Annotated in this window: 66 protein-coding genes and 1 riboswitch (1 of these 67 running past the window's edge); of the genes, 39 read left to right on the top strand and 27 right to left on the bottom strand. The window is 43.1% G+C overall.

Annotation, left to right across the window (positions count from 1 at the left end; all coding sequences use genetic code 11):
- Nucleotides 1-127 precede the first annotated feature (127 nt).
- Nucleotides 128-556: an ASCH domain-containing protein gene (locus tag P8596_RS20195; protein ID WP_279724833.1), complete on the top strand. Its 429-nt coding sequence runs from the start codon at nt 128-130 to the stop codon at nt 554-556.
- A 250-nt stretch (nt 557-806) separates the two neighbouring features.
- Here P8596_RS20195 and P8596_RS20190 read toward each other — a convergent pair whose 3' ends face one another.
- Nucleotides 807-1,835, bottom strand: coding sequence for a zinc-binding alcohol dehydrogenase family protein (locus P8596_RS20190; RefSeq protein WP_224522025.1), 1,029 nt, complete (start codon nt 1,833-1,835; stop codon nt 807-809).
- Nucleotides 1,836-2,143: 308 nt separating this feature from the next.
- Between P8596_RS20190 and P8596_RS23930 the strand changes: the two genes are divergently transcribed.
- The 8 genes from P8596_RS23930 to P8596_RS20155 all read left to right on the top strand — a co-directional run bounded on the left by P8596_RS23930 (nt 2,144) and on the right by P8596_RS20155 (nt 7,502).
- A complete protein-coding gene (locus tag P8596_RS23930; protein ID WP_224522316.1) occupies nt 2,144-2,269 on the top strand; it encodes a putative quinol monooxygenase in 126 nt (41 codons plus the stop codon).
- A 326-nt stretch (nt 2,270-2,595) separates the two neighbouring features.
- A complete protein-coding gene (locus tag P8596_RS20185) occupies nt 2,596-2,943 on the top strand; it encodes an ArsR/SmtB family transcription factor (protein WP_279727038.1) in 348 nt (115 codons plus the stop codon).
- 59 nt (nt 2,944-3,002) lie between these two features.
- On the top strand, nt 3,003-3,170 hold the full coding sequence (locus tag P8596_RS20180; RefSeq protein ID WP_279724832.1) for a hypothetical protein: 168 nt from the start codon (nt 3,003-3,005) through the stop codon (nt 3,168-3,170).
- A gap of 331 nt (nt 3,171-3,501) precedes the next feature.
- On the top strand, nt 3,502-4,524 hold the full coding sequence (locus tag P8596_RS20175; protein ID WP_224522027.1) for an LLM class flavin-dependent oxidoreductase: 1,023 nt from the start codon (nt 3,502-3,504) through the stop codon (nt 4,522-4,524).
- 143 nt (nt 4,525-4,667) lie between these two features.
- Nucleotides 4,668-4,967, top strand: a complete 300-nt coding sequence (locus P8596_RS20170) for an iron-sulfur cluster assembly accessory protein (RefSeq protein WP_224522028.1) — start codon at nt 4,668-4,670, stop codon at nt 4,965-4,967.
- 146 nt (nt 4,968-5,113) lie between these two features.
- Entirely contained in the window at nt 5,114-5,626 is a 513-nt protein-coding gene (locus P8596_RS20165) for a cysteine protease YraA (protein WP_224522318.1), read from the top strand.
- An 85-nt stretch (nt 5,627-5,711) separates the two neighbouring features.
- A complete protein-coding gene (locus tag P8596_RS20160) occupies nt 5,712-6,428 on the top strand; it encodes an SDR family oxidoreductase (protein WP_279724830.1) in 717 nt (238 codons plus the stop codon).
- A gap of 174 nt (nt 6,429-6,602) precedes the next feature.
- Nucleotides 6,603-7,502 (top strand): aldo/keto reductase, encoded by a 900-nt coding sequence (locus tag P8596_RS20155; RefSeq protein WP_224522030.1) that lies wholly within the window; start codon nt 6,603-6,605, stop codon nt 7,500-7,502.
- A 270-nt stretch (nt 7,503-7,772) separates the two neighbouring features.
- Here the strand turns inward: P8596_RS20155 and P8596_RS20150 are convergent, their stop codons facing one another.
- The 5 genes from P8596_RS20150 to P8596_RS20130 all read right to left on the bottom strand — a co-directional run bounded on the left by P8596_RS20150 (nt 7,773) and on the right by P8596_RS20130 (nt 13,967).
- Complete coding sequence (locus P8596_RS20150; RefSeq protein ID WP_279724827.1) at nt 7,773-8,870, bottom strand: L-dopachrome tautomerase-related protein; 1,098 nt, start codon at nt 8,868-8,870, stop codon at nt 7,773-7,775.
- Nucleotides 8,871-9,009: 139 nt separating this feature from the next.
- On the bottom strand, nt 9,010-10,113 hold the full coding sequence (locus tag P8596_RS20145) for a GerAB/ArcD/ProY family transporter (RefSeq protein WP_279724825.1): 1,104 nt from the start codon (nt 10,111-10,113) through the stop codon (nt 9,010-9,012).
- Between the two features lie 27 nt (nt 10,114-10,140).
- Nucleotides 10,141-11,217, bottom strand: a complete 1,077-nt coding sequence (locus tag P8596_RS20140) for a Ger(x)C family spore germination protein (RefSeq protein WP_224522033.1) — start codon at nt 11,215-11,217, stop codon at nt 10,141-10,143.
- A 17-nt stretch (nt 11,218-11,234) separates the two neighbouring features.
- On the bottom strand, nt 11,235-12,779 hold the full coding sequence (locus P8596_RS20135; RefSeq protein WP_279724823.1) for a spore germination protein: 1,545 nt from the start codon (nt 12,777-12,779) through the stop codon (nt 11,235-11,237).
- A gap of 180 nt (nt 12,780-12,959) precedes the next feature.
- The gene (locus tag P8596_RS20130) at nt 12,960-13,967 is read right to left on the bottom strand and encodes a DUF3231 family protein (protein WP_279724821.1); all 1,008 of its coding nucleotides are present in this window, start codon (nt 13,965-13,967) and stop codon (nt 12,960-12,962) included.
- A gap of 671 nt (nt 13,968-14,638) precedes the next feature.
- Between P8596_RS20130 and P8596_RS20125 the strand changes: the two genes are divergently transcribed.
- From P8596_RS20125 to P8596_RS20085, 9 genes are all read left to right on the top strand, one after another.
- On the top strand, nt 14,639-15,481 hold the full coding sequence (locus P8596_RS20125) for a DUF72 domain-containing protein (RefSeq protein ID WP_279724820.1): 843 nt from the start codon (nt 14,639-14,641) through the stop codon (nt 15,479-15,481).
- A gap of 21 nt (nt 15,482-15,502) precedes the next feature.
- Nucleotides 15,503-16,327: a sulfite exporter TauE/SafE family protein gene (locus P8596_RS20120; protein WP_254652254.1), complete on the top strand. Its 825-nt coding sequence runs from the start codon at nt 15,503-15,505 to the stop codon at nt 16,325-16,327.
- 27 nt (nt 16,328-16,354) lie between these two features.
- Nucleotides 16,355-17,707, top strand: a complete 1,353-nt coding sequence (locus P8596_RS20115) for a bifunctional metallophosphatase/5'-nucleotidase (protein ID WP_279724816.1) — start codon at nt 16,355-16,357, stop codon at nt 17,705-17,707.
- A 56-nt stretch (nt 17,708-17,763) separates the two neighbouring features.
- Nucleotides 17,764-18,066: a YunC family protein gene (locus P8596_RS20110; protein WP_279724815.1), complete on the top strand. Its 303-nt coding sequence runs from the start codon at nt 17,764-17,766 to the stop codon at nt 18,064-18,066.
- Nucleotides 18,067-18,244: 178 nt separating this feature from the next.
- The gene (locus tag P8596_RS20105) at nt 18,245-19,357 is read left to right on the top strand and encodes an HD-GYP domain-containing protein (protein ID WP_279724812.1); all 1,113 of its coding nucleotides are present in this window, start codon (nt 18,245-18,247) and stop codon (nt 19,355-19,357) included.
- Nucleotides 19,358-19,415: 58 nt separating this feature from the next.
- Nucleotides 19,416-20,180: a sporulation protein YunB gene (gene yunB / locus P8596_RS20100; RefSeq protein ID WP_224522040.1), complete on the top strand. Its 765-nt coding sequence runs from the start codon at nt 19,416-19,418 to the stop codon at nt 20,178-20,180.
- A 79-nt stretch (nt 20,181-20,259) separates the two neighbouring features.
- Nucleotides 20,260-20,442: riboswitch (Lysine riboswitch) on the top strand.
- Nucleotides 20,443-20,557: 115 nt separating this feature from the next.
- Nucleotides 20,558-22,120 (top strand): Na+/H+ antiporter NhaC family protein, encoded by a 1,563-nt coding sequence (locus P8596_RS20095; RefSeq protein ID WP_159362739.1) that lies wholly within the window; start codon nt 20,558-20,560, stop codon nt 22,118-22,120.
- Between the two features lie 273 nt (nt 22,121-22,393).
- Nucleotides 22,394-23,920 carry a sodium-dependent transporter gene (locus P8596_RS20090; protein ID WP_224522042.1) on the top strand — a complete coding sequence of 509 codons (1,527 nt, stop codon included), beginning with the start codon at nt 22,394-22,396 and terminating at the stop codon, nt 23,918-23,920.
- Nucleotide 23,921: 1 nt separating this feature from the next.
- Nucleotides 23,922-24,029: a methionine/alanine import family NSS transporter small subunit gene (locus tag P8596_RS20085; RefSeq protein WP_079532007.1), complete on the top strand. Its 108-nt coding sequence runs from the start codon at nt 23,922-23,924 to the stop codon at nt 24,027-24,029.
- Nucleotides 24,030-24,068: 39 nt separating this feature from the next.
- On the opposite strand, the gene P8596_RS20080 is transcribed toward P8596_RS20085, so the two are convergent.
- Nucleotides 24,069-25,070: a M23 family metallopeptidase gene (locus P8596_RS20080; protein ID WP_481900305.1), complete on the bottom strand. Its 1,002-nt coding sequence runs from the start codon at nt 25,068-25,070 to the stop codon at nt 24,069-24,071.
- Nucleotides 25,071-25,289: 219 nt separating this feature from the next.
- On the opposite strand from P8596_RS20080, the gene lipA reads away from it, so the two are divergent.
- A complete protein-coding gene (gene lipA, locus P8596_RS20075; protein WP_224522043.1) occupies nt 25,290-26,207 on the top strand; it encodes a lipoyl synthase in 918 nt (305 codons plus the stop codon).
- Between the two features lie 200 nt (nt 26,208-26,407).
- On the opposite strand, the gene P8596_RS20070 is transcribed toward lipA, so the two are convergent.
- Nucleotides 26,408-27,142: a YhcN/YlaJ family sporulation lipoprotein gene (locus P8596_RS20070; protein WP_224522044.1), complete on the bottom strand. Its 735-nt coding sequence runs from the start codon at nt 27,140-27,142 to the stop codon at nt 26,408-26,410.
- 103 nt (nt 27,143-27,245) lie between these two features.
- Between P8596_RS20070 and P8596_RS20065 the strand changes: the two genes are divergently transcribed.
- Entirely contained in the window at nt 27,246-27,521 is a 276-nt protein-coding gene (locus P8596_RS20065) for a YutD family protein (protein WP_044338154.1), read from the top strand.
- 42 nt (nt 27,522-27,563) lie between these two features.
- Here the strand turns inward: P8596_RS20065 and P8596_RS20060 are convergent, their stop codons facing one another.
- Together P8596_RS20060 and P8596_RS20055 are read right to left on the bottom strand one after the other, a co-directional pair.
- A complete protein-coding gene (locus P8596_RS20060) occupies nt 27,564-27,872 on the bottom strand; it encodes a hypothetical protein (protein ID WP_034763749.1) in 309 nt (102 codons plus the stop codon).
- Nucleotides 27,873-27,945: 73 nt separating this feature from the next.
- Nucleotides 27,946-28,215 carry a DUF3055 domain-containing protein gene (locus P8596_RS20055; RefSeq protein WP_034763751.1) on the bottom strand — a complete coding sequence of 90 codons (270 nt, stop codon included), beginning with the start codon at nt 28,213-28,215 and terminating at the stop codon, nt 27,946-27,948.
- Nucleotides 28,216-28,351: 136 nt separating this feature from the next.
- On the opposite strand from P8596_RS20055, the gene P8596_RS20050 reads away from it, so the two are divergent.
- From P8596_RS20050 to P8596_RS20040, 3 genes are all read left to right on the top strand, one after another.
- Nucleotides 28,352-28,789: a DUF86 domain-containing protein gene (locus P8596_RS20050; protein ID WP_254652249.1), complete on the top strand. Its 438-nt coding sequence runs from the start codon at nt 28,352-28,354 to the stop codon at nt 28,787-28,789.
- A 119-nt stretch (nt 28,790-28,908) separates the two neighbouring features.
- Complete coding sequence (locus P8596_RS20045) at nt 28,909-29,673, top strand: TIGR01457 family HAD-type hydrolase (RefSeq protein ID WP_254653824.1); 765 nt, start codon at nt 28,909-28,911, stop codon at nt 29,671-29,673.
- Nucleotides 29,674-30,257: 584 nt separating this feature from the next.
- Nucleotides 30,258-30,509, top strand: a complete 252-nt coding sequence (locus P8596_RS20040; RefSeq protein ID WP_159362733.1) for a helix-turn-helix domain-containing protein — start codon at nt 30,258-30,260, stop codon at nt 30,507-30,509.
- Here the strand turns inward: P8596_RS20040 and sda are convergent.
- Nucleotides 30,506-30,619 (bottom strand): sporulation histidine kinase inhibitor Sda, encoded by a 114-nt coding sequence (gene sda, locus P8596_RS20035; RefSeq protein ID WP_263497800.1) that lies wholly within the window; start codon nt 30,617-30,619, stop codon nt 30,506-30,508. The two genes, P8596_RS20040 and sda, sit on opposite strands and share 4 nt — an antisense overlap.
- 323 nt (nt 30,620-30,942) lie before the next feature.
- Complete coding sequence (locus tag P8596_RS20030; RefSeq protein WP_034763757.1) at nt 30,943-31,443, bottom strand: phosphatidylglycerophosphatase A family protein; 501 nt, start codon at nt 31,441-31,443, stop codon at nt 30,943-30,945.
- Nucleotides 31,444-31,676: 233 nt separating this feature from the next.
- Here P8596_RS20030 and yutH point away from each other — a divergent pair, with 233 nt between their 5' ends.
- Both yutH and P8596_RS20020 read left to right on the top strand, forming a co-directional pair.
- Nucleotides 31,677-32,678, top strand: coding sequence for a spore coat putative kinase YutH (gene yutH / locus P8596_RS20025; protein WP_224522046.1), 1,002 nt, complete (start codon nt 31,677-31,679; stop codon nt 32,676-32,678).
- A gap of 78 nt (nt 32,679-32,756) precedes the next feature.
- Nucleotides 32,757-33,719 carry a 2-hydroxyacid dehydrogenase gene (locus P8596_RS20020; protein WP_279724811.1) on the top strand — a complete coding sequence of 321 codons (963 nt, stop codon included), beginning with the start codon at nt 32,757-32,759 and terminating at the stop codon, nt 33,717-33,719.
- Between the two features lie 53 nt (nt 33,720-33,772).
- Here P8596_RS20020 and P8596_RS20015 read toward each other — a convergent pair whose 3' ends face one another.
- On the bottom strand, nt 33,773-34,009 hold the full coding sequence (locus P8596_RS20015; RefSeq protein ID WP_034763763.1) for a NifU family protein: 237 nt from the start codon (nt 34,007-34,009) through the stop codon (nt 33,773-33,775).
- A 187-nt stretch (nt 34,010-34,196) separates the two neighbouring features.
- Here P8596_RS20015 and P8596_RS20010 point away from each other — a divergent pair, with 187 nt between their 5' ends.
- On the top strand, nt 34,197-34,523 hold the full coding sequence (locus P8596_RS20010; protein WP_034763764.1) for a YuzD family protein: 327 nt from the start codon (nt 34,197-34,199) through the stop codon (nt 34,521-34,523).
- 135 nt (nt 34,524-34,658) lie between these two features.
- Nucleotides 34,659-35,867, top strand: coding sequence for a cytochrome P450 family protein (locus P8596_RS20005; RefSeq protein ID WP_279724809.1), 1,209 nt, complete (start codon nt 34,659-34,661; stop codon nt 35,865-35,867).
- Nucleotides 35,868-35,918: 51 nt separating this feature from the next.
- Here the strand turns inward: P8596_RS20005 and P8596_RS20000 are convergent, their stop codons facing one another.
- Entirely contained in the window at nt 35,919-36,986 is a 1,068-nt protein-coding gene (locus P8596_RS20000) for an NAD(P)/FAD-dependent oxidoreductase (protein ID WP_034763767.1), read from the bottom strand.
- A gap of 327 nt (nt 36,987-37,313) precedes the next feature.
- Between P8596_RS20000 and P8596_RS19995 the strand changes: the two genes are divergently transcribed.
- Nucleotides 37,314-37,550 carry a YuzB family protein gene (locus P8596_RS19995; protein WP_229594678.1) on the top strand — a complete coding sequence of 79 codons (237 nt, stop codon included), beginning with the start codon at nt 37,314-37,316 and terminating at the stop codon, nt 37,548-37,550.
- Nucleotides 37,551-38,141: 591 nt separating this feature from the next.
- Here P8596_RS19995 and P8596_RS19990 read toward each other — a convergent pair.
- Nucleotides 38,142-38,840 (bottom strand): DUF2225 domain-containing protein, encoded by a 699-nt coding sequence (locus P8596_RS19990; protein ID WP_279724808.1) that lies wholly within the window; start codon nt 38,838-38,840, stop codon nt 38,142-38,144.
- 217 nt (nt 38,841-39,057) lie between these two features.
- Between P8596_RS19990 and P8596_RS19985 the strand changes: the two genes are divergently transcribed.
- Nucleotides 39,058-39,420 (top strand): HesB/IscA family protein, encoded by a 363-nt coding sequence (locus tag P8596_RS19985; protein ID WP_034763773.1) that lies wholly within the window; start codon nt 39,058-39,060, stop codon nt 39,418-39,420.
- Between the two features lie 52 nt (nt 39,421-39,472).
- Here P8596_RS19985 and P8596_RS19980 read toward each other — a convergent pair whose 3' ends face one another.
- The gene (locus tag P8596_RS19980) at nt 39,473-40,117 is read right to left on the bottom strand and encodes an SDR family oxidoreductase (protein ID WP_279724806.1); all 645 of its coding nucleotides are present in this window, start codon (nt 40,115-40,117) and stop codon (nt 39,473-39,475) included.
- Between the two features lie 184 nt (nt 40,118-40,301).
- Nucleotides 40,302-41,300, bottom strand: a complete 999-nt coding sequence (locus P8596_RS19975) for an NAD(P)/FAD-dependent oxidoreductase (RefSeq protein ID WP_034763982.1) — start codon at nt 41,298-41,300, stop codon at nt 40,302-40,304.
- 486 nt (nt 41,301-41,786) lie between these two features.
- Between P8596_RS19975 and P8596_RS19970 the strand changes: the two genes are divergently transcribed.
- The 6 genes from P8596_RS19970 (at nt 41,787) to P8596_RS19950 (ending at nt 46,879) form a co-directional block, all read left to right on the top strand.
- The gene (locus P8596_RS19970) at nt 41,787-43,004 is read left to right on the top strand and encodes an NAD(P)/FAD-dependent oxidoreductase (protein ID WP_034763985.1); all 1,218 of its coding nucleotides are present in this window, start codon (nt 41,787-41,789) and stop codon (nt 43,002-43,004) included.
- 80 nt (nt 43,005-43,084) lie between these two features.
- Complete coding sequence (locus tag P8596_RS19965) at nt 43,085-43,567, top strand: NUDIX hydrolase (RefSeq protein ID WP_279724804.1); 483 nt, start codon at nt 43,085-43,087, stop codon at nt 43,565-43,567.
- Nucleotides 43,568-43,725: 158 nt separating this feature from the next.
- Nucleotides 43,726-43,851 (top strand): YuiA family protein, encoded by a 126-nt coding sequence (locus P8596_RS23860; protein ID WP_159362729.1) that lies wholly within the window; start codon nt 43,726-43,728, stop codon nt 43,849-43,851.
- Nucleotides 43,852-44,062: 211 nt separating this feature from the next.
- Nucleotides 44,063-44,380: a YuiB family protein gene (locus P8596_RS19960; protein ID WP_034763779.1), complete on the top strand. Its 318-nt coding sequence runs from the start codon at nt 44,063-44,065 to the stop codon at nt 44,378-44,380.
- Nucleotides 44,381-45,141: 761 nt separating this feature from the next.
- Entirely contained in the window at nt 45,142-45,846 is a 705-nt protein-coding gene (locus P8596_RS19955) for a stationary phase survival protein SpsC (protein ID WP_224522052.1), read from the top strand.
- Nucleotides 45,847-45,988: 142 nt separating this feature from the next.
- Nucleotides 45,989-46,879, top strand: a complete 891-nt coding sequence (locus tag P8596_RS19950) for a fructose bisphosphate aldolase (protein ID WP_224522053.1) — start codon at nt 45,989-45,991, stop codon at nt 46,877-46,879.
- Nucleotides 46,880-46,955: 76 nt separating this feature from the next.
- Here P8596_RS19950 and P8596_RS19945 read toward each other — a convergent pair whose 3' ends face one another.
- Nucleotides 46,956-47,741, bottom strand: a complete 786-nt coding sequence (locus P8596_RS19945) for an ABC transporter substrate-binding protein (RefSeq protein WP_224522054.1) — start codon at nt 47,739-47,741, stop codon at nt 46,956-46,958.
- Between the two features lie 10 nt (nt 47,742-47,751).
- Entirely contained in the window at nt 47,752-48,231 is a 480-nt protein-coding gene (locus P8596_RS19940) for a divergent PAP2 family protein (protein ID WP_034763787.1), read from the bottom strand.
- A gap of 157 nt (nt 48,232-48,388) precedes the next feature.
- Between P8596_RS19940 and P8596_RS19935 the strand changes: the two genes are divergently transcribed.
- The gene (locus P8596_RS19935; protein WP_224522055.1) at nt 48,389-49,894 is read left to right on the top strand and encodes a leucyl aminopeptidase; all 1,506 of its coding nucleotides are present in this window, start codon (nt 48,389-48,391) and stop codon (nt 49,892-49,894) included.
- 412 nt (nt 49,895-50,306) lie between these two features.
- Nucleotides 50,307-51,623 carry a Na+/H+ antiporter family protein gene (locus P8596_RS19930; RefSeq protein ID WP_229597354.1) on the top strand — a complete coding sequence of 439 codons (1,317 nt, stop codon included), beginning with the start codon at nt 50,307-50,309 and terminating at the stop codon, nt 51,621-51,623.
- A gap of 57 nt (nt 51,624-51,680) precedes the next feature.
- Here the strand turns inward: P8596_RS19930 and P8596_RS19925 are convergent, their stop codons facing one another.
- A complete protein-coding gene (locus P8596_RS19925; protein ID WP_159362727.1) occupies nt 51,681-52,067 on the bottom strand; it encodes a YuzC family spore coat inner layer protein in 387 nt (128 codons plus the stop codon).
- Nucleotides 52,068-52,231: 164 nt separating this feature from the next.
- On the opposite strand from P8596_RS19925, the gene P8596_RS19920 reads away from it, so the two are divergent.
- Both P8596_RS19920 and P8596_RS19915 read left to right on the top strand, forming a co-directional pair.
- Nucleotides 52,232-52,615, top strand: a complete 384-nt coding sequence (locus P8596_RS19920) for a PaaI family thioesterase (protein ID WP_034763794.1) — start codon at nt 52,232-52,234, stop codon at nt 52,613-52,615.
- 76 nt (nt 52,616-52,691) lie between these two features.
- Nucleotides 52,692-53,060: a DUF2188 domain-containing protein gene (locus P8596_RS19915; RefSeq protein WP_224522057.1), complete on the top strand. Its 369-nt coding sequence runs from the start codon at nt 52,692-52,694 to the stop codon at nt 53,058-53,060.
- 54 nt (nt 53,061-53,114) lie between these two features.
- Here P8596_RS19915 and mnhG read toward each other — a convergent pair whose 3' ends face one another.
- The 7 genes in view from mnhG to P8596_RS19880 are tightly spaced (at most 6 nt apart) and all read right to left on the bottom strand, a layout consistent with a single transcriptional unit that may run on beyond the window.
- Nucleotides 53,115-53,477: a monovalent cation/H(+) antiporter subunit G gene (gene mnhG, locus P8596_RS19910; RefSeq protein WP_224522058.1), complete on the bottom strand. Its 363-nt coding sequence runs from the start codon at nt 53,475-53,477 to the stop codon at nt 53,115-53,117.
- Nucleotides 53,461-53,745: a Na(+)/H(+) antiporter subunit F1 gene (locus P8596_RS19905; protein ID WP_034763802.1), complete on the bottom strand. Its 285-nt coding sequence runs from the start codon at nt 53,743-53,745 to the stop codon at nt 53,461-53,463. The genes mnhG and P8596_RS19905 overlap by 17 nt, the downstream gene beginning before the upstream one ends.
- Complete coding sequence (locus tag P8596_RS19900; RefSeq protein ID WP_224522059.1) at nt 53,745-54,221, bottom strand: Na+/H+ antiporter subunit E; 477 nt, start codon at nt 54,219-54,221, stop codon at nt 53,745-53,747. Before P8596_RS19900 ends, P8596_RS19905 begins: the two co-directional genes overlap by 1 nt.
- 6 nt (nt 54,222-54,227) lie before the next feature.
- Nucleotides 54,228-55,709, bottom strand: coding sequence for a Na+/H+ antiporter subunit D (locus tag P8596_RS19895; protein WP_279724802.1), 1,482 nt, complete (start codon nt 55,707-55,709; stop codon nt 54,228-54,230).
- On the bottom strand, nt 55,702-56,043 hold the full coding sequence (locus P8596_RS19890) for a Na(+)/H(+) antiporter subunit C (protein WP_034763810.1): 342 nt from the start codon (nt 56,041-56,043) through the stop codon (nt 55,702-55,704). The genes P8596_RS19895 and P8596_RS19890 overlap by 8 nt, the downstream gene beginning before the upstream one ends.
- Nucleotides 56,043-56,477: a Na(+)/H(+) antiporter subunit B gene (locus P8596_RS19885; RefSeq protein ID WP_098439208.1), complete on the bottom strand. Its 435-nt coding sequence runs from the start codon at nt 56,475-56,477 to the stop codon at nt 56,043-56,045. The genes P8596_RS19890 and P8596_RS19885 overlap by 1 nt, the downstream gene beginning before the upstream one ends.
- A protein-coding gene (locus P8596_RS19880; protein ID WP_279724800.1) for a Na+/H+ antiporter subunit A crosses the window boundary here: on the bottom strand, nt 56,474-56,870 show its 3' portion. Its footprint extends 2,009 nt past the window's final position; the window shows 397 of its 2,406 coding nt (coding positions 2,010-2,406); the start codon falls outside the window, past its right edge; its stop codon occupies nt 56,474-56,476. The genes P8596_RS19885 and P8596_RS19880 overlap by 4 nt, the downstream gene beginning before the upstream one ends.

Below are 56,870 nucleotides of genomic sequence, written 5' to 3'. Positions count from 1 at the left end.
AGTAAATCTTTGTGTTTATGAAATATAATTCTGGTTTCTGAATTCCAATTAAACCTTTTTGCTAATAATATTCTTCTCTATGGACACGATAAGAGAAACGAAACTTTATAGATTGGTGGCCGTGAGAATGAAGGTATTATCTATGATTCAGCCTTGGGCAAGTCTTTTTGTCCTACGAGAGAATGAATTTGAAACAAGGTCATGGAAAACAAACTATCGCGGACCGCTTGCCATTCATACAAGTAAAAAAATAGATAAGGATGTCTGCAGGCATGTGGCGATCCTTTCGCTGCTCGGTAAGCATGGATATACAGAAGAGACACTTCCGACCGGAATGATCATTGCTGTAGGCAGGCTTGAAAATTGTCTGGAAATAACTGAAAAAAACCAGACCTCAGCAGTCCTGGAAAATGGACAAATCGTATCAGGAAATGATTATTTTTTAGGAGACTTTAATGTGGGAGGATATGCGTGGGAGGTTCAAGACATAAAGATCTTGAATGAACGTATCCCAGCAAAAGGCCAGCTTGGATTATGGGAAACTGATTTATTATGAAAGGCGATGGAGGTAAGCAGGGTTTCACTTGTACATAGGAATTACAGATTAATTTTTATACTGAGGTGACTTTATTTCATCCTTTTGTATCTATCATAGGTTCCCAAACCATGAACATCTTAAAACACCACTTCTCTTTTAAAGAAAGTTTCTTTGTGTAATTAAAGCCGGCTGATCCGCAGCCGGCTTTATATTTATATCAAATTGCAATTATCGGATCACCAATTTATCGCTCTCTGTAAACAGGTTTTTAAACAAAACCTTCCAGGGCAATTTTACCAATCGCCCTGTTACTCTCCAAAAATTTGTGGGCTTGACGGAGATTTTCTGCTGAGATCGGTCCAAGGACTTCGGCCAGTGTTGTCTTTAATTTTTGATGGTCCACAGCATCAGCAATACGATTAAGCAATAGATGCTGCTCAATCATATCGTCTGTTTCGTAAACAGGGCGAGTAAACATAAACTCCCACACGAAGGTGACGCTTTTTTGCTTAAGCAATTTGAGGTCCAGCGGAGAGGCTGGATCATCAATAGCGCACACAACTCCTTGCGGAGAAATAGCTTCGCTAATACCGGCCCAGTGTTTTTCCAAAGCATTCAGGCAAAAAATGTACGGAACGTTTGTAAATCCAATTGCTTGAAGTTGTGGAAGGAGCGGGTCATGGTGATTAATGGTATAGTCCGCGCCCATTGATTTAACCCAGCTAACAGTTTCCGATCGGGAAGCAGTCCCGATTACAGTAAGCCCCGCTTGTTTTGCAAGCTGAGTGGCAATGGAACCTACACCCCCGGCTGCACCAATGATCAGCATAGCCTTTCCTTGGTTAAGGCCCGGATCTTGGGAAATAGCCATTCGGGTAAATAACGCTTCCCAAGCTGTAATGGAGGTTAGGGGAAGAGCTGCGGCTTCCACAAAACTTAAGGAAACAGGTTTGCGCCCAACGATTCGTTCATCGACCAGATGGTATTCACTGTTTCCGCCTTGTCGTGCAATACTGCCAGCATAAAAAACTTCATCTCCCGGACGAAACAATGAACAGTCCGGTCCTGTCTCTTCGACGACTCCTGCTACATCCCAACCTAGAATCTTAGGAACTTCCTCAACTTTTTCCTTAGGAGCCCGTACCTTTGTATCAACAGGATTGACCGATATGGCCGCAACTTTGACCAAAATGTCACGACCCGTTGCTTTTGGTTTTTCTACAACTACGTCCACCAGGCTTTGGGGATTTTCAATTGGAAGGTAACGAGTTAATCCTACCGCCTTCATAGTATTCATGATGAACCACATCCTTTCCTTATCAGTATACCCGTTATTAGTAATAGCTTAAAATAATTAGTATTAGCCCTAAAGTTTCTAAGCGTCAGTGAAATTTATCAAAAATGATTAAAAGGATTAAAAATGTCTTGGTTTAGTCGAGTTGCACCATTCGAACATTTTAATTTTTAATGGTGGGTAGGAAAAAGCACCTTCCTTTCAGTTAAGTGAAGGTGCTTCTTTTCTAATAGGTTTTGTAAAGAAACATTGTAAATATTAGCTTATGCTTATTTGTTTAATTCCGAAATATCTTTTTCTTTTTATGACTTCTGCTATCCGAGGTCCAAGCGGCATCAAAGGAAGAGGCAGGTTGTATAAAGTATGACTTATACCAATCTGAAGACCAAACTTTCGTTTTATATGAAGTATGGAAGGATGAGGAAGTGCTGGAATAACATATTCAGTCGGCTCATTATCAGGAATACAGAAACAATATTGCATACCTTGTATCAAATAGAGAAGTCTATAAGCTGAAAATAATGGAATTAGTTCAAAGATAGAGTGGGGGAACAGTCGAATAAACCTGTCATTTGCAGGGTTTTTAATGGTCTTTTTTAAGATGGGAGTTTTTTCGCCGTATCTCCTTCGAAGCAGATCATTTGATTTGGAAGGACCAGATGGTTAATGTATTAATATCGGGAATTACCGATTTGGCATGATGCTTTCAGATCATCTATCCAGCTTCCATTGGGATAGTGATAATCGATATAGAAAGAGGCAGATGACATTGAAGCAGGAATTGGAACGCTTAAATGATGAACAAGCCGTTGAAATTTTTAAGGCATTGTCGAACCAGACGAGGGTGAGCATTCTTCAAATGTTAAAAGATCCCGACAGTCATTTTTCACCGCATGCCCATATTATTGCTGATGAAGGATTTGAAGGCGGGGTTTGCGTAGGGGATATCCGAAGCAAGGCGGGGATTTCTCAATCCACTACTTCACAGTATTTATCGATTCTGTTGCAAAGCGGACTTGTTGAAATAAAGCGAATCGGACAATGGACGTATTATCGCCGTAATGAGGAGACGATTAATAAGTTAGAAAAATACATTGGTACAAAAATTTAAGAGGATTAAAGTAAGTTTATTACAGCTCGAGTATATAACAGGTGTACCAAAAGAATAAAATGAGTAGGCGTCATCGATGGAACGGATATGAGATCCCCAAGCATTTTTCTTCGATTCCGACTATGGTGACAGGGTTTAGCAATCAATCGATTGAATGGATCGCCCAAAATGGGGACGGCTGGATCCATTACCCGAGGATTATCCTACAACAAACTCAATTGATTTAAGACTATCGCGAGTTGTGGGAAATTCACACCCCAAGAGTGATCCAGCCTTTCACTCAGACTTTATATATCGATTTATCGGAAAATACCGATGTACTTCCTATTCCGATTCCTTTAGGATTTCGTGTAGGGCCCAAACAGTTATTAGAAATTTTATATCAATTTCAATCCATAGGTGTCAATCACCTGGCATTTGTATTGTATTTTTCAAAGCGCCCTCCCGAGGAAGTCATACAGGAGCTTGGAGAGTTTGTGCAGCCTTACTTTCAGACTCATGAAATTCCAGTATGAGATTAGTTTTTAATCAAATTTGATAAGGGAAGAAGATGAACTTATGTCTAAACATGCAATTCAACTAAACGAAATTCCATTCTCGGTGCTGGATCTTTCACCGATAACAGCCGGAAGTACTCCTGCTGATTCTTTCCGCCATACATTGGAACTCGCACAGCATGCTGAAAAACTTGGCTACAACCGTATTTGGCTCGCTGAACACCACAATATGCCGTTTATCGCCAGTTCCGCGACTTCTGTGGTGATGTCCCATGTGGCAGCCGGTACATCACAAATCCGGATTGGTTCAGGAGGAATCATGCTGCCGAATCACGCTCCGCTCGTCATCGCTGAGCAGTTTGGCACTCTTGAATCCCTATATCCTGGGCGAATTGACCTTGGTCTGGGGCGGGCACCCGGTACAGATCAAGGGACTGCTCGTGCATTGAGACGCGACTTGAGAAGTACTGGAGATGACTTTCCTGAGCAATTAGCGGAACTCCGCGGTTACTTTGATCCATCCTTGGCCCAAGGGAACTCAATAAAAGCGATTCCAGGTGAAGGTTTGAATATTCCAATCTGGCTGCTGGGTTCAAGCGGCTTCAGTGCGCAGCTGGCCGGAGAACTGGGTTTGCCATTCGCGTTTGCCTCCCATTTCTCGCCACTTAACACTCTGGGTGCTCTACAGATCTATCGCAAGGCGTTTAAGCCTTCGAATGTTCTCGAGAAGCCGTATGCGATGGTGGCATTGAATATCATTGCAGCAGAAACGGATAAAGAGGCAAAACACCTTTTCACAACCCTGCAGCAGCAATTTTTGAATCTGATGAGCGGCAACCTTACAAAGCTTCAACCACCGGTAGATAACATATCCGAAGTGGCCAGCGGCTACCAATTAAAGGCTCTCGAGCAGCAATTAGGCACATCGATTGTTGGCAGCCAGCAGACGGTAAAGGACAAGCTGCATACATTTTTGAATGAGAGCCAGGCTGATGAAATCATGGCCATTGCCCAAGTTTACGACCACAAAGCTCGCCTGCATTCATACGAGCTTCTGGCAGAAATTATAAAAAGCGAAAGGTAAAAAGGAGGACATCAGCAAGGAAACCTCTTTGATGATTGTTCTAAGGCATTGAATATGGATAAAACCGTGATATCAGGTTATAAGGTTGTTTACAGGATTCCTTAATTAAAAAGATAAAAGTTATCAGAATAGGAGAAAATGATATGAACTGCAAAATTAACCGAAACGCTGCTAAAGTGCTGAAACAAATGTTAGAAGGTGAAGAGGCTGAAGGGAAAATGGTTCGTGTCTACGTTACACTAGAGCATGGGGACCATGCCCATTATGATATAAAGCTTGATACTCCTACAGAACACGATGAAATTGTGAAAACAGACAAAGATATTGATGTTTTACTTGATAAAAGGGAACCGTTTTTAGATGGGGTCTGGATCAAGTATTTCTATGTGCCGCAAGCAGGATTTGAAATCACGAATTCTTCCAAAGGGCATCACCATCATTAAACACGTCACAGAGCGATACTAAATGTTTTTATACCCTCATATATCTAGCAGTAACAAATACTAATCACGGTAGATTACTTGTTTTTATTGTGTTAAATGAGAATAATACCAACTATGCTTTTACAAATTTAAGGGGGCTTATCATGATGAGCAAAAAAATCGCTACACTAATTACAGACTTATTTGAAGATGTAGAATTCACAGAACCAGCACAAGCATTTAAAGATGCTGGTCATCAAGTGATCACAATCGACATACAGGCTGGAAAAGATATTACTGGTAAAAAAGGTGAAACAGTAAAAATAGATAAAGGAATCGGGGAAGTTAATCCTCAAGACTTTGATGCTTTACTTATCCCTGGCGGCTTCTCTCCTGATTTATTACGTGAAGATGACCGTTTTGGTGAATTCGCAAAAGCATTTATACAAGAAGGCAAACCTGTTTTTGCCATTTGCCATGGTCCACAAGTATTAATTGATACAGACCTATTAAAAGGCATCGACATAACAGGTTTCAAATCAATAAGGAACGATCTCAAAAATGCAGGTGCTAACTACAAAGATGAAGAAGTTGTAGTAAGCAATAATATTGTTACAAGCCGTGTTCCGGATGACATTCCTGCCTTTAATCGTGAATCCTTAAAATTATTAGCTGAATAATAGGTACTGAATAGTATCGTTTTAGAAATAAATTTCACAATGAATGATCAATACAAAAAAGGTTTTAAGAAGGAAGGGTTTTACTATGTCATTAAATGGTAAACGAGTAGTTGTTTTAGGAGGTACTTCTGGTATTGGTTTAGCAACTGCTAAAGCGTTTCTAGATCAGTCTGCTCAAGTGATCATTGCCAGCCGTTCTGTTTCCAAATTAAATGAAGCAAAACAAGTTCTTCGTGGCAGTGTAGAAGCAATTGAAATCGATTTTCGAAGCGAAGAAAAAGCAGCAGAATTTTTCAGTGAGGTTGGAAAATTTGACCACCTTGTGGTAACAGCAGGTGAAGGCGCGATGGGGCACTTTAGCGAACTGCCTGTGGCAAGTGCTAAAGAGGCGTTTGATAGTAAGTTCTGGGGGCAGTATATTACTGTCCGTTCAGCACTTCCATATTTAAGCAATGAGAGCTCAATCACCTTAACCTCTGGTGTATATGGCGTTCGTCCTCCTCAAGGCGCTACTACGTTAGCGGCAATCAATTCAGCCATTGAAGGATTGGTTCGAGGGCTTTCCGTAGACCTAGCCCCTATTAGGGTAAACGTGGTTTCACCTGGAATTGTAGACACTCCAATCTATGCTGGAATGTCAGATGATCAGAGGCAAGCACTGTTCAGCGGCATTGCACAACAGCTCCCTGTTGGACGGATTGCAAAGCCGGAAGACATAGCTGAAACCTATGTATATCTTGCTAAAAATGGTTTTACTACTGGGACGGCTGTTCTTATTGATGGTGGAGCTCACTTAGTATAATGCCTAAATGGATGTTGAACCGAAGCTTACCGCACTACCAAGCAGCAGTTCTAACTAAAATAGAAATAAGGTAAGAATAGAGTGATTTACCAGTGGCAATACTGCAAAAGAGTATTGCCACCTTTTTTGTTCAATCAGTACATAAAAAGATACAAAAGGAAGTGTTGATTTTTAATGAGTGTACAGGACGAAAATAAATTAACAAAAATAAAAAATTCCCTTGAAAGTCGTGTAGTTACATTGCCTGATGGAACTTCTCTACCAAGGATAGGACAAGGAACTTGGTACATGGGAGAAAAACCTCAAATGAGAGAAAGGGAAATCAAAGCTTTACAACTCGGAATAGAATTAGGCATGAAACTAATAGATACGGCCGAAATGTATGGTGATGGCGATTCTGAACGCTTAGTAGGTGAAGCAATTAAAGGACGTAGAGATGACGTCTTTTTAGTATCAAAGGTGTATCCTCATCATGCAGGATTAGATATGATTGCCAAAGCGTGTGAAAACAGTCTAAAAAGGCTGGGAACCGATCATCTTGATTTGTACCTTCTACACTGGCGAGGACGTGTGCCATTAGCAGAAACCATTGAAGGAATGGAAAAGCTACGCAAGGAAGGAAAAATAGTGAGGTGGGGAGTCTCCAATTTTGATACCGATGATATGAAAGAGTTATGGAACACCACTAACGGAAAAAATTGTATGACTAATCAAGTGTTATATCATCTTGGTTCAAGGGGTATAGATTATAATCTCTTACCATGGCAGCGAGATCATCACATGCCTATTATGGCATATAGCCCGCTAGCTCAAGGAGGTTCATTAAGAAGACAATTGTTAACGGATCCAACCATTAAAGAGATTGCAGAAAAACACGCTGTACAACCCTTACAAATCGCTCTCGCTTGGACAATCCGTTCTAACGATTGTCTAGCTATTCCAAAAGCTGTTCAAGAAGAACATGTACTAGCAAATGCGAAAGCTACTATCATTGAATTAACAAAAGAGGATTTAAATAGACTTGATGAGGTATTTCCGCAGCCAACTAGAAAAATGCCTTTGGATATTATATAGAAATTTAGAGGATAGACAAAGAGAGAGGGGATTGAATGTGTATGTTAACAGATGTATTGGAAGATTCATTCCAGCTAAAAGTGGAAATTTACCTAATCTATAGAAAATTTTAGGAACAGTTTAACATTGACCAATAAAACTGTTCCTAACAACCATTTTTTGTGAAATAGTCGGAAATATATGAGTTATAAGATTGAAGGTAGACTCGTCAGCAAATTCCCGGATAAAAACCGATTAAACCTCACCTGATGTAATGTATAAATTATTCAACTACGAAAAGGTAGAAGCAGGGAATTCATCAATTTTCATACGAAGTAAACTATAAGGTTTCTGTCGAAGGTCTTTTCCATAATGAAACCTTGCCTGCCGATGTAATTGGTTCACAATGACATATAAGTATTGATCCGGCCCAATTGAAAAAGTATCCGGCCATAAAATTCTCGGATCGTGAGCGATGGTTTCCATTAGGCCATTCGGCAATATCCTTCGAATACTGTTGTTTTCATAGTCTCCGGCATAAATGATACCCTTTGCACCAGTGATCATTCCATCAGACGCACCTTTTTCTCCCCAGTACTCGACCCGATAAGGTAAATCGGTATCCGGTATCGTGCGGTCTCTTAGAGCTTCTGTTGAGATTGAATACAAATGTCGGCTGGAAAGTGGACAATAAAATAAAACCTTTCCATCGGGAGAAATCGCTATACCATCAGACGCCAATCTGAATGGAGATGTTGAACCATCTTTGTTTCGGTTCATCAAAATTTCTCCTTCTACTTTCGGTAAAAAATAAGGGTCGGGTGAAGTTGAATTTGCTCCATTTAACCGTCTGAACGCATTTCCACTTTCTAAATCTACAACGATAATAGCCCCTGGTCCTTTGGAAGATGAATCCGTTATATAGGCATAACCTGCTTTTCCAACTCGAAAATCAAATCGGACATCATTCAGATAAGTTGTTGGCAGGACAACATCTTCGGTAAAGGTATATACTTTTCTTATTGTATTGGTCTTTAAATCCACAGCGACTAATTTTGCCCCTCCTATATTTGGTACAGAAAAATTCGGTGCCGCTGTATCTAATACCCAAAGTGTTCCCCTTCCATCCGCAACTACACTTTGGACACTGATGAAAGACATTGCGATATTACCTTGACTACCCAAATTGGCTTCTAAACTGGGATAAGGCTGCAAAGTATCCCCAACAATTTCCCCCACTGTGAATTTAACGTCATCTCCCCATTTCGGAAAGCAAATGAAAATACGACCGGTTTCTGATACACTAACGCCTGTGGGCATAGCCCCATAAAATGCATAGACTAGTTCTAACTTACCGAAATATTTTTCCATAGGTAACATAGGTTTCAAGATCTCCTCCTTAAAAATTTCGCACGGGGATATCACCTATATATGATATAAATTTTTTTTAGTTCCTGGTTCTTAATTGGATAAAAGCGGATTGCAAAAATGGACTCAAAGCATTCCCGAATGATGGACGTGAGCCCTTTTATGACTTATCAAGATTTTTCGTCATTTTATGTTTCACTTGAATAACCAGGAAGAGAAAAGGGATATAAACATATAAAAGAGAGAAACCAATCTTTGAACAAATATCCTGTATTCGTTCTATTTGTATAACGTCCTCTAAACGATTGGCAAAAAGGAAAAACAAGAGCAGAAAAATGAACAGGATTGTCCGTTGTTTGATATTTATCAACTTTTTAACCCCGCGGCAGGCTGCCCATAATTTAACACTGATATTAGGCAAAACCAAAAGAAACCAAAAAGAAACCGTAATATATTCGAACCTTTCAATGACAGGAATCTCTGCTATTTTCATCAGTGTGAGGGAAGGCCATATGGTATGTTTAAGATGTGCCTCACTAAAGTACAAAAATGTTAGGATTGTAACATAAAGATAGAGTATTATTGTAAACAGAAGTCCAAAATGAGCCCATTTTTGTGATTTTTCAGGATTCTTTAGAAAAGGATAAAACATGAATAAGGTTTCAACACCAAGAAATTGAAAAACCATCATTTTGGACGACCCTACTATTTCCGCTAAAGAATGATTAAAAATCGGTAGTAAATGATTAATTTCCGCAAATTCCAAGGCAAATGAACTAATAGGGGTCAAAATCATAAAAGGGATAATGGTTCCCCAGAAACATATTCCGGTAATGACACGAAATCCACCTGAAACAATATAGTATAGCAAGATTAGAAATATGAAGCTGATCTGCCATGTCTTCATTAGTGGAAACATCCAAACTTGTACCACTTCAATATAGACACGGAAAACAATCAGAGCTAATACAAAAAAGTAAAGGATGAAACAAATATTAAATAATCCTCCAATCCACCTCCCAAAGCAATATTGGTTGATATACATGACATCATCATTTGCAATTTTAAGTATCCGGTACATCATCCAAAGTAATAAATGAATGCTTAATCCGGTAAGGATTACCGATAACCACGCATCGTAACCAGCATCCTTGGCTATTTCTCTTTGAAAGTTCATAATCCCAATACCTACAATATTAGAATAGATCAGAAAGAAAGCGAAATAAGGAGACACTAAAAAACGTTCATCGATGACAGTTTTCACTTTTGCCCTCCTTAGGAATTGAATATCTTATTCTTCTACACCTGTTTGGATGATTTTTACATTTGTATTGACAGTGGTCTTAAGACCAGGATATGTACTCAAATAACGTTCATAATTCCATCTTCTCGACGAAGCCCTCATCATATCTCCAATTCCGATGGGATCTGTTTCGTACTCTTTAAACAGCGAAATTAACTGTTGGATCTCTTTATTAAAATGTTTCTCCAACATCTTCTCCGTTTTTTCGATGTCTTTATTTTTGGTCAAATGAATCCACTCAGGAACCCTTTTGATCTGAGCTTTCACTGTTAAATCAATTGATATGTTAGGGTTATGATCTATTTGATTTATGGTATAGTTCACATTCGATTCCAATTTTCTCAAATTAATATAACCTTCACTATCTTCTTCTTTAATTTTGGCTTCATATTGCCCATCTTTTGTTCCATCCTTCAACATTTTTAAAAGAAAGGACTGCTTTAAATTAATATGATTGATATACTTACTTTTTTTGAATATAGCTAGTCCATCAATCTTGATTTTGCCATCCTCAATAATGAAATAAGGTAAAACTGGATCCTTCCCTTCACTATAAAAATCTGTTAAAAATACATGCAGATTCATCTTTGGCAAACTTCCATGCATAATATTTTGATTAATCTTATCGTATAAGTGAGAGGGAACTTTTTCGTTTACACTTAATTGAAGGACGTTTTCTGCCGTTGTTTCGGTGATTCCAAGCTGCATTCTGTTCCCCACGATCGGATCCCTGACCATAAACTGAATAACAGGATCAATTCCTTGTTCAGCGAAATCCTTGCTGAATAATACTGTACGCAATTGTCCTGCATCGATGGGATGCGCTGATTTGGTACTCAAATTTTCTAGAATATAATCAAAAGTATCAGCTTCTGTGTCCAGAGTATGCAATACTGTTTTCCCCTGTTCTTCATAAGTAGGATAAATGACAGTTCCTTTCACCCGATCATCATGAATATCGTATCCAAGCACTTGAATAATTTGAACACGATCAATAATTCTTTGATTGGAACAGCTTGTTAGGAAAACAGTTATACTAACCAAAAAAAGAAAAAATCGTTGCATTTACTTCACCTCGACTACTATTCATCAAAATCGTTTTTCTTTTTTTTCTCGGTATGCGGTTGATATCTCAGAAGTGATTTTGGACGTAAATAGCTTGGTCTTTTATTTGTTTTACTGAAAGGTAAACGGACAAAGGAATCCCCATAATCTTTAGGCCTGAATGGATATAGGGGGACTGTATAAGGTACGCCTAATGATTCTAACCGGGTAAGGTGTACGAGTATAAAACTGATTCCGATAACAATACCCAGCATGCCCCATCCAAAAGCCAATAATATTAAAGGAAAACGCAAAAACCGAATCGTATTCGACATTTTATAAATAGGAGTCGTAAAGGAAGCTAATGCTGCTAATGCAACTATAATAAGAAGTACATTGCTGGTAAGAGCTGCCTCAACGGATGCTTGACCGATAACAATACCGCCAACAATACCCAGTGTTTGCCCTACCTTGGTTGGCAGGCGGGCTCCCGCCTCTCGCAGAAGTTCAATTGTAAGTTCCAAAAATAGCACTTCCAATACTGGAGGAAATGGTATGTTATGACGGGAAAAGCCAAGGGTACTTAGCAAAATTCTGGGTATCATTTCATAATGAAAGGTTAATATGGCTACGTAAGTAGGAGTAGCAAAAATGGAGAAAAAAACACTCAAAACACGTATTAAGCGAAAAAAAGAACCAACAAGCCAAGGCAAATAATAATCCTCAGGAGATGCAAAAAAATCAAGCAATGTTGAGGGTCCTGTAATGGCATAAGATGAACCATGATTAAATACCACCACTTGCCCTTTTATCAAAGCGAATGCAGCCCTGTCTATGCGTTCGGTGGATAAAAAGAGTGGAAATGGTGTTGAAGAATCATCTTCTATTATTTGATGAAGTTGAGATGAATCAAACACCACATCAAAATTAATGTCTTGTAAACGTTGAGTCATTGTTTGAATATATTGATCATTGGTCACTCCATCAATATAGGCGATGACTACTTTGGTATGTGAGAAAGAACCAATATGAATTTCCTTAAAAATTAAATTAGGAGTGTTTATATTCTGTCTTAGCAAGTTAATATTGGTTACTATATTTTCAACAAACCCAACTCTTGGACCGATCACACTGTATTCATTTTCAACGTTGTTTTCCTCGCGCATACCAGCTTTTGTATCAGCTAAATTAATTAAGGCACATTTTTGATCTTTTTCTCTAATCTGCAGAACAACATATCCTTTAAGGATTTTAGTTTCAAGCTCGTTCATGTCTTCTGTAATAACTATATCTTCAATTGGAATGATTTTTTTTATATCATCAATATCCTTTAGTTTTTCAGGATGAAAATGAGAATCCCTGAAGACACACAGAACTTTCTCTTCCATTCGGAGATGATCGACTAGAGTATCGTAATAGGAAAGGATTAAATATCCCTTGATATCGGTTATCGGCAGTTGATGAAAATCATGAGACTCCTTCGTTTTAGCAAACAAATCTTCAATACTTGAATAGCTGCTGGTTTGAGAATTTTTTGCTTGTGCTTTCTTTTTATTTCTGGCGGACCGTTTTTTGAAGAACATGCAATTCACCTCAAACCTTGAATTCATTTATAACTATGTTTAGTATGATGAACTTTACCTGCGATTATTCTATTGTCAAACTAATAATCAATAAGAGTTCAATCAATCGGTAACAATACTGACTTTCAAAGAAAAAAGGATAAACTAGTTGTTTATCCTCATTAATTTCCCGCACATTTATCATTTTTTTTCCAAGCCTTCGTGGTCCGTAGCAGTCGGAGGCTGTTCCATCCATCCTTTTTCTATTAAAAGATTTATTCCATCTTCGGCAATTAAAGTTATTTCTGTACTCATTCGTACGTAATCTGCAGACAAGTCTCTTCTTTGGCTCATTGATAAAGCTTCACTATAGTATCCCAAGGCAGCAGAAAGCAGTGTTACTATATGGAAGAGCATAAGCTTATCAGAAAATGGTGGGACTGTTGAATCTGTTACTTCTGATTCAAAGCTCTTTGAAACGTGTAAATTCTCCTCTTTCAACATAGAGCAAAGAATATCAAAGTGTTTTATACAAATCTTCCGGGCACGTTCCATATATTCTCGCAACTCTTTAGACTGACAAACTTGACTGAAACCTAACTCCAGAACCATTTTCACCATTGTCTTCTGCATATTGAGATGTACACCCGTGATTTCGATTGCATTTATTGGTCTGCGTTTCCCGAACCAACCAGTTAAATAGGTTTGCTTCTTTTCAAAATCTATCTTTTGTTGATTGTTTAAAGTAGGAGGTTTGTTAATAATCCCCATTTGCAATGAAACATTCGTTGCCCTATCATACAGATCCAATGTTTGTGAGGTACATTGAATGAAGTATTTTCTGATGTCCTCTCGAATACTGACACTAGTCGCCCCAGAATATCTTATTAATCCGTGAATCGACATAATATGTAAATAAACAACCTTAAATGTATCGGTAAATAAACTTGGAGCATCTATTGTAACGTCTTGATCTACAAACCCTATTGGAATAGGAAGGCCTTCTTGTTTTAAGAGTTGCTTAACTTTTTCTAAATGGGTTTCGGATAATTCCAAGGCAAATTGAATTAAACTACTAATATCTTCGTCCTTAACATCATTTAAAAAATAGCGGAGAACACAATGTGATAAACTGTCATTAATATATTGTGACCAAATAGATGCATATTCAGCCGCATTAATCTTAGTTTGGTGATTAATCGGTTCCATTTCAAGTACCCCTCCTAATCTTTATATATAAAGGTTTACCCTTAACAATATTTTTATTCGTGAACTTACTCGTAAGCCCGTATTCAAACAACACATATATAAGAGCAGTACCCCCCGGGATGATCAACGTTTCAATTTAGAGAGGTGCTATACATATGCCACAACAAAAATAAAATATTGTAAAATCCCATAGAAGTTCTGTAGAGGTTATGAAAAATGTCTATATTGCGTCTTACAATGGAGATGAATCAAATTCTAACGAAGATGTTCAGCGAATAATGGTATTCAGTAAATTTTTTTTTCGTATGCTAATGCAAACAGACATTTGAGGAAATACCAGCATACAACCTTGAATCATCACTTTTCCTTTTTTTGATAGCGTGCCGATAATGTGACGGACTAGTTTGATAAATTAGAGTAAACTATGAATAGTGAAACTTAGAAACGTATTTACGGCGGTCTCTTTGAAACCATTTCAATTGTTATGATAAATAACATTAATCAAGTTCGAAATGGAGGGTTCAATCGGATAAAATATATGTCAAACTCCCTTGATGTTTATCAGGGGAGTTTTTTCTTTTTCTAAATGGCGGTGGATCAATCCAAACATAAGAATTTCCATTTCCCTTATGATAAAATGGACATGTTCATAATAAAGCAGGTGAATGCGGATGATATACATAGGAGTTACAGGCTGGGGAGATCATGATACCCTTTATGAGAATGTTTCCCCCAGGGACAAACTAAAAGAATACGGAGCTCATTTTCCTGTCGTTGAGGTGGACACGACGTTTTATGCTGTCCAGCCTATTCGGAATGCGGAGAAATGGGTAAAGGAAACACCAGAGGACTTTAAATTTATTGTGAAAGCGTACCAGGGGATGACAGGGCATCAGCGTGGAGAGATCCCTTTTGAAACAAAGGAGGAGATGTTCAGAGCCTTTAAAGAGTCCCTTGCTCCATACACGGATGCAGGGAAACTGGCGATGGTCCTTCTTCAATTTCCGCCATGGTACGATTGTAAAAAAGAGAATGTCGATTATATTCGATATTGCAGGGAGCAATTGAAAGATCTTCCTGTATCACTTGAATTCCGGCATCAGAGCTGGTTCAGACCCGAGTATCGGGATAAGACCCTGACGTTCATGAAAAAAGAAGGATGGATCCACAGCATTTGCGATGAGCCACAAGCGGGTGAAGGATCCGTTCCGCGGGTTCTCGAAGCGACCCATGAAGATGCCACTCTCATCCGGTTTCACGGCAGGAATCTCTATGGTTGGAATAAGCCGAATGGGGAAGATTGGCGGGAGGTCCGCTATTTATATCGCTATAATCGTGCTGAGCTGGAAGAATGGATCCCCCACCTCCATCTCTTGCACGAAAAGTCTAAGGATCTTTATATTCTTTTTAACAATAATTCTGGTGGAGACGCGGCTGATAATGCGAAAGAATTGATTGAATTATTGGGGCTTGAGTATGAAGGACTTGCCCCGAAGCAGCTGGATTTATTTTAGCCGACAGGAGATGAAAGGCAGATGGAATGGATTGTTCTTCTATCAATCGGGCTTTTGGCAGGTGCGATAGGATCACTGGTCGGTTTAGGCGGCGGCGTCATCATTGTACCCGCCCTGATCTACTTTGGTACATATACAAGCCTGGTAGAAGGGATGAACCCGCAGACCGCTGTGGGTACCTCTCTGGTCATCATGATATTTACAGGGTTATCTTCAACCCTTGCATACTTAAAGCATAAAACTGTGGATTATAAAAGCGGATTGATTTTCTTTGCGGGGAGCGGACCCGGTTCGATTCTTGGAGCCTGGGTGAACAAGGGATTGAATATGGAAAGCTTCAATCTTTATTTTGGTATTTTTATGATACTGGTGGCCCTTATTCTAATGATCCGGAATAAATTAAAGCCAATAGAGAAATTCAGGAACGCCTCTTTTCAGAGGGAATTTACCGATCCAAGTGGCGAAACCTTCCGGTATGGATACCCTCCATTACTTGGAGTGGTGATTGCCTTCGTCGTTGGATTTACATCGGGTTTGTTTGGCATTGGCGGCGGCTCTCTGATGGTCCCGGCCATGATCCTGATTTTTCTTTTCCCGCCCCATGTGGCTGTTGCAACATCCATGTTTATGATTTTTCTTTCGGCATTGGTGAGTTCGGGAACACATGTGATATTCGGGAATGTCAAATGGCTGTATGCACTGGCTCTCATTCCGGGAGCCTGGATCGGGGCAAAGGCCGGGGCATATATCAATACGAAGCTCGAGTCCAAAGTATTGGTGAGCGTATTGAGGATTATACTGATTTTAATTGGTATTCGATTGATTTATCAAGGAATGACAGGATAACATTCCTCCAATAGGAGTGAACGATTTATGGGAGAAACCATTCATATTTATCATACAAACGATCTTCACAGTCACCTGGAGAACTGGCCAAGGATCAGGGACTTTTTAAAACAGAGAAAACAGAAGCATGTGAATGACGGGGAATCTGTGTATCTATTTGATATCGGTGATCATGTGGACCGCTGGCATCCATTGACAGAAGCGACGCTAGGAAAAGGGAATGTTGATTTATTAAATGAAGCCGGGTTCGATGCTGTCACAATCGGAAACAATGAAGGAATCACATTGGATTATGATGATCTAAACAGCTTGTATGACAGTGCCCGGTTTGACGTGATTGTAGGAAATCTCCTGGATCGTTCCTCACAGCGTCCAAGATGGTCAGAGACTCACCGGATTTATCAGACTGGGGGTGGGGTGAGGATTGGCGTCATCGGATTGACGGCCTATTTCAAACCTTTTTACGAGGCTCTAGGCTGGAACATTACCTCCCCTTTGGAAGAACTGAAGAAGTTGGTTCAGGAAATTCGACAAAGCGTCGATATGATCATACTCCTTTCCCATTTGGGAATAAGGGATGACGAGATGATCGGGGAACAATTCCCGGAAATAGACGTTATACTGGGTGCCCATACGCACCATGTCTTGCCTCAAGGGAAAGAGGTGAATGGCACCATGCTTGGTGCTGCAGGAAAATACGGTCATTATGTCGGTCATATGAAAATTGAGGTGGATACATCCACAAAGCAGGTCATGGAAAAGAAGGCCCGTCTATATGAGCAGGCGGACCTTCCGACGGTTGTCAGGGAAGCGGAGGACAGAGAGCAATGGTTCCGGGACGGGGAGGAGCTATTGAAGCAGGAAGTGACCTGCCTGACAACATCCTTCCCGGTTGATTGGTTTCACACGTCTCCGCTGCCTGAAGTGCTTTGTGAAGCACTGACGGAATGGTGTGGAGCTGATTGCGGTTTTCTTAATGCCGGTCTCCTCATAGATGGACTTGACGAAGGAATGGTGACAAAGCAGGATCTTCATCGCATCCTTCCCCACCCGGTCAACCCCTGCATGATCCGGATGAAGGGAGCCGAGCTGAAGGAAATCATTAAGCAGACCCTTAATGAGGACTGGCCGCATCTTGAAGTGAAAGGACTTGGTTTCAGGGGGAAAGTGATGGGGAGTTTCGTGTATTCAAATATCCACTTTAAAGACCGTGATATCTTCATCGGAAAGGTTCCGATCGACCCTGGGAAGATATACAAGCTGGCCCTTCCGGATATGTTTACATTCGGCCACTTCTTTCCGGACCTTCAGAGGCTTGAGAAGAAGTACTTTATGCCGGAATTTTTACGGGATGTCCTCGAATGGAAATTGAAACAGTAAATGTCTCACCGTTTCCACGCTCATGACATACATATGAGTGAAGGGAGCGATGAACCATGATGAATGTATCTCCGATCACCATTGGGGGACATACCTTTACAGCGATTTCTGTTGCACTTCCGAAAACCAATCTCCTCGTCGTGACGAGTGAAAAAGGATATATCATGTGTGGGGCACTTGATGTCGCGCTGCTGAATGAAAAATTAAAGGACAGGGGGATCATCGCAGGAAGAGCGGTTGGTGTGAAAACCATCAATCAGCTTCTCGATGCACCGCTGGAGTCCGTCACCTATGAAGCAGCGAATCTCGGCATCCACACGGGGATGGCCGGAAGGGACGCGCTGTTAAAAATGCTATAGAATCAAAATTGGACCAGTGCTCTCCTGAGCAGCTGGTCTTTGTTTTATCCCTCTGATTTCCCCGTTATTCTTTCATGAATATTTAACCAAATACACCTTGCAAGATGTATTTTATCCTTTATAATGGAGATACTAGGAAATTTTGTCGAAAAATGAAAGAATTACATAGGAGAATTCTATGAGGCTTATATCAACACGGGCTTTGAAACCCGGCATGGTTCTAGCTACAACGGTATATAATATGAGAGGTCAAGCGTTGATACATGATAATGTTCCCATTACAGAACGCATGATTTACAGATTGCAGGAGCTTAGTATTCAGTATGTATATATTGAAGACTCTCTTTCCAGTGGAATCCATGTGAAGGGGACCGTTTCAAGTAAAGTGAGACAAGAGGCGGTTCAGAATATCGAGATGGCCTTCAATCAATTAAGTACGTCCAAAGAGAAGCCAAGCCTCCTCGTGATTGAAGATAGTGCCACTCAATTGAAGCAGGTGATTGATGTCGTCCTGTCCGAAGTAAAGGCGAATGATGATCTTCTGACGATTTTGACAGATGTGTTTACATACGACTCCTATATTTTTCATCACTCATTTAATGTTACATTATATACACTTTCCATCGGTCTTGAACTAAAGCTTTCACAGAAGCAGCTCGAGCAGCTCGGGGTTGGGGCGATCCTTCATGATATCGGTAAGATGCTTGTGCCCGAAGAGATCCTGTTGAAGCCCGGGAAACTTACGGAAGACGAATTCTGTGAAATCAAGAAACACTCTGAACATGGCTTTGAAATCCTGAGACAACTGCATTCAGTGTCCCTGATCATCGCGCACTGTGCCTATCAGCATCATGAAAGGCTCGATGGGTCCGGTTACCCACGGGGAATCAAGGGTGAAGATATCCATCCGTTCGCAAAGATCATCGCCGTGGCCGATGTATTTGATGCCATGACTTCTAACAGGGTATACAGGAAGGCAATGCTTCCCCATCAGGCATTAGAGGTATTATACGCGGGATCGGGATCCCTGTTCGATTCACAAGTGATTGAAGCATTCCGGTCATCGGTCGCGATGTATCCGAATGGCATGATCGTGGAACTGAATGATGGAAGGAAAGGGATTGTGACCGATCAAAACAAAGGAGTCACAGACCGTCCTGTCATACGGATCATCGAAGAGGATGGGCAGGAGGCAGACTCTCCTTACCCACTCGATTTAAGCAAGGCATTAGACAAGGTCATCACAGGCTTTGACCCTGATTATGAACCGCAATCTCTTAAGATTAAATAAATTTTTGCGCTAAACCCCTCTTACAATGCATACAAATAGCTTGTAAGGGGGGATTTTTTTGTCTAAGTTCAAAACCAACAAACCCCGAAGAGGAGGTCCGCTGCCTTTTCGACATGTCATGATCATTACGTTTCTGTTCTTTATGATCTCCACAGGATTTGGATTGTGGATCATTAACAAAGGGTTGAAGCCTACACTTCTTGCATATGCCGAGACACAGACGAGCAGGATCGGTACCCTTGTGATTAACAAAGCCATCAATAAGAAAATTGCCGATGTTCTGGATATTTCGGATATAACCGAAGAAGTGAAGAACCAGGAAGGCGATATCGTCTCGTTTAAATACAATACACAGACCATCAACAGGGTCCAGGCAGAGATTACGAATCTGGTCCAGCAGAATCTCCAGGAAGCAGAGGCAGGGAATATTGAAAATCTTGAGTTCCTCACTGAAGTGGAAATTGATGAAGGGAAGTCGAAGACATCGAAGGGCATCACCTATTCCGTTCCATTGGGGCAGGCAACGAACAACGTATTGCTCGGGAACCTGGGGCCGAAAATCCCAATCCGCTTTCATTCCATCGGTGACGTACGGTCCGATGTGAAGACGACGGTGGAGCAGTTCGGGATCAATAATGCGGTGGTGAAGGTATTTGTGGAGCTTGAAGTAAATGTGCAGATCATCATCCCGTTTGCAACGAAAACCGAAACGATCAAGCAGGATATCCTGGTTGCAATGGGTACCGTCCACTTGGATGTACCGCAATTTTATAACAATGGTGGAGGGGATTCGAGTCCTTCCATTGAATTTCCCACAAATTAGTATGGAAAAAAAGTTGTCAAAAGAATGATAGTTTGTTATATTAATAAAGAAAATTTTATAACACACCACATCATCAGTCCGATGGGGTAGAGGCGCAGGGTTCAAGAGTAATCTGTTCGAGGATGACAACAGAGAAAACAGACGAAAGGGAATCTTTGCCGAAGTAAATATGCATGTCGAAGGTGTATTTGCTGGGGTTATCTTGAAGAAGGATAACACTGTCATTATAGGGAAATCTCTATGATGGGGAGCTACAGATCGTGATGGAGCACTTACGTTACTAACAAAGGTAATGATAGTTTCTCTATCGTTGCCTTTTTTTATTATCCTCTGTCATGCTACGATGGTTCCCCCCTATCAAATAGGAGGAGGACACTATGGAAAACACGATTTACTCATTATTACCACCCCTTTTAGCCATTCTTATGGTTATTCTCACAAGACGGGTACTGCTTTCATTGGGAGTAGGAATCGTTGCTTCTGCCTTTTTGTTGGCAGATTTCTCAATTACGAAAACATTCAGCTTTATGTGGGATGCCTTCAAAGGTATCTTTGTCGCAGACGGCGGACTAAACACCTGGAATGTCTACATCATTTTCTTCTTACTCATTCTTGGTATCATCACGGCATTTGTGAATATCTCCGGCGGGAGCCGCGCATTCGGCGAATGGGCGATGAAACGTGTGAAGACAAGACAGGGCGCACAGCTTCTTGCTGCGGTACTGGGTATCATCATTTTTATTGACGACTATTTCAATGCCCTTGCTGTCGGACAGGTTTCAAGACCCATCACGGATCGGCACAGGATCTCACGTGCTAAATTAGCCTATATCATTGATTCAACATCTGCCCCGATCTGTGTCGTTTCCCCGATTTCAAGCTGGGGAGCATACATCATCGGGATCATCGGCTCGATCCTTGCAACACACAGTATCACGGAGTATACGGCATTCTCGGCATTCATTCAAATGATTCCAATGAACCTATATGTATGGGCCGCCGTACTGCTAGTCGTCATGGTTGCCTATAAGGGACTCGACTTCGGAAAAATGAAAGAGCATGAAGTACGTGCCCTTGAAACCGGAGATCTTTATGATCCGGGCAAAGAGATTCCCGGTGAATTGAAAAATGATCTTCCCGTCAGCTCAAAAGGCTCTGTAGGCGATCTTGTCTGGCCGATCGTTGCACTCGTGATCGGGACAGTTTCCATGATGCTTTGGACCGGTTACCAGGCAGTGGGATCATTCGACTTATTGCCGATTTTTGAAAATACGGATGTTACAAAATCTTTATTATACGGTGGATTATTCGGACTTCTTGTTTCCCTGATCTTCTTCCTTCGCCAAGTAAGTCTAAAAGGAATTGAAGGAAGTGCTCTTGGAACGGCTGTAGTGGAAGGTATCAAGTCGATGCTTCCGGCTGTTTACATCTTGATCTTTGCGTGGACGATCGTGACACTCATCGATCAGCTGCAGACGGGTACGTATCTGGCCGGTCTGGTTGAACAATCAAGCCTGCCTATGCAGGCACTTCCGGTCATCTTATTCCTTGTTGCCGGTATCATGGCGTTCTCAACGGGAACATCTTGGGGATCGTTCGGAATTCTCCTACCGATCGCCGGAGAGATTGCTGCAGCCTCGGATGTAACAATTCTACTTCCTGCCATGGCAGCGGTGCTTGCAGGATCTGTACTGGGTGATCACTGTTCACCTATTTCCGATACGACGATCCTTTCTTCTACGGGAGCGGGGAGCAACCATATCGATCACGTGCTCACCCAGCTTCCATACGCTGTCATCGGTGCGGTCGTTGCCGCCATCGGTTACCTTGTATTGGGATTCACAGGCAGCACCATCCTTGGTCTCGCTGTTGTCATCATTTTGATTCTGGCCTTTGCCTTTTTATTCGGTGAAAAAGCAAAGCCGGCATCTGCAGAGTAATCCATAAAAAACCAGGAGCCATTCGGCTTCTGGTTTTTTTGTGTGCTTGGAGCCCCATCATACAATTGCCTCCCATTCCACAAATTCCGACAAAATTCTTATAGTGAAATAGTACTGTAGGAATTTGGTGAATTTCTCAATAAAACACTAAAATAAAGCTTTGACAATTGTCCTGGAACTAGCTATACTGACTTTAGATTATAAATAATCTGAAAATATAAAAATTTCAAATACCTCAAGGCAGGTAGTTGGAAAGAACTAGGGGGGAACAACATGGAGAATCGTGCACAGTTTGGTACACGGGCAGGATTTATTCTTGCAGCTGTCGGGTCAGCAATCGGATTAGGGAACATTTGGCGTTTTCCGGCAGTAGCATATGAAAACGGCGGGGGAGCATTCTTTATTCCTTATTTATTCGCTCTTCTAACAGCAGGTATTCCATTATTAGTACTTGAATTTACAATTGGTCATAAGTACCGTGGTTCAGCACCGTTATCTTATTTCCGTCTTAATAAGAAAACAGAATGGCTCGGATGGTGGCAGGTCTTAATTGCATTCGTCATCTCTACCTATTATGCCGTCATTATCGCCTGGGCGATGTCATACAGTGTTTTTTCTTTCAATTTAGGCTGGGGAAAGGATACTGAATCCTTCCTGTTCAGCGACTATTTAAAGCTTTCGGTTGATGCCGGTCAGACTGGCAGTGTGGTTCCAGGGGTATTCATCCCTCTTGTAATCGTATGGGCCGTTACACTTGGTATTCTTTTCAAAGGTGTAAAGAAAGGAATCGAAGTAGCGAATAAAATCTTTATTCCAGCACTTGTTATTTTATTCTTAATTATTGTTGTTCGCGCTTTAACATTACCAGGAGCGATGGAAGGTCTGGATGCATTCTTTAAGCCAGACTTCAGCAAGATTGCTGATCCTGGTGTATGGGTGGCGGCATATGGACAGATCTTCTTCAGCTTATCCATTGCCTTTGCGATCATGATCACCTATTCAAGTTATTTGCCGAAGAAATCGGATATTACGAACAACGCCTTCATCACGGGGTTCAGTAATTCCGGATTCGAACTATTGGCTGGTATCGGTGTATTTGCCGCACTTGGTTTCATGGCACAATCACAAGGTGTGGCCGTGCAGGATGTTGTAAGCGGCGGTGTGGGACTTGCGTTTGTTGTCTTCCCGCAGATCATCAACGAATTCCCGGCATTCAACGAAGTCTTTGGTTTCTTATTCTTTGCTTCACTTGTACTGGCCGGTCTGTCATCATTGATTTCCATTTCGGAAACCTATGTGGCAGCCGTCTCTGAGAAATTCGGGATTTCCCGTAATAAAGCCGTCCTATTCGGTGGCGGACTTTCAGCTGTCATTTCCATCCTCTTTGCTACACAGGGTGGTCTGTTATTCCTGGATGTTGCGGATTATTTCATCAACCAATTCGGAGTGGCGTTTGTCGGATTAGTGGAAGTAGTCGTGATCGCCTGGTTCCTTCGCAAGCTGGGGGCATTCCAATCCCATGCGAATGGAATATCTGATATCCAGCTTGGGGCCTGGTGGAAAGTATGTTTGGGCGTCATCACACCGATCGTCCTTGGTTGGATGATGTTCGGATTATTCAAAATGAATTTGCTGAAAGAGTTTGATACGGAAACTGGTAACTACGAAGGATATTCTGATGCTTTCATTTTATACAGTGGATGGTTCGTAGCTGCATTTGCCATCATTGTAGGAGTGGCCTTCGGATTTAAACGCTGGCATGCCAAGACAGAAGCCGATAGCTATAAGGAGGTAAGCTAACATGACTGGTAGCGCGATTACAATGATGATAGTCGGAATGGTCATCATCTGGGGTGGATTAGCAGCTAGTATCATGAACGCTGTATCCAAATCGAAAAAACAGGTATAAAGAAAGAAGCAGACAGTGGAGTCCCCATTGTCTGCTTTTTTAATGTTTCTTGCTTTTGATCCTGTCCTGGCGTTCCCACATTCTTAGATGAGGGTATGGATCAAAGGACCATTCTGTCAGGCCATTATCCTTATACATTCCATAATGCAAATGAGGCGGGAATTTCCCTGACGTTCCCGGAGGTCCATATCCTGAGCTTCCTACACCGCCGACCACCATTCCCGGTTCAACGACTTGTCCAACATGAAGATCTTTGGCAAAACCACTCAAATGGGCAAAGTAGTGGTACGTATTATTAATGTCACGTATTCCGATTCGCCAGCCTCCATACCGATTCCAGCCTTTCATCTCGATGATGCCGTATGATGTAGCCCTGACTGGAACACCGTAATCAGCGAAGAGGTCCGTCCCTTCATGGATCCGTCTTCCACCCCATCCACGGGCGTCTCCCCAGGTGTTCCGGTAACTATAGTTGAATCTCAGGGGAAGCGGAAAGGCTTTCTGATTGAGATGAATCGTTCCGTACTGTTTATATATTTTGGCATTTCCCATAATGATACTGACGGTTTTATCCCGCTTGTAATATTCCCAGAGGGCAAGCTTGAAGTTGTCGTGATCGATGCCGTAACGAAGGATAAAGTCGGTTAATGCGGCAAGTTTATCTTCATCACTTTTCAGGCTGGCTTTTCCGTCATGATCCCCGTCCCGGCCGATTCCGTTGAAAAGAGCGATCGTTTCAGGATTGTCATCCTCGGCGTGGGGGTTCAAAGGTCCGACCCACTTTTCAGGCTCCATATAAATCGAGATGAAAGAGGATGGCTTTTCCCTGTCTTTCCGGGCGAACCTTAGACTGCGTTCGTATTGATCAATGGCTGCCAGGTAGTACCAGGGGATCTGAGTCATAGCCTCGCTCTTCTGGAACAGTTCCATTCTTTTTGTGTGTATCTGCTCATCTGTCAGCTTTTCTGCTGCGAAGCTCTGACAGGGGCTTATCATGAAGAAGAATACAATGCAGAATACCAATCGTTTGTACAAAATCATCCCTCCATTTTTAGGGGCCTATCTGTAGTTTGTATCGTTATCGGGGATTCATAATCATCAATAAATGGTAATAGGGTATCACATGCTTGTTTTCACTTTTTTAGTATGATAAAGTGACAAAAGAAGTATATTGATGATGGCTTTTTTTACATAGGATGAACGAGAAAACGTTTCACTCTTTGCCTAAGTCAGAATTATTTAGGATTGGAGATGAGGGGTATGAGTAAGAAAGATGAACACATTCGTAAACCGGATTGGCTTAAGATTAAGCTGAATACGAACGATAATTATATGGGTCTTAAAAAAATGATGCGGGAAAACAATCTTCATACAGTATGTGAAGAGGCCCGTTGTCCTAATATTCATGAATGCTGGGGAACCAGACGTACAGCTACGTTCATGATTCTGGGCGACATTTGTACACGTGCCTGCCGTTTCTGTGCCGTTAAAACAGGACTTCCGACTGAATTGGACTTGAAAGAGCCGGAACGCGTTGCGGATTCCGTGCAACTTATGAACTTGAAGCACGTCGTCATTACGGCGGTTGCACGTGATGACCTGAAAGACGGCGGTTCAAAAGTCTTTGCTGAAACCGTCCGTGCTATCCGTCGTAAGAGCCCGTTCACATCCATCGAAGTACTGCCTTCTGATATGGGTGGGATATTTGATAATATCAAGACATTGATGGATGCTAAGCCTGACATCATGAATTACAATGTTGAAACCGTTCGCCGTCTGACTCCAAGAGTTCGTGCCCGTGCGACTTACGATCGTACATTGGAATTCCTCCGCCGTGCAAAAGAATTGAATCCGGACATCCCTACGAAATCGAGTATCATGGTTGGTCTTGGGGAAACGAAGGAAGAAATTCTCGAAACAATGGATGATTTGCGTGCCAATCATGTTGATATCGTGACATTAGGTCAATATCTGCAACCATCGAAGAAACATTTGAAGGTTCAAAAATATTATCATCCTGATGAATTTGCCGAACTTCGTGAAGCGGCAATGGAAAAAGGGTTCAGCCACTGTGAAGCAGGTCCTCTCGTTCGCTCATCTTATCATGCCGATGAGCAGGTAAATGCAGCAGCGAAAGCAAGACAAGCTAAAGGTGAGCAGGAAGTACAGAACGCATAATGTAGAGAAATACAAAAGGACTGACCTGAAAGAGAAGCTCTCTGACAGTCAGTCCTTTTTGTAGATGGTTTTAGAGATGTCCAGCTCCGGCGGCTAGAGGCTCGAGGTCATAAGCTAAATGGACCAAGAAGGCAAAGGACGCCTTCGTGGCCCATTCATCTTATGCTTGTCGCCTCTGAACGAGCCGCCTCCGCTTTTCGTTAGTCCATCATCTTATTTCCATCAGTATAATCATTACGTTTCTGACGGTCCATGTTGATTTTATGGGTATCGTCGTCACGCATTTCGTACTGATCAGATGTCATTTCGCCGTTGGCATTCTCTCCTGAGTCGACATTCCTTCCTTGTGGAGAGTCTTTCAGCATAAGGTTGATGGTATCATCAATGGCTGTATTGGCGTTTTTGCTGTCACTATCCATTTTGGCCAGATTTTCGACATTACGCATCAACGCTTTATCATCGGTCACATAGACATGGTACCAACGTGGGATGACGGACATGGCTGTTTTCTTCACCTGATCGGCGACTTCGAAGCGTCCGTCTTTATCCTTTTTATCGGTCACATATGAGACTAATACCTCTTCGTCCGTGACGAGGGTAGAACAATCTTTCACGTCAGGAAGGGCGACACTCATTTTGCTGATGCTGTCGGCTACCTGCTCGCGATTGATACTGTACATATCCTTCGTGGAAATGTTTTGACCACCGGTAGGGCTCTTCTGTTGTCGGACATAACCGAAGTCTTCCCCGCGGTGCGGCCCTTTTTTGGTCCAGCCATTTTCGTTATACAGGTCTTCCCTGTCACTTACGTTAATGGTATTCCCGTTGTCGTGGAACATTTCCTCATTGGCCGTGTCGATGCCATTACAGGCTGTCCCGATTAGTGTGATGCCGAGTACCGTTGTACCTAAAAGTAATTTATTCAACTTAAACACCCCCTATTTAGTAGGGTGACCATCTCGTATGGTAATTTTTCATAGTAATTAATGGACAATCCGTTATAATTTAAAATAAGGAAACGAAAGTGGGTGGACAGAGGTGATTTGTGTGCAGAACACGTGCTACGAAATCGTCGAGGAATTCAGGGACGGATTCAACGAGGAAGCTTTCAAGGAAAGGTATAGCGATATCTTAAGCAAATACGACTATATCCTTGGTGATTGGGGATACGGACAGCTCCGATTGAAAGGATTCTTCGATGATCACAATCAAAAGGCTTCTTTCGACACAAAGGTGAGTACTCATAAGGATTACTTATATGAATACTGTAATTTTGGGTGCGCTTATTTTCTCGTGAAGAAAGTCAATAAATAATGGTGAAAGGAACAAACGATGATGGTCGTTTGTTCCTTTCTTTTACTTATTTTCAGTATATGGAGGTTCTTCATTCACATCCGGGTCGGCATGAACAGGATGTGATCCGGGTTCCTGACGCGGTATATCCTGATGCAGGGATTTATTCTCGTAGTTGAAGGCGCTATAATACCGTTGGCCTTCTTCCCATGGTGTACTCTTGTTTTCGACAGGGGTATGCTTACCTCTGGGAGCACCATAAGGACCTTCCGGAAGTGTTTCGGGGACGAGGAAATTACGGTATGTCTCTACATTGGAGAAGTCACTGTATTCTTCGTCTTCTTTGTCATAGGATTTCCGGTCTTTGCTCATTTTATCTCCCACCTTTCATACATTTAGTATGTGAGGGGGAGGTGAAGTTCATTCTCTCAAGGGACCATATGGATCAAAGAATGATCTCACCTAAGAAATCCCTTAATTCATCCGCTTCTTCTTCGGTTAATTTAAATACACTCTCAACGTATCCAGGTTCATCAAGGTCATCTCTTCCCATGATGGCAAATCGACTGCCCTGAAGATCCAGTACCAGTGATTTACCGTAATAGCGTTCCGTTTGGGTAATGGCCAGGTCGTACCGCTGATTTTCCCCCATGAAACTTACGAATCGCGTTCGTGTATTTTCTGTATCGTCATATAAATAAAAACGTTCACTCATCACGATGTCCTCCTCTGTTTATGCTTATTTCATCATACCAAACTGAGAGGGGAATTGCAGGATGTACCTGTATGGGTCAGGTGAAATTATGTTAAAATAAAGTGTCAGGTTATTGTTGAAGAGAGAGGTGAGCATCATGTATTTCGTAGACAGGGAAAAGATTGAAGAAATATTGGTCTATATGGATGAGCAGCTAAACATATTCAGCCGTCAAGGACAGTGGGACGCTACTCTGGAAAAGTTGGCCCTTGAAAGGGTTGCCCACGTCATCATTGAATCTGTCCTCGACGTAGGGAACAGCATGATTGACGGATTCATCATGAGGGACCCGGGAAGCTATGAGGATATCATTGATATTCTTCTGGATGAAAAAGTGATCACAGACAAGATGAGTGAAGACTTGAAACGCCTCGTCGAACAGCGTAAATCACTCGTGCAGGAATATACAACGATCGATCACAAGCAAGTACATACCATTCTGGAAGACGTGTTCCATACACTGAACCAGTTCCCGTTACAGGTCCGAAACTACCTTGAAAATGAACTGGGCCCCGTTTCGGCATTCAAAAACTAAACGTATTTGACAGCGCTTTCGTTCATAAGAAGCGCTGTCTTATTTTCTTTAGAGAGTGACTTTTTAACGAAGCAAATAGAAATGTTGGACATACTAACTACACTATATGGAGGTAGATGATGAAAGAGTATAAAGGGTATTTAATCGACTTGGATGGAACGATGTATAAAGGGAAGGAGAAGATTGAAGAAGCGGGGGATTTCGTGAAGCGGCTGCAGGATAAAGGCTTACCTTATCTCTTCGTGACGAACAACTCTTCAAGAAGGCCAGAACAGGTGGCAGAGAAATTGCGGTCATTTGATATACCCGCAACGAAGGAACAGGTATTTACGACATCTATGGCGACAGCACAGTACATGGCGAAGGAAAAGCCTGAAGGAACGGCCTATGTCATCGGTGAAGAAGGAATACGCTCAGCACTTGAAGAGAACGGCATTACACTGAAGGACGATAAACCTGATTTCGTGGTAGTGGGGATTGACCGGGAGATTAATTACGAGAAACTATCCCTCGCTTGCCTGGGGGTGAGAAACGGGGCAACGTTCATTTCAACGAATGGAGACATCGCGATTCCGACTGAAAGGGGATTGCTTCCTGGGAATGGTTCCCTGACGTCTGTTGTGACTGTCTCCACCCAGACCGAACCGATCTTTATCGGTAAGCCCGAGTCCATCATTATGGAACAGGCATTGTCTGTTTTGGGAGTGCCGAAGGAAGACACTCTGATGGTGGGGGATAACTATGATACAGATATCCTCGCGGGAATAAATGCAGGACTCGATACGCTCCTTGTTCATACAGGGGTTACGACAAAAGAGGCGTTGACCAAAAAGCATATTCAACCTACCTATTCAATTGAAACATTGGATCAATGGGATATATAATATAAAAAAGGTGGAGGCTGACTGCAGCCTCCACCTCTTTCATGGCCCTGCTGAGTACTCAAATAGAAGAAAATGTCTTTAATTAGTAACATATTCATAATAGACAACACACGTTTGTATAAGTAAAATAGAACTAGTGTGAAAAGAAGTAAACAAAATACTATTTATACTAAGGGGGACTTTGGTAGTAGCCCTTTTGGTAAAGATATCTGTGCCTCTATAGATATCGTTGTAAGAATAAGTAGTAGGAACGTACATTATACTCCTAATGAATTATTTGGTTTTTTCCTCTAACTAACGATACTTTTTCCATGACGCATATTTGAGTACCCAGAAGGATCATGATGACAACAGAACATGAAATAATGAGTTTTTTTAAAAAATTTTTCGAAATTAAGTGTAAAGGTATTCAACTAGGGTAAACATCAAAGGTAGTAGGGGACTATTAGCATTGATACCTTTTCAATTTCTAACTATTCTTTACGAATGCACACAACTTTAAGAATGAAAGTCACTGTTTCTTATCTTGATTTTCGAAACAATCCACGTCATTTCTAAAGAATTTTTAAAAGGGTAGTGAGGTAATGAGTATTACAGTTACAGGACTTGTCGGAAAGAAAATAAGGCACCATAGAAGAGCAAAAGAAATCACCATACAACAATTAAGTCGCAAATGTGGATTAACGGTTAATTATATTTCGTTGATTGAAAAGGGAGAGGCGAACCCATCTTTGAACAAGCTGTTTGCGATCGTATGCTCGTTGGAGGTCCAATGGGAAGACATCATGCCGACTTGTGAAGAACACCAGGACCTCTACAATCATACGATTCTTTAATGAACTAATTTTCTCTTTTTCATTTCTTGTTCGATCAGAATGATGAATTCATCACTGAGTTTTAACTGTTTTGCTTCTTTATAGGCATCGATAAGGGCTTTGTCACTCAGGAGTTTAATAAGATCTCACCTCGATCATTTTTTAAAACTCATGTTAAATGTGTGATTCTGTAGACTCCGAGAGAGTGAAAGCCTTTTTAGGTGTGTATGTATTTTAGTTTGGCCCTGTATACAACTATAATGAATATAATTACAACTATAGTTGTAATTATATAAAACTATTCGCTGATGTGCAAACATTAAGTTAGTTAAATGGATCTAAATGTTTACACTTTATAATCTTTTAGGGTAGATTGTATCACTTACCTTGTACACTTCTTCCAACACTAAAAATCAGACGACCCAGTCGTCTGATTTGGAATACTTATTCACCCTCATTTTGCGCCCTTCGCCCGGTGTGCCAATCGGCTAGAAGCGGCCGCTGCAATGGCACCTACAATATCATCCAGGAAGGTATGGCACATACCTGATGATTTATCATTCAATCTCTCCAGGATCCCCGGCTTCTGCTTATCGATATATCCGTAGTTCGTGAATCCGATCGAACCGTATACATTCACAATTGAAAAGGCCAGGATTTCATCCACACCATATAATCCTTCATCTACTTCAACAATCGCCTGCAATGGTTCCATCAGCATCTTTTTCTCAGCTAATATATCAAGTTGAATGCCTGTCAGGATGGCGTTCTGTACTTCACGTTTCGTCAATACACGTTCCACGTTATAGACACATTCTTCCAATTCAAGATCAGGATGATACTTCTGTTGGAGGTACATGACTAATTGAGCGATGTCTTCTATTTCGACTCCTCTTTCATGCAGCCATTTACGTGCCGTGCTCTCTAATAAATCCATTGACTCTTTATCCTTCATCTTATTCACCTTTTTCCTTGAAAGATTATAAAACCCCTATTTCGATTAGACGAAGCCTTGTTTTACTCATATGATTCCCAATTGAAAAATAGACATAATAATAGCTTCTGTTCTCATTCTTGCCCATCCATGGATTTGGATATTCATAAATGCTTGGGAATGATGATCCCGGATAGCGCATTTAACACATGAAGAATGAAAAAGAACGGTCATTAAAGATAGGAGAGGTCGGTATGTCTCAAGAGATTTTAATAAACCATTTTGGATTGAATCCTGAGCGGGCATTCTTCGATGGAATGATGGATCGATATATGGTCGGGGGATTAGTATATAGTATTGTGGGTGTATCGAATATGGAACAGGAAACCCTGGTGGAACTCTATAAATTAGCAGAACACCTGAAAAGCACCGGGGACCGGCATGTGTCGACCTTTGTCCAGAGCAATGAGGGGAAATTCCTCGTGGTGGAGAAGGATAAGGATTATGTCGTCCTTCGAAATGAGGGCATAGAGTCCCCGCCTTATCATAAGCTCGGCCGAAAGCTAAGCAAATTCCATTTCAGGGGACGGACCTTTGAGGAGAAAGTGGAAAAAATAAATCGCATGGGACAGTGGAAGAGTCTGTGGGAAAAGCGGATGGCCCAACTGGAAAAAGCCTATTATCAGGTCATTCAGGATCAGCCCGCTGACGAGTTTGAACGCCGGTTTGTCGAGAGTTATCCTTATTATAGTGCGCTTTCGGAAAATGCCATTCAATACCTGGTCGATACGGAGCTTGATGAAGACCCGAAGGCAGAGGACGCCGGAACGATCTGTCATGAGCGGTTTCTCGATTCCACATGGGGGACCGAAATGTGCATACATTTTCCGTTTCAATGGGTATTCGACCACTGCAGCCGGGACATAGCCGAGTGGGTGAGGGAACGATATTTCATGAGGAGCCAAACGTTTCATCCTGAGCTTCAGGAATTCATGAAAGAGTATGAGTCGGTTACACCCCTTTCTCCTTTTTCATGGAGATTGTTGTATTCCCGGTTATTGTTTCCCCTGCATTATTTCGAATGCATCGAGGAGTATTATATTTCACAATCCGAACAGAAGAAAAAGACAGTCGAGGAAAAACTGGAGCGCTATTTGAAAAATTCACATCAATACGAAGCGTTTCTGGCAGACTTTTACCATATGTCCGAAGTGCCGGTGAAAAAATGGGGGATTCCCCTCATAGCGTGGTTGTAATCCAATCTCCCAAAATGGGATGTGCCTTCCCTTTTATGCTAAACTGAAGAAAAGAAAAGTGAAGGCAGGGGGATGTATATGAAGCCATTCATCTATATTACGAGGAAACTTCCTGAGGCCGTGGTCGCGCCATTGATAAAGAATTTCGAAGTGGAGATGTGGGAGCGGGAGGATGCACCGGTACCAAGGGATATACTCTTGAAGAAAGCAGAGAAAGCATCTGCTTTACTTACCATGCTATCGGACAAGGTCGACCGGGAACTCTTACAGGATGCCTCCCAGTTAAAAGTTGTGGCAAATCTTGCGGTGGGCTTTGATAATATCGATCTTGAAGCGGCAAAAGAAAAGGGAGTCACCATTACCAATACACCCGATGTACTGACGGAAACGACGGCGGATTTAACCTTCGCCCTCCTGATGGCAACCGCAAGGCGAATCGTAGAAGCCGACCGGTATATAAAAGAAGGAAAGTGGAAAAGCTGGTCACCCCTTCTCCTTGCCGGAATGGATATTCATCATAAAACAATTGGGATCGTTGGAATGGGAAGTATCGGTGAAGCGGTAGCGAGAAGGGCGAAAGGATTCAATATGGAAGTGCTGTACCATAACCGTTCCTGTAAATCCGAAGCTGAAGAGACACTTGGAGTCCGATACGTGTCATTCGATGACCTTCTTGCCCAATCGGATTTCGTGGTCGTCCTGGCTCCCTTAAATGAGGAAACACAGGGGATGTTCCAAGAAGATCAATTCACTAAGATGAAGGAAACGGCGATCTTCATCAATGCAGCACGTGGAGCCATCGTCAATGAAGCGGCCCTCGAGCAGGCGTTAAAGAGGGGGGACATTGCGGGAGCCGGATTGGATGTATTCGAAACGGAACCAATTAACGAGGATCATCCCCTTCTTCAATTGGATCAAGTCGTTGCCATCCCTCATATCGGAAGCTCTTCCAAAGATACCCGTCATGACATGATGTCCCTGTGTGTAGAGAACATACAGGCCGTCCTTAATGGGGACAACCCGAAAACAGCGGTGAAGTAAAAGAAAAAATCCTGAATCCAATAAAGGATTCAGGATGTAAGGCTATAGCTTGATTAGAATACTTGCTCTACTTCAACGATACCAGGAACTTCTTCCACCAATGCGCGTTCGATTCCTGCTTTTAACGTGATGGTTGAACTTGGGCAGCTTCCGCAAGCACCAAGAAGGCGCAATTTCACAATGCCATCTTCAACGTCTACAAGTTCACAATCTCCACCATCGCGAAGTAGGAACGGACGTAATTTATCTAATACTTCCTGAACGGGTGCAATCATTTCGTTTTCAGCCATAATTATCTACTCCTTTCCTTACTATCTATTATAATGACATATTCGCAAAAAATCTATCAACCTGCAAATGATTGGGCATTTCTTTTTCAAGAAATGTTTCCCATTCCCTTTCCAGAAAGAAAATGGTTCCAACCTTCCTGCTTTTTTTGTAAAATAAACAAAAGAGGGGAACAAGGGGGAGGATCATATGGAACGTAAGCCGGTTGAACTTTACGTATATGGGGCAGAAATACTTTGTCCAAGCTGCGTGAACTTACCATCATCGAAAGAAACCTATGAATGGCTGGAGGCTGCTGTAAGCAGGAAATATCCCGATCAGCCATTTGTCATTAAATATGTGGATATCCACAATCCGCCGGAAGAAGAATCGGTGAAACAATTTGCCTCAAGGGTAGTGGAAGAAGATATGTTCTATCCGGTTGTCTTGTTGGATGGCAAAATTATCGGAGAAGGAAATCCCCGTTTGAAGACGATTTATTCAGAACTTGAGAAGTATGGATATAAAGCGGTTTAAGCCCTGAGTAAGCCCATTTCATTTAGTGAAATGGGCTTTATTTATGTGTAGCGTGAGGCGAATGAATTGATGCAGCACCTCCCTTATCTTATACTGATTGAGAAGACTGACTAGTCAGTTAATTAAAGGAGGAACATGATGAATTCGTTTGAGTCTGTATTTCAGTCCAACTTTAAAAGGGGAGCCTACCCATTTTATTCCCACTTAAGAAATACGGATCCGGTGTTTGCTGCCTGGGAAGATGGTGGTCAAACTACGTGGATCGTCTCTGGGTATGACGATGTGTTAGAACTATTAAAAACCCAATCGTTCATCAAAAATCAATCAAAGGTGTTTTCGGATTCGGACCAACATAACGATTTGCCTCTGGAGGCAAGAGTGTTCCAGCATATGATGCTCGATGTGGATCCACCGGACCATACTCGGCTAAGAAAGCTTGTACAGCCTTATTTCAATCCTAAAAGGATACAGGAGCTTTCACCCAGGATTGAGGCGGTAGCTGATCAACTTATTGACCAAATGAAGGTAAAACAAGGCCCTGTAGACTTGATTGATGAGTTTGCCTTCCCACTTCCCATCATCGTTATTTCCGAACTTCTAGGAGTACCGGTAGAAGACCGGGAAAAGTTCAGGCGCTGGTCGAATACCATCGTATCTGCCTCCGACAATATGAACGCTGATTTTCAAGGAGATGTAAGAGAATTTATCGAATACTTGACGCTTCTCTTTAAGGATAAAAAAGAAAGTCCCAAGGAGGATTTGATTTCAAATTTGATCCTGCATGAGGAAGAAGGGGAACAGCTAACCGAAGATGAACTGTATTCGATGATCGTTCTTCTCATCATTGCAGGTCATGAAACAACTGTTAACCTGATCGGGAACGGGATATACGCCCTCTTTGAACATCCAGACCAATTAGAGAAGCTGAGGAAGGATCACACTCTCATTGAGACGGCAATCGAAGAATCGCTTCGTTTCTATAGTCCGGTTGATTTCTCTACAGCAAGGTGGTCTGCTGATGACATGGATTTTAAGGGGAAACGCATCAGGAGAGGAGACATGGTGCTAGCCTCTATTTCTTCTGCCAACCGTGATGAAAGGAAATTTGTAGGTGCGCAAACATTCGATGTGGCCCGGAAGCCGAATCCCCATATGGCTTTTGGGTATGGAATTCATTTCTGTCTGGGAGCACCCCTTGCAAGGCTTGAAGGAAAGATCGCCTTTGAGAAGCTGTTAAGCGCATTTCCGACAATGACATTTGCCGGAAATTGCGATGAGTCGAATTGGAGGGACATGTTCCTGCTTAGAGGACTAAAGGAATTGCCTGTACATCTGAATGGATAATTAATTTAATAAAAAAAAAGACCCCTACTGTCGACAGTAGGGGTACTTTTATCAACCATTATGATATTTATACATCCACAATACCCCGGATTTCAACAATCGGGCGACACGTCCTGTAATGGAGCGCTCGTTTACCAGTCCAAAACCATGCTTCTTTCCGAGTGAACCAAGGATCCCCTTAAGCTTGATCTTTGGTAGTTCTGCAGGAAGCTCTTCGTTATTCCAGCGCTTCAGTAAAATGGTGACGATTTGTTCTGCCTGCCCTTCAGCAAGTTGTGCACTTGGAGCTTGAGGAAGGCTTGCGCAGTCACCGACCACATACACGTTCTCATCCTGTGGGAGGTTATGATACTTTGTCAAGATGACGCGACCGCTTGCATCCTTTTCCACATCCATATCGCGAACGACCTTGCTCGGTTGAATCCCGGCAGTCCACACGATGGCATCACAGAAAATCTGTTCTTCGTGGTTATGCAGTGTATTCGGTTCTACTCTTGTAATATTGGAATTGTTCACGATTTCTACGCCATTTTCGTCAAACCAACCGTGAACGTAAGAACTTAGACGTTCAGGGAAGGCATTGAGAATGCGTGGTCCACGGTCAAATAATTTAATTTTCAAGTCAGAACGGCTTTCCCTAAGCTCACTGGCAAGTTCAATGCCGCTTAAGCCGGCGCCGACGATCCCGACGATCGAACCCGCAGGAAGATTACAAAGGGTCTGATACGTTTTACGTGACCTTTCAATCGTTTGAATCGAGAACGTATGTTCATCTGCACCCGGTACATTATGATATTTATCCTCACACCCAAGCCCGATGACAAGGTCGTCATAAGGGACGGGATCCTGATCTTTCATACGAACGAGTTTATTCTCCATGTCCACGCCTGAGATATCTCCGTATACATAGGATAACCGGGCATGTTCCGGGAATGATACGCGTACATGCTGATCTGAAATCGTACCGGCAGCAAGCGCATAGTATTCTGTCTTCAAACAGTGATAAGGATTTCTGTCAATCAGGGTAATCGATACATCTTCAGGTAATTGGTTGGGTAACAGGCGAAGAAGGACGCGCATGTTCCCATATCCTCCGCCAAGCAGAACTAATTGTTTCATGGAAATTTCCCCTTTTTGCACTCTACATTATTGTTGAAATAGTGTGTTTGTATATGATTTATATCCCGTTATAGATCGGGACAGGATTAAAGGACAGTCACGCCGGAGCGGGTCCTGACAAAGTAAGCATTTTCAATGTGAAGCATAATTCGAGCTAATTCTACATAAATAAACCTATTAACATTAAAAGTATATCGAAATAAAGGTGTTTTCACAACAGAAATAAGCGAAAATGTTCACAATCTGTTATACCATTACATGGAATACAAATCATTGACGATAATGATAAAAAAAGGTAGCATAACAAAGAGTAGTGAGGTGATGGAATTGAAACCTATTATTGAATTTTGTATTAGCAATCTTGCTAGCGGTGCGCAAAAGGCGCTTGAGATATTAGAAAGAGACCCGAACCTTGATGTCATTGAGTACGGATGCCTGGGATACTGCGGAAAATGCGCCCAGTCCTTTTATGCTCTCGTCAACGGGGAGGTCGTAACAGGCGACACGCCTGAAGAACTGGTGGATGAGATCTATCAATTCCTTGAAGACAACCCGATGTTCTAAACAAAAGCCGGCCCTGACCGGCTTATTTTTTTTGTGGACTGAAAAGATGCTTTGGTCCACCGCTGTTGATTTCCGTGCAAGACTTCGCTTTCCTCGGGCGGAAGGCAAGCCTCCTCGTCGCTAGCGCTCCTGCGGGGTCTTACCTATTCCGCTTTTCCCGTAGGAGTCTTCGTCTTGCACTCCAATCAACAGCTAGAACCGTCTACATACGCTTCCCTACAAAAACAAAAAATCCGAATGATCATTTCAATTAAGAAATTCAAATGATCATTCGGATTTTCTTTTGAATGGAATACTTTTGTTCCTTCCTCTTTTACAAAGGTCTTCTCGCAGAAATTGTTGTCTCCCTGCAGTGTAGAACAATCGTGACAGAGCTTAATAGTAAAAATAAATAAAATGGGATCTTACTATAAGCTAAATGGAAACTGCATATGTTGAAAAATGATGTTTTCTAGACAAACATGTATGGTAATAGATTTAACTTCTATGCCTAGAAAGTTGATTGAAGTTCAAGGTGCTCAACTCCCGCCCCGCGGAAAGCGAGCACCTGCAGCGGAAATCAACCAACACTCGCTACATTAAATATCAACCTTACACAAACTTCATTTCTTTATAGATTTCCCGGATTTCATACCAGCGCTCCCTGGCCATTTCGATGATTTTCGGTTCGGTGGAGAGATGCTGCTTGCCGATGACTTTAGAAAGGTAGGCTACGGCTTCCTCAATCTTATCCTGCCTCCTCAGCAATTCGGCGATGATATACAGAAGCTTCGTTTCGGACATCAAAGAACCTGATGCACCATCTGTTAAATAAGCATCGATGTATTCATGGGCAGCCAGATTAATGAAGCGTCTTTCCTGTTCTTTATCAGCCACCTTTCGATAGAGCCAGGCGGTTCGAAGGTATAACCCTGCTATGGTCACTTTTTTCTCCTTCTTGATCAAAGCGCAGTAGGCGGCCAGTTTATATGTATTGATCGCATCGTCATATGACCTGACGTTCCCATAATCCTGAGGCTGCCAGTGCAGACTGATTTTCTTTTCGAGCTCTGCTTTCAGGACAGGAGGTATGTATGCGGTAAAATCGTCCGTATAAGAAAAACCGCACTGCGGACAGACGGATACATTATAGAGCAAAGGGTTCACTTCGTCAGACTCATACAGGGGACAAAAGTCACTGTCATACCCTGTGAGCTTCACAAAGCGGGATCTGATCCTTGTTGTGTTGTATGAGTGTTTACACGATAGACACTGGGTCTTCTTGTCATAAAATGGTGTCACAACCGTCATGAATCTCACCTCATAATCGGGACTATTTACCTCATTATACCTTGATGAAGGTGAGGGGAACCAGTATTTTTTATTCATAGTGAGTAAAAAGTTGTGTTTAATGAGAATATTCGTATAATTATTCTTCCAATCATTCACCAAAGCCCCATCGGTTGAGTAGTAAAATAGAAAGGAGTATACTAAGTAGTAAGAAATGAAAAGGTTGGGGGTGTAATGAATGAGTGAAGTTGTCATTCTAACAGAAGCCGCTGCCCTTCAGATTAAAGATATGATGAAGGAACATGACGAAACAGATGCCATGTTACGTGTAGCGGTAAAAGGGGGAGGCTGCAGCGGCCTTTCTTATGGTATGGGATTTGAACATGATCTACAGGATGGAGATACAACGACAGAGCAGCACGGAATCAAGCTGGTCGTAGCAAAAAATGATGCAGCCATCTTGAACGGTACGAAAATAGACTACAAGCAGTCCATGATGGGCGGAGGCTTTACCATCGATAATCCGAACGCCATCGCATCATGCGGTTGCGGATCATCATTCGTGACGGCGACGAATAAAGGTACGCCGGAGAATTGCTAAACATAAAAAGGGACGGACCTCACTAAAATTGAGGTCCGTCCCTTTTTCAAGCTTAATGTATGTTTTTAAGTGCTTCTTCTACAGGTGTGTCACCGCTTAAGATTTCGAATACTTTGTGGTTGGTTTCTTCGATGGTTAAAGAGCCCACAAGTACCTTCGCGACATCTGCACGGGGAATGTCACGACTTTTATCCGAGATGCTTGTCGCTGCTTCGATCTTTCCGGTTGCATCATCGAATGAAAGGGATCCGGGGCGTACGATGGTATAGTTCAATCCGCTCTCTTTCAAGTGGGCATCGGCAGCACCCTTGGCTTTTAAATAGAATTGCAATTCATCCGGTCCGCTTGAAGGATTATCGGCCCCCATGGAGCTGAGCATCACAAAACGCTCGATTCCCATCTTCTTCGCATAATCCACTGCTTTCTTAGCACCCTCTTGGTCGATGGCTAACGTCTTGTCATCCCCTGTCGATCCACCACTGCCGGCTGCAAAAATGACGGCATTCACATTTTCAAGGGCATACGAGAAATCCTGCTCAAGATCTGCAACGATCGGTCTTGCTTCCAAGTCTTCCATTTCCTTCGCTTGTTCTGTTTTTCGGATCATGGCTCTCGCGAAATGCTGACTGCTATTTGAAAGCTCTTTTAATATATGGCGGCCAGTGCTGCCGTTTGCTCCAATAACTAACACATTCATTTTACACATCATCCTTTATCTGAAATTTTTTGTCCTACTATTGGTCTACCCATTCAGAATGAAAATAAACAAGGGAGTGGGCGTGGATAATGAAAGAACAGAATGGTTGGAAGGAAGTTGTGATCGCAAACTCTACTATCAATAAAAAAAGCCCAGGATGCGATATCCTGAGCCTTGAATGGTATTAATCCGTAAACATGGACGTACTGTGCATCGGCTGCACCCTTGCTTTTGGATCCATATACGCTTTGGCATTGTTGACGGCTGTCGGGGCCTCACCGAATCCACTTGCAATGAGTTTGACTTTCCCATCATACGTACTGATATCACCGGCTGCATAAATGCCCGGGATATTCGTTTCCATTCTGGAATTGACCACGATTGAATTCTTTTCGATTTCCAGACCCCAATCTTTGATCGGGCCGAGGGAGGAGACAAATCCGAAATTGACAATCAATTCATCAAGGTCGATGATTTCCTTTTCGTCGCCTTTCGTTTCCTCCAGTACGAGCTGATTGATCTTCTCTTCATCGACGACCAACTCGGATGGGACGTATGGTGTTTTCAGTTCAACCGTGGAGTTGTGTAAATTCTCCACGCTGTGCTCATGAGCCCTGAATTTATCACGTCTATGGACGAGATAAACCTTTTCTGCGACCGGCTCAAGCATAAGCGCCCAGTCAACAGCAGAGTCCCCGCCGCCGCAAATGACCACTTTCTTCCCTCTGAAATGCTCGAGGTTATCGACAAAGTAATGAAGGTTTTTTCCTTCAAATTCAGACGCATGTTCGAGTTCCAGGCGGCGTGGCTGGAAGGCGCCGTTTCCTGCCGTGATGATGATCGTTCTGGAAAAGTGGACTTCTTTATCGGTGGTGAGCTTGAACATGCCGTCAGCCTGTTTTTCTACACCTTCCACGGCCTGCTCCAGACAGATCGTCGTTTCGAATTTCGCCATTTGTTCTTTTAAATTATTGACGAGGTCCTGGGCCTTCACTTTAGGAAAACCGGCAACGTCATATATGTATTTCTCAGGATAAAGAGTAGCAAGCTGCCCCCCGAGTTGTGGTAAACTTTCGATGATCTTGACAGATGCTTTTCTCATGCCGCCATAGAACGCTGTAAACAGCCCCGTTGGACCGCCGCCTATGATCGTAATATCATACACTTTTTGATCTTCCTTCAACTTGATCCCTCCAACCATTTAGATATGCTTCTTTTACCTTTATTCTATCACACAGCTTTTGATTATTCCCAATGATAGAAGACGCAGGTTCAGATAAATCAGACTTATCTATGAAAGAGACTACGACTTTTGATTGATTAAACCGGCATTTTTTAAATATTCTTAAGAATTTAATTTCCTATATATATCTTGAAAATGCGAGGCAAAAAGAATATTATGTAATGTAGACATATTGTTAAGAATTTATGACAATTTTCGCATAACTATGGAGTAGTTCGTGAAATATGTCACATACTTTTGTTCTCATATTTTTATACACTATTTCCTTTTTCAATAAGGAAAAAAACATCGCGTTTGATTTGTTTTAGCTTCCTTTTTATAGGGAAAAAGATAATAGTATCAGATTGAACGGGATAAAAACGCATAATGTGGAGGACTCTAAGAGTATCCAAAGCAAATTTATCAAAAAAGGTGGATGTGATTCAGTTGAGAAAGCCAAGAATCGTTGTATTAGGTGCAGGTTATGGTGGATTAATGACGGTAACCCGTCTTCAAAAGCAACTCGGAACAAATGAAGCAGAAATTATTTTAATTAATAAGAACGATTATCACTATGAAACCACTTGGTTACACGAAGCTTCCGCAGGTACGCTTCATCACGACCGTGTGCGCTACGACGTGAAAGATGTTGTCAACACGAGCAAAGTGAACTTCCTGCAAGCGACTGTTGAAGATATCAAAGTGGAAGAGAAGAAAGTCATCACGGGTGAAGGCGAAGTAGAATTCGATTACCTGGTAGTGGCTCTTGGTGCAGAATCCGAGACATTCGGAATTCAAGGCCTTCATGAACATGCATTCATGATTTCGAACATCAACTCTGCCCGTCAAATCCGTGAGCACATTGAATTGCAATTTGCTACGTATAAGAACGAAGGAGAATTGAACGATGAACGCTTGACCATCGTTGTAGGTGGAGCAGGGTTCACTGGTATCGAATTCCTCGGAGAACTGGGTAACCGTGTTCCTGAGCTTTGCCATGAATATGATATCGACCGTAAGAAAGTGCGCATCGTATGTGTGGAAGCTGCACCGATGATCCTTCCTGGATTCGATCCGGAGCTAGTGAAATACGCACGTGCCAAGCTTGAGAAAAAAGGCGTGGAATTCCATATCGGAACTCCACTGAAAGAAGCAAAGGCAGACAGCGTACTCATCTCCAAAGGTGAAGATGAAGTCGAAGAAATCAAAGCTGGTACGATTGTATGGGCTGCAGGTGTTCGTGGTAACTCCATCATCGAAAGAGCTGGAATCGAAAACATGCGTGCCCGCGTGAAAATCAACCGTGATCTTCGCGCGCCTGGACATGACAATATCTTCATCATCGGTGACTGTTCACTGATGATCAATGAAGAAACGGATCGTCCATACCCGCCGACTGCACAGATCGCTATGCAGCAAGGGGAAGTATGTGCCCGTAACATCGCATCTTTACTGCACGGTAAAGAGGATCTGGAATTATTCACTCCGGACATCAAAGGTACCGTATGTTCACTTGGTGAAGATGATGCGATCGGTGTCGTCTACGGTAAGAAAATCACCGGTACGAAAGCTTCCTTCATGAAGAAGGTTGTCGACAACCGTGCTCTTTACATGGTTGGTGGACCATCACTAGTGTTCAAAAAAGGTAAATTCAAGTTCTTTTAAGCCCTAAGGATTATGTATGAAAGCAGAGTGGATTCCACTCTGCTTTTTATTATGGGAGAATATAGACGGAGGTGCTTACAATGAAAAGGGGTAAGGTGTGGCTGGCCGTTGCAGGTCTGGTCATGGATGAGGATGGGAAATGGCTCGTGGTCAAAAAGAAATACAGCGGATTGAAAGGGATGTGGTCCCTGCCTGCAGGATTTGTGAACGCCGGGGAAACCGTCGACGAAGCAGTCATAAGAGAAGTGAAGGAAGAAACGGGATTACATACAACCATTAAAGGGATCATCGGCGTAAGGTCGGGGGTCATCCAGAATGATATCAGCGACAACATGATGATCTTTTTACTGGAGAATGAGGGAATTTCTTCTATTAAAAAAGAAGAAGCTGAGTTGTGGGATGTCCAGTGGAAATCACCCCAGGAACTTTTGGCAGATGAGAAGACATCCGTGATGGTGCATGAGATGATCAAACGAATGAGTTCCATGCAGAAGTTGAATCTGATCGAGGGCATCAATCCCGGTGACCAATTCGCCTACACACAATACCATTTATTTTTATAAAATTCTGTAAATTTTAAGAAAGAAAGAGATAATGAAAGAAAAACACAAATGTATTCGCTTTCTTAAAGGTACATCCCCTTTAACGTCCCTTTTCTTTATTTCGGATAGATGATATATTATCAGAAAATTAAGAAATTAAAGAAAAGGGAGAGGGAAAAATGAGAGCTACTGCGAATGCTAAAACGAAATACTGTCTTTATTGTTCAGGAAAAGGATACTTTCAGTTAGTATTGGGTGGTTCTGAAACGTGTCCGTGCTGCGGAGGCAGCGGGAAACAGAAATAACCCCTAAAGGATAGAGGATGAGAGCAGACCGAACGAAGGTGGATACTTCCCTTGTGGAGTATGGAAGCCGGTGTTGGGTCTGTTTTTTATGTCTGGAAGATAAATAAGTTTATTTTGTGAATAAGTGACAAATCTTTCCCTGAAAATATTGACGCTTACATTTCACTCGGGGTACACTATTCTTTAGTGTTATGGAGGTGTAATTGCTAAAATGCCTATACATGTAATGATTATATCGATGCTTCTATTTTTTGTTCTATTTTTCGGAATAGGATTTTTGTTAAATATGTTACTGCGCATGACATGGATCATGGCCATCATTTATCCGATTGTCGTTATTTTTATCGTGGACGAAGTTCGTTTTATAGATTACTTCCGAAATGCAGGGGAATCTTTTTCAGAACTAGGGACCAGACTCAGCCACTTGGCTGTAGCCGATCTCGTGATTCTCGGAAGCGGCCTCGCAGGTGCCATCCTGTCCGGTATCGTCATGAGAATCCTAAGAGCAAAAGGATATCGAATGTTCTAACCACATCCGTTTAACCGGGAACCTAATTCCCAAGGTTGAACGGATTTTTATTTTGGACGAGTAAAAGTATCGTATCAAAAGCAAGTGGTTGGTTGAATTCCGCTCCAGGTGCTCGCTTTCCGCGGGGTTGGCGGTGAGCCTCCTCGGGCTAAAGCCCTGCGGGGTCTCACCTGTCCAGCGTTTCCCGCAGGAGTCGAGCACCTGCAGCGAGAGTCAACAGTCCATGCATACGTTTTTCACTTCAACAGATAAAATATAAACTGTCATTTCAATTCTAGTTTTGCTAATTATTTTCTCTAAAACAATTGCACCAGGTAGCACACACTCATGTCATAAATAAAAGTTTTTATGTGGTCAATTAGCCATTATACAGTCAGAATATGAAAGCACAGAGTGGATTGAAGCGGAGGGCACTTGACTCCTGCGGGAAATAGAGGAAAGGTCGAGACCCCACAGGGCGCAAGCCCGAGGAGGCTCGACTTCCTCCCCGCCGGAAAGCAAGTGCCTGCAGCGGAAAGGAACGGTCCCTGTTTTAAATAACAACTCATACAATAAAGCTCTTAAAAAGGTTTTATCTAAGTAAGTATTTTAGAAAACGGAACATACTAGTTGAAGTATAGAATCGCTTGTTTTTAAAGGAGTTTTTCACTAAAAGGAAAACCGAAATATTTTCCAAATATTACAACTATTCGATTTTTTTATCAATTTATGCATATATCTCCTCCCGAATGGGAAGTATGTAGGGTGGGAGGAGTGAATACATGAATCTGTTTAAAATTTGGACGAAGAGATTCGTTATGATCAGCTTATTTATCCTTGCACTCGGTACGACCTTTCAATCGGTGTCGGGGGTAGAGGCACAAACCTTTAAAACCTGGATGATGGACAAGGGTGACAGTGATCAAAAGAGTCTCCAAGACAAAGAGCATAAGACAAATCCATTGCATTTGTCATTCAAGTTTCTTAAAAGGTTTACAGGCTATGAGACAAAAGTGTCAGCCAGTGCATCTGCCAAACCTGCCACATTGGAAGAATCCATTGATTGGGATCAATATACGAAACATAAGGTTGTAGCGACCGGCTATACGGCCGGTGTTGAATCGACGGGGAAGGACCCTGGTCATCCCTTATACGGCATTACATATTCAGGAGTGAAAGTGAAGCGTGATCTGTACTCTACGATAGCAGCGGATATCTCCGTCTATCCAATCGGAACCATCCTGTTTATCCCTCACTATGGGTATGGGGTCGTTGCTGATACAGGGAGCGCAATCAAAGGAAATAAATTAGACCTTTATTATGAAACGGTGGACGACGTTTATAATGAATGGGGCAAACAGACACTGGAAGTCTATGTGGTCCAGATGGGTACGGGTGAGCTATCCGAAAAGGACTTGACAGACCTTAATGAGAACAAATCCATGCAGGTTTTCAGGCAGCAGATTTTATCACCTGAAAAAGAATAGAAAAGGGGCACGCAGTCAAACTGCGTGCTTTATTTATTGATGGCCCTGGACTAAAGGTAAGAACTAAGGTGCAATCCGTTTAACAACCGTGTAAATAGGGGAAAAAAGAAAGGGAGAAACGAAACCAAAAGGAGTGGAAGATATGAACAAAAGTCAATACGACAAAATGAAGAATGGAGAAGGCTTCATCGCAGCGCTTGATCAAAGCGGCGGCAGTACACCGAAGGCATTGGCAGGGTATGGAGTGCTAGAGGATTCTTATTCCAATGAAGATGAAATGTTTGATAAGGTCCATGAAATGCGGACGAGGATCATCACTTCCCCATCCTTCAGCCCCGACAGGATCCTCGGGGTCATTCTTTTTGAACAAACGATGGACCGGGAGATCGAAGGTAAATATACAGCGGACTACCTTGCAGACAAAGGCATCGTCCCTTTCCTGAAAGTGGATAAAGGTCTAGCGGAAGAGAAGAATGGTGTCCAGCTCATGAAACCGATCCCCGACTTGGATGAGACCCTTCGCCGTGCCACTGAACGGAAGATTTTCGGCACGAAAATGCGCTCAGTCATCCACGAACCGAACACGGGCGGCATCAAAGAAGTCGTCGATCAGCAGTTCGACTTTGGTAAACGCATCATCGCAGCCGGTTTGGTCCCGATCATCGAACCTGAAGTCAACATCCACAGTGAACAAAAGGAAAAATCTGAAGCCATTCTATGCGAGGAAATCCTGAAGCATTTGAATGAACTATCTGAAGAGGAAAACGTCATGCTGAAGCTGTCGATCCCGTCGAAAGCGAATGCGTATAAAGAATTGGTTGAACATCCACGTGTCGTGCGGGTCGTTGCCCTTTCAGGAGGCTACTCCCGTGATGAAGCTAACGTGAAGCTGAAAGAAAATGACGGAGTAATTGCAAGCTTCTCCCGGGCTTTGGCGGCCGACCTGAGTGCCAATCAATCCGATGAAGAGTTTGATGCTGCGTTGAAGAAGGCTGTTGATTCGATTTATGAGGCTTCAGTTCATAAGAACTGATAAGTTAATGAGAAGTCTTTACGAATAAGAAAAAAAGAACATGCCTGCTCGCTACTAAGTGAGCAGGCATGTTCTTTTATGTTTCATCATATAAATCGGGATGAAGCAACCGGGCAAGTTTCATGGCCCCTTTTAACAGAAGGGGGGATGGCCTGCAATAGAGGGCTTCTTCCAGGACGAAAATCCGGTCTTCCTGTACAGCGTCGAGTGTATCCCAATCAGGGCGGTTCTTTACGATCTCAGGCTTGACCCTGCTTTGCCTGACGCCGACCCATGCCAGGCAGATATAATCCGGATTTCGCTTCAATACGTCCTCCCAATCGGTTTGAACGCTTGCCAGGTCCACATCGTCAAAAAGGTTTCGTGCACCGACCATTGTGCTTAACTCGGTCAGCCAATTGACCCTTCCTGGAGTGAAGACGGGTTTCGGCCACCATTCCCAGTAAAGAGAGGGAGGATGTGAAACCTTTTCCCCGATCGTCTTTAAGCTTTCGACAGTATCGAGGAATTCCTTGCGGCGTTTGATGGCATGCTCCTCGATCCTACAGGCTTTTCCCACCGTCAGGAGATCATCCGCAATATCAGTGAAGCTCTGGGGGTTCAGCGTGATGTGTGGGATATTCCTCTTTTCGAGTTCTTCTATATTTTTCTCCATGCCTGGGACGCTTAAGGATGAAAACACCAGATCCGGCTTCAATGACTCCAGCTTATCCATATTAATCGATAGATCCGGTCCGAGCTGCGGAAGGGATTTTACCTCTGACGGATAGTCGGAGTAATCATCCACGCCTGCAAGAAGAGGTGTCAATCCCAGGTAATCGATGATTTCTGTATTACTGGGGCAAATGGATACGATTTTCATGATCACACTCCTAGACGATGAATAGATAATGAAGCAGAAGGGTCAGGATGATTCCTGAAAGTCCCCCGAAGAATACCTCAATCGGTTTGTGGCCGAGTAATTCCTTCAGCTCCTTGCGCTTCTCTTGTTCAGGTTTGTTCTGCCAGCCTTTAGCCTCTGACATGAATCTCTGGAAGTCCACCATCAATTGATTGAGAACGATCGCCTGTTCTCCTGCCTGCCTTCTTACACCCGTTGCATCAAACATCGTAATGATGGCAAACATGGCAGATACGGCGAAGATAGGGGAAGAGAGTCCCACCTCAAGGGCAACCCCGGTAGATAATGCCGTCACGGCCGCTGAATGGGAACTAGGCATCCCTCCTGTTGAGGTGATCAATGACCAGTTCCATTCCCTCGTCGCGATAAACTGTATGGGAACCTTTACAAACTGAGCAAAAAAGATCGAAAATAAAGACGCCCATAATGGAAAATTAAACAGTACTTCCATGCTGTGAAATGCCACCCCTTCAATAGTTTGAATAAAAATAATGTTCTCATTATACCATACCCCATCCACCCCTCGTATAACTTTGAGGAGCAGATTGTTAGAAAGTCGAAATAATTGGACATCTTCGCTATAATAGAGAATGGAGGTGTCTGTGAACATGAAATTTTCAATCAATCAAAATGAAGTAACCAATGCGAATGGAGAATGCCTGGTCGTAGGTATTTACAATCAGCCAACATTCGAAGGAGAGCTGAAAGAGCTCGATCATAAGTTTGAAGGCTATCTTACACAGCTTGTGAAGGATGGGGACATTTCTTCCAAGCACAAGAAAGTATCCAAGATACATACGTTTGGAAAACTTGACGCAAAAAGAATCGTATTCGTAGGACTTGGAAAACACAAAGAGCTGACATTCGATCTTTTAAAAGAATCATTGGGCTCTGCGTCCAAAACCTTAAAAAATATGAAAGTGTCCTCGTTTTCAGTCGCACTGGATACATTTGTTTCTGAGGAGATGGTGGCAACGGATGTGGCCCATGCCTTCATGGAAGCCTTTACGATGTCTACATATGAATTCGACGGTTATAAGAAAAAATCAAATGAACCGGAAGTACATGTAGAAGCGATCGAATTTTTTACAAAAGGAGATTCGAAGGAAGTCGAGACGGCTTTACACATTGGTTCTGCCTTCGGGAATGGAGTAAACTCAGCCCGTACACTGGTGAATACACCTGGTAATCTATTAACTTCTACAAAATTGGCAGAGTACGCTCTGGAATTGGCAGAAAGATACAGCTTTGAGGTGGAAATCCTCGACAAGGAAGAAATGGAGCACCTTGGAATGGGCGCACTTCTTGCCGTGAATCAGGGATCCGTGGAACCTCCGAAGATGATCGTCCTTAAGTACAACGGGAAAGAGGATTGGAAGGATGTCATCGGTTTAGTCGGAAAAGGGATCACGTTTGACACAGGCGGCTATTCCCTGAAGCCCAAAGATGGAATCGTCGGTATGAAAACCGATATGGGCGGTGCAGCTGCAGTACTCGGTGCCATGGAAATCATCGGTGAAATCAAACCGGAACAAAACGTCGTTGCCGTCATCCCGTCCACGGACAATATGGTGAGCGGCTCTGCATTCAAGCCTGACGATGTGATTACCTCCATGAGCGGTAAGACCATCGAAGTGTTGAACACGGACGCAGAGGGGCGTCTCGCGCTTGCTGACGGCATGACCTATGCAAAGCATCAAGGAGCCAACTATTTAGTGGACGTTGCAACCTTGACTGGTGGAGTCATCGTGGCTCTCGGTGAGGATAAAACTGGTGCCCTCACGAATCATGAAGCATTCTTCGAGCAGGTGCTGGAAGCTTCAGGGGAATCAGGTGAATTTATCTGGCGCCTTCCTTATACGGAAAATGATAAAAAGCGCGTCCGTGGAAGTGATATTGCCGATTTGAACAATTCACCGGGACGCGCCGGCCATGCCATCATGGGTGGAGCGTTCGTCGGTGAATTCGCCGAAGGCCTGCCTTGGGTACATTTGGACATCGCAGGGACGGCTACCACGAAAGGAAGCCATGATCTCGGTCCATCAGGTGCTACAGGCGTCATGGCAAGAACCCTTGCCTTACTGGTCGAACGTTTTGTACCGCTAGAAAAATAACGTCAGTTGCACGACGGAAGAGTCTTGTTTCAGTGCCGGAGATTTCAGGCGCTGGAAGGAGGCTCGTTTTTTTATGGAGGATTTGGTGAGATGTGTTTTCGGTGGGAGGGAATCCAGCCGATATGACGAAAGATCCGGCCGAATCGGAACCAAATCCAGCCGAAATATGAAAAAATCCAGCCAATTAACATATAATGGATCCCACACAGCCCTTGCCGGACCCTCCTCCACGCGCCATCACCACACACAAACCTATGAAAAAATTCCCGCTCCATCTTTCACCCTGCTAAAGTGTTGACAAACTCTCTTTATCTTGTTAAAGTTGAAATCGTGATTTTATTACTCTACCAATTTAGCGAATTAAAGCAACAGAACGATAACGATACATCAAGATATTAAGGAGGAAGCAGTTATGAACGCAGTTGTGATAGCGGTTCTTGTCATGCTCGTATTGAGCCTTGCGCGGGTGAACGTAGTATTCGCTCTGATTACTGGTGCGCTGGTCGGGGGACTGACGGGCGGACTGGGATTGGACGAGACGATATCCGTCTTTACAGAGGGAATAAGCGGTGGGGCGAGCATCGCGTTAAGTTATGCATTACTAGGGGGATTCGCCGTCGCGATTTCATATACGGGAATTCCGAATCTGCTCGTGGACTGGGTGTTAAAGGTCGTCGGGAAAAAAGGAGATTCAAGAAAGACAGCCCTTTCGAAAGCACTTATTGTCATTTCTATTTTAATCATGGCTTGTTTTTCTCAGAATGTGATTCCGATTCACATCGCTTTTATTCCGATTCTCATCCCGCCATTATTGAAGGTGATGACGGAGTTGCGTATCGATAGACGTTTGATCGCATCGGTGATTACGTTTGGATTGACGGCTCCGTATATTCTACTACCGGTAGGTTTTGGATTGCAATTCCATGAAATCATCGCTCAGAACATGGCATCAAGTGGAATGGAAATCAACATGGGCGATATTCCGAAAGCCATGCTTCTCCCTGTAGGAGGAATGGTGATCGGGTTACTGATTGCTGTGTTTGTGAGTTATCGCAAACCGAGGGATTACAATGAAGCGGAAGAAGTCGTTGCCGATGAAAAGGTTGTTTACAATAAAAGAGCGATGGTTTTCGCTCTCATTTCCATCGTAGTGGCCTTATACGTTCAGCTTCAGTTGGAATCGATGATCTTTGGGGCACTGGCAGGTATTGCCGTCCTGTATCTTTCAGGCTCGGTTAAATGGAAAGAAGCAGACGGATTGCTGAATGATGGAATGAAAATGATGGCCTTTATCGGCTTTGTCATGATCACGGCATCCGGATTTGCAGCAGTGGTAACGGAAACAGGAGATGTAGAAACATTGGTTAAGGCAACGGCTGATGTCATCGGCGGCAACCAGGCTTTGGCTGCCCTCATCATGCTTGTCGTCGGGCTACTGGTGACAATGGGGATCGGTTCTTCATTTGCCACCATTCCTATCATAGCAGCCATCTTCGTCCCACTTGCCATGGAGCTTGGATTCAGCCCTCTCGCAACGATTGCGATTGTCGGAACAGCAGGTGCCCTTGGTGACGCAGGGTCGCCGGCATCAGACAGTACGCTTGGACCGACGGCGGGACTGAATGCCGATGGACAGCATAACCACATTTGGGATACATGTGTCCCAACCTTTTTACACTATAATATTCCATTGATCCTGTTCGGTTGGATCGCAGCGATCATTTTATAAAGAAAAGAAGCGGGGGCTCCCTCGCTTCTTTTTTGATGCATCAGTAATCATTCCCCATCACATCCAACGAATAATCACGATTAAATGGCAGCAATCCACCTGTCCAAGCTTTTCGTCAAAGACGAGGCGGACGCCATCGGGATTGAACGATACAATCGGCTGTACCCTTGTACCAATGGTTTGAAGTAATTTATGTACTTCAGGTACGTTTGATTGCTGTGCTGCATTCATGAATTTCGAGGAGAAGTCTTTGGATGTGTTGATTTTCTGAAGCACTTTTTGGGCATCTCCCAGTAAGTTCAACGTTTTACCTGCCGAAGACATGAATGTTTTGGTTTCGACAGGAGGGTAGTTCCGATGATGGGAGGGAAAGGGTTGTGCCCTCGAGTGGATCGGTGAGTAGGGGCGTTGAACTGGTGGATAAAAAGGGTGGTACCGATACATAACAGAAAACCCCTTTCGTTAAAAATGCTCTAAGGATATGTATGAAACTGTTCAACGGATTATTCATGGATTAAACGCAGGACGGTTAGGGCAGGGAAAATAGAGGATTTTCAAGCACTTTCTCGAAAAGGTAGTAGAGAAGACTATGATATGGAGGAATTCACGTGAATACAGAGAATACATTGATCAGTGCGTTAGGGATTGAATTTGTAGAATTAGGAAAGGGGAAGGTCATTGCGACGATGCCGGTGAATGAACAGACGAGACAGCCGTTCGGCTTCCTTCATGGCGGGGCTTCGGTGGCACTTGCAGAAACGGTAGCGAGTGTAGGGGCGGTACAATTGATCGATCTGGATAAAGAAATATGCTTCGGCCTTGAAATCAATGCGAATCATATTAAAGCGAAGCGTGAAGGGATCGTCACGGCGACGGGAACGGTCATGCATCAGGGCAGGACCACCATGGTATGGGACATCAAACTTACAGATGAGGACGATCAATTGATCTGTGTATCGCGCTGCACGATGGCAGTGGTACCGAAACGCTGACCGTACACACCCTTATGTTTATTCAGTGAAAAAATGGGAAATCAATTACTAACCAATACATTAGGAGGCCATACAAATGAGTTGGACAAAAAATGATTATCCTGCTTCACTGAAGAACCTGCCAAGAGACGTACGGAACAAAGCCATTGAGATAGCCAATGCCCTCTTGGATGAAGGGTATGAAGAAGGAAGGGCCATTGCCATCGCCACTGACCGTGCCCATCAGTCTGAAGAAGGGAGTACACCGGATAAGACAGAATATCACGTCACCCCCCATGACGACGGCTGGCAGTTGAAGAAGGCCGACGGAAAGAGGGCCATCCTGGTTGAGAGTACAAAGGACAAACTCCTATCGAAAGCGAAAGATTATGTGACGGATCATTCCGGGACACTGGTTGTGCATAAACAGGATGGAAGCGTGGAAGATCACTTGTATCAGCGCTAGGAAATAGAAAAAGGCTTGACCCTTGATAAAATAGGGTCAAGCCTTTTTGCTTCCTCATTGACTGTTCTGACGCTCATATTGTTCTTTATCCTTTAAGTCATCCCTTACACTTTTGTCCCAAAGTTTGACGCCGGTATTATAGGCGGCACGCGAGATGAGGTGGCCGGAAACCGGCGCTGTGATAAAGATGAAGACGATGGCCAGGATCAGTCTTGAATTGAAATGACCATGCTCCAGGTAAAAGTAAAGAAAGGTGGCGAGCAGGATCGACATGACCCCGAGCGTCGCACTTTTAGAAGCAGCATGATTTCTCGTATATACATCAGGAAGTCTCAATACGCCGAAAGCCGTAACCAGGCTGAGAAATCCTCCAATGACTAAAAAGAATCCAATGAAAAATCTAATGATCTCGCTCACGTTCGATGATCTCCCCTTTCTCCAGGAACTTTGAAAAGGCGACGGTTCCGATGAAAGCAAGGATTCCGAGAAGCAGGATCACTTCTAGAAAAGCGTACGTATCGAGCATCATCGAAACGAGTGCAATGATGGCGATCAGGTTGATCCCGATCGCATCGAGTGCCACTACACGGTCAGGGATAGTTGGACCTTTCACCACTCGGTAAACGAGGCCGAGCATGGATATGGAGACGCATAATAACGTGATTTGAAAGATCAGATGTAACATTAGCGGCTCACCTCCATGATGGCTTTTTCAAAAGAATCCTTTATTTCGTTAATGGCTTCATCCACATCCGGCATATCGATGGCATGTACATAAAGAATCTTCTTGTCGTACGATACATCCATGACCAGCGTCCCGGGTGTCAGTGTGATCAAATTCGCCAAGAGCGTGATCTCCCAATCGGACTTTAATTCTGTCGGTAAAGCGAAGATGCCCGGCTGGAAGTCCAACTTCGGTTTCAAAACCGTTTTTAAAACCGAGATATTTGCCATGATCAGTTCCTTCAGGAAGAGGAAGAATAAACTGATCACGGCAGCCACCCGTAATAAATAAAACCGTGAGTTGAAAAATCTTCTGAATGCAAAGATAACAAGCAATCCTAGTAAAAAGCCAATAAAGAATGACTGAGAAGTAAAGGATACCGAAAGAAACATCCAGACAAAGGCCAGGAAAAAGTTTAATAATATTTGAAAAGCCATTCTACATTACTCCTTTAACACTGCGTCTATATAGAGATTCGGATTTACCAGTACTTCAGTTGCTTGTGAAAAGAGTGGACGCATCGCTTCTGCACCAAGGCCATAAACGACAGCCAGCACGACAAGTACAGCAGACGTCATCCATAAGTAACGGGCGTCTCCCTTTGATACTCCGTTATATTCCTTCGGAGTTCCCCATATGCCATTCAGGAAGATCTTGATGACAGAGTAGAGCACCAACAGACTGGATGCGAGGACGACTCCTGCCCCTACATAGGCTCCTGCGGCAAAGCTTCCCCGCACGATTAAGAATTTCCCGATAAAACCGCTTAAAGGCGGGATGCCGGCAAGGGAGAATGCGGCAACGAGGAATGTCCACCCGAGCCAAGGATAGTGCTTGATGAGTCCCCCCATTTTCTTCAAATTGGCCGTGCCTGTGATGGCAATCATGACGCCGACCAGAAGGAATAAAGCTGCCTTGATGATCATGTCATGAACGAGGTAATAAATGGCACCCTCCAGTGCTTCAGGGTTCATCGTCGATACTCCGAACAGAATCACACCGACAGCAATGACGATGTTATAAATGATGATCTTCTTAACATCCCAATAGGCTATGGCACCGATACAGCCGAGCACCATGGTTAGGATGGCGAGTATGCTCAGGATCTCATGAGTAAATCCGGTATAGTGATAGAAAAATAACGTGTATGTCCGGATAATCGAATAAACGCCTACCTTCGTAAGCAGGGCTCCGAACAGAGCGAGCACCGGTGTCGGTGGCGCATAGTAAGAGCCCGGCAGCCAGAAGTAAAGAGGAAAGATCGCACCTTTAAGGCCAAAGACCAATAGGAACAGGATAGCGATCGCCGTGATGATGCCAGGCTGATCCACTTCGGCGATTTTCCTTGAAATATCCGCCATATTCAGCGTTCCAACGACTGAATACAAGTAAGCAACGGTAATGACGAATAGTGCGGAGGAAATGACATTCACGAGAATGTATTTTATTCCTTCACGTAGCTGCGCCTTCGTTCCGCCGAGGACCAGCAGAACATACGAGCTCATGAGCATGACTTCGAAAAAGACGAATAGGTTGAAGATATCGCCTGTCGTGAAAGCCCCGTTCACTCCGACCAATAGGAACTGAACGACAGGATAATAGTAGAATCGCTCCCTGTCCACCCCGATCGACTTAAACGAGTAGAGAAGCACGATAAAGGCTATGATACTTGTCGTAGTCACAAGTAAGGCAGAGAGCATGTCGGAAACGAGAGTGATTCCAAAAGGAGCCTCCCAGCTTCCGAGATTCACCGTCTGGATTCCATCATGGTGAACCGTATTGATCAGAACGAGGGATGCTGCTACAGTTCCCAGTGTTGACAGGGCTGAAATCCCTCGTTGCAGCTTCACATATTTGCTGATAAACATTAAGATAATCGCCGTAAATAACGGGATTAGAATCGGTAGTATTAATAAGTTAGTCATTTCCTTCGTTACCTCTCATCTGATCCATATTATCCGTGCCAAGCTCCTGATATGCCCGATAAGCGAGAACGAGGAAGAAAGCTGTCACTCCAAAGCTGATTACGATTGCCGTCAGGATCAATGCCTGTGGCAAAGGATCGACATACGATTCAGCATGTTCCCCGAGAAGAGGGGCAGCTCCCCCTTTAAGGCCACTCACGGAAAGGATCAATAAATGGGCACCGTGGCTTAACAGGGCTGTCCCGATGATGATCCGGAGCAAGCTCTTGGATAACATTAAGTACACGGCGCTTGTAAATAGGATTCCGACGACGACGGCCATGATGATTTCCATTATTCGCTCACCCCAATCGTTTGAATGATGGTCATGGTGACCCCGATGACCACCAGATAGACGCCTGTATCAAAGAGAACCGCTGTGTGCAGCGATGTCTTCCCTAACAGGGGTAGGTAAAAATAATCGTACGCGTGGGTGAGGAACGGAACATCGAATAATAAAGCCCCCGCACCCGTGGCCACTGAAAAGAACAGGCCGATCGCCGTGATGATCTTGTAGTCCACCGGTAAGATGGTGGCGACGGTCTTGATGTCATAAGCGAGTAACAGTAATACAATGGCTCCCGACGTCATCAAACCCCCGATGAATCCTCCCCCCGGTGTGTAGTGACCCGAGAAGAAAAGGCGCAGCGAGAACAGGATGATGATGAATGCGACCACATTGGTGACGGTCTGCAGGATGACATCATTCGTTTTTACTTTTGTTTTCATCCTTCATCCCTCCTTGTAAGGCGCAATTTGATCATGGAGAATATGCCGAGTGCCGCAATCGCCAAGACGCAAATTTCAAACATCGTATCAAACCCACGGAAGTCTACGAGGATAACGTTGACCATGTTTTCCCCGCCGGCTTTATCATGGGTATTCTCAATATAATACTTCGAAATGGACTCAAACATTTTCGAACTGTAGGAAGAGATGGCAAATAATGCGACGACCACTCCGACCCCGATCGATATGAGTGCATTCCCTAATTTAAACCGCATGCGTTCTTCATGCCTGCTTAATTTAGGCAGGTGATAGAAGCAAAGTAAGAACAGGGCCACCGACACGGTTTCAATGACAAGCTGTGTCAGGGCCAGGTCCGGGGCGCGGAATAATACA

The sequence above is a fragment of the Rossellomorea sp. DA94 genome, assembly GCF_029834455.1.
GTDB lineage: Bacteria > Bacillota > Bacilli > Bacillales > Bacillaceae_B > Rossellomorea > Rossellomorea vietnamensis.
The sequence above is the reverse complement of the archived record's forward strand: the minus strand, read 5'-3'. Positions and strand labels throughout refer to the sequence as shown.

Coding starts and splice junctions, on each gene's coding strand:
- P8596_RS20110 (WP_279724815.1), top strand. CDS start 17,764: ATGATGAATGTATCTCCGATCACCATTGGGGGACATACCTTTACAGCG.
- P8596_RS20105 (WP_279724812.1), top strand. CDS start 18,245: ATGAGGCTTATATCAACACGGGCTTTGAAACCCGGCATGGTTCTAGCT.
- P8596_RS20120 (WP_254652254.1), top strand. CDS start 15,503: ATGGAATGGATTGTTCTTCTATCAATCGGGCTTTTGGCAGGTGCGATA.
- P8596_RS19890 (WP_034763810.1), bottom strand. CDS start 56,043: ATGGAAATCATCATGGCCGTCGTCGTCGGAATCCTATTTACAAGCGCC.
- P8596_RS19885 (WP_098439208.1), bottom strand. CDS start 56,477: ATGAAAACAAAAGTAAAAACGAATGATGTCATCCTGCAGACCGTCACC.
- P8596_RS19980 (WP_279724806.1), bottom strand. CDS start 40,117: ATGAATGTGTTAGTTATTGGAGCAAACGGCAGCACTGGCCGCCATATA.
- P8596_RS20055 (WP_034763751.1), bottom strand. CDS start 28,215: ATGAGTGAACGTTTTTATTTATATGACGATACAGAAAATACACGAACG.
- P8596_RS20030 (WP_034763757.1), bottom strand. CDS start 31,443: ATGAAGGATAAAGAGTCAATGGATTTATTAGAGAGCACGGCACGTAAA.
- P8596_RS20080 (WP_481900305.1), bottom strand. CDS start 25,070: ATGATTTTGTACAAACGATTGGTATTCTGCATTGTATTCTTCTTCATG.
- P8596_RS20020 (WP_279724811.1), top strand. CDS start 32,757: ATGAAGCCATTCATCTATATTACGAGGAAACTTCCTGAGGCCGTGGTC.
- P8596_RS20170 (WP_224522028.1), top strand. CDS start 4,668: ATGAACTGCAAAATTAACCGAAACGCTGCTAAAGTGCTGAAACAAATG.
- P8596_RS19900 (WP_224522059.1), bottom strand. CDS start 54,221: ATGGCTTTTCAAATATTATTAAACTTTTTCCTGGCCTTTGTCTGGATG.
- P8596_RS20045 (WP_254653824.1), top strand. CDS start 28,909: ATGAAAGAGTATAAAGGGTATTTAATCGACTTGGATGGAACGATGTAT.
- P8596_RS19990 (WP_279724808.1), bottom strand. CDS start 38,840: ATGACGGTTGTGACACCATTTTATGACAAGAAGACCCAGTGTCTATCG.
- P8596_RS20180 (WP_279724832.1), top strand. CDS start 3,003: ATGAGTAGGCGTCATCGATGGAACGGATATGAGATCCCCAAGCATTTT.
- P8596_RS19965 (WP_279724804.1), top strand. CDS start 43,085: ATGAAAAGGGGTAAGGTGTGGCTGGCCGTTGCAGGTCTGGTCATGGAT.
- P8596_RS20175 (WP_224522027.1), top strand. CDS start 3,502: ATGTCTAAACATGCAATTCAACTAAACGAAATTCCATTCTCGGTGCTG.
- P8596_RS20160 (WP_279724830.1), top strand. CDS start 5,712: ATGTCATTAAATGGTAAACGAGTAGTTGTTTTAGGAGGTACTTCTGGT.
- P8596_RS23860 (WP_159362729.1), top strand. CDS start 43,726: ATGAGAGCTACTGCGAATGCTAAAACGAAATACTGTCTTTATTGTTCA.
- P8596_RS20095 (WP_159362739.1), top strand. CDS start 20,558: ATGGAAAACACGATTTACTCATTATTACCACCCCTTTTAGCCATTCTT.
- P8596_RS19955 (WP_224522052.1), top strand. CDS start 45,142: ATGAATCTGTTTAAAATTTGGACGAAGAGATTCGTTATGATCAGCTTA.
- P8596_RS19940 (WP_034763787.1), bottom strand. CDS start 48,231: ATGGAAGTACTGTTTAATTTTCCATTATGGGCGTCTTTATTTTCGATC.
- P8596_RS20125 (WP_279724820.1), top strand. CDS start 14,639: ATGATATACATAGGAGTTACAGGCTGGGGAGATCATGATACCCTTTAT.
- P8596_RS20115 (WP_279724816.1), top strand. CDS start 16,355: ATGGGAGAAACCATTCATATTTATCATACAAACGATCTTCACAGTCAC.
- P8596_RS20000 (WP_034763767.1), bottom strand. CDS start 36,986: ATGAAACAATTAGTTCTGCTTGGCGGAGGATATGGGAACATGCGCGTC.
- P8596_RS19935 (WP_224522055.1), top strand. CDS start 48,389: ATGAAATTTTCAATCAATCAAAATGAAGTAACCAATGCGAATGGAGAA.
- P8596_RS20060 (WP_034763749.1), bottom strand. CDS start 27,872: ATGAGCAAAGACCGGAAATCCTATGACAAAGAAGACGAAGAATACAGT.
- P8596_RS20165 (WP_224522318.1), top strand. CDS start 5,114: ATGAGCAAAAAAATCGCTACACTAATTACAGACTTATTTGAAGATGTA.
- P8596_RS19925 (WP_159362727.1), bottom strand. CDS start 52,067: ATGTATCGGTACCACCCTTTTTATCCACCAGTTCAACGCCCCTACTCA.
- P8596_RS20195 (WP_279724833.1), top strand. CDS start 128: ATGAAGGTATTATCTATGATTCAGCCTTGGGCAAGTCTTTTTGTCCTA.
- P8596_RS20010 (WP_034763764.1), top strand. CDS start 34,197: ATGGAACGTAAGCCGGTTGAACTTTACGTATATGGGGCAGAAATACTT.
- P8596_RS20135 (WP_279724823.1), bottom strand. CDS start 12,779: ATGTTCTTCAAAAAACGGTCCGCCAGAAATAAAAAGAAAGCACAAGCA.
- P8596_RS19915 (WP_224522057.1), top strand. CDS start 52,692: ATGAGTTGGACAAAAAATGATTATCCTGCTTCACTGAAGAACCTGCCA.
- P8596_RS20155 (WP_224522030.1), top strand. CDS start 6,603: ATGAGTGTACAGGACGAAAATAAATTAACAAAAATAAAAAATTCCCTT.
- P8596_RS20090 (WP_224522042.1), top strand. CDS start 22,394: ATGGAGAATCGTGCACAGTTTGGTACACGGGCAGGATTTATTCTTGCA.
- P8596_RS20015 (WP_034763763.1), bottom strand. CDS start 34,009: ATGGCTGAAAACGAAATGATTGCACCCGTTCAGGAAGTATTAGATAAA.
- P8596_RS19985 (WP_034763773.1), top strand. CDS start 39,058: ATGAGTGAAGTTGTCATTCTAACAGAAGCCGCTGCCCTTCAGATTAAA.
- P8596_RS19905 (WP_034763802.1), bottom strand. CDS start 53,745: ATGTTACATCTGATCTTTCAAATCACGTTATTATGCGTCTCCATATCC.
- P8596_RS20005 (WP_279724809.1), top strand. CDS start 34,659: ATGATGAATTCGTTTGAGTCTGTATTTCAGTCCAACTTTAAAAGGGGA.
- P8596_RS20190 (WP_224522025.1), bottom strand. CDS start 1,835: ATGAATACTATGAAGGCGGTAGGATTAACTCGTTACCTTCCAATTGAA.
- P8596_RS19895 (WP_279724802.1), bottom strand. CDS start 55,709: ATGACTAACTTATTAATACTACCGATTCTAATCCCGTTATTTACGGCG.
- P8596_RS20185 (WP_279727038.1), top strand. CDS start 2,596: ATGACATTGAAGCAGGAATTGGAACGCTTAAATGATGAACAAGCCGTT.
- P8596_RS20140 (WP_224522033.1), bottom strand. CDS start 11,217: ATGCAACGATTTTTTCTTTTTTTGGTTAGTATAACTGTTTTCCTAACA.
- P8596_RS19960 (WP_034763779.1), top strand. CDS start 44,063: ATGCCTATACATGTAATGATTATATCGATGCTTCTATTTTTTGTTCTA.
- P8596_RS19945 (WP_224522054.1), bottom strand. CDS start 47,741: ATGAAAATCGTATCCATTTGCCCCAGTAATACAGAAATCATCGATTAC.
- P8596_RS20130 (WP_279724821.1), bottom strand. CDS start 13,967: ATGGAACCGATTAATCACCAAACTAAGATTAATGCGGCTGAATATGCA.
- P8596_RS19950 (WP_224522053.1), top strand. CDS start 45,989: ATGAACAAAAGTCAATACGACAAAATGAAGAATGGAGAAGGCTTCATC.
- yutH (WP_224522046.1), top strand. CDS start 31,677: ATGTCTCAAGAGATTTTAATAAACCATTTTGGATTGAATCCTGAGCGG.
- P8596_RS20040 (WP_159362733.1), top strand. CDS start 30,258: ATGAGTATTACAGTTACAGGACTTGTCGGAAAGAAAATAAGGCACCAT.
- P8596_RS20050 (WP_254652249.1), top strand. CDS start 28,352: ATGTATTTCGTAGACAGGGAAAAGATTGAAGAAATATTGGTCTATATG.
- P8596_RS19930 (WP_229597354.1), top strand. CDS start 50,307: ATGAACGCAGTTGTGATAGCGGTTCTTGTCATGCTCGTATTGAGCCTT.
- lipA (WP_224522043.1), top strand. CDS start 25,290: ATGAGTAAGAAAGATGAACACATTCGTAAACCGGATTGGCTTAAGATT.
- P8596_RS20085 (WP_079532007.1), top strand. CDS start 23,922: ATGACTGGTAGCGCGATTACAATGATGATAGTCGGAATGGTCATCATC.